50 protein-coding genes, 1 tRNA gene and 1 pseudogene (2 of these 52 only partly in view) are annotated in these 56,925 nt (G+C 71.7%); 35 read left to right on the forward strand and 17 right to left on the reverse strand.

Annotation, left to right across the window (positions count from 1 at the left end):
* The 6 genes from glp to ACIRJP_RS17595 all read left to right on the forward strand — a co-directional run.
* Window positions 1–1,181: the 3' portion of a gephyrin-like molybdotransferase Glp gene (glp, locus tag ACIRJP_RS17570; RefSeq protein ID WP_404174344.1), read on the forward strand. The gene continues 130 nt to the left of window position 1, outside the view; the window shows 1,181 of its 1,311 coding nt (coding positions 131–1,311); its start codon lies beyond the left edge, outside the window; its stop codon occupies window positions 1,179–1,181.
* Window positions 1,182–1,304: 123 nt separating this feature from the next.
* Window positions 1,305–1,823 carry a cyclic pyranopterin monophosphate synthase MoaC gene (moaC, locus tag ACIRJP_RS17575; RefSeq protein WP_404174347.1) on the forward strand — a complete coding sequence of 173 codons (519 nt, stop codon included), beginning with the start codon at window positions 1,305–1,307 and terminating at the stop codon, window positions 1,821–1,823.
* On the forward strand, window positions 1,820–2,350 hold the full coding sequence (locus tag ACIRJP_RS17580) for a molybdenum cofactor biosynthesis protein B (protein WP_404174350.1): 531 nt from the start codon (window positions 1,820–1,822) through the stop codon (window positions 2,348–2,350). The genes moaC and ACIRJP_RS17580 overlap by 4 nt, the downstream gene beginning before the upstream one ends.
* A gap of 17 nt (window positions 2,351–2,367) precedes the next feature.
* On the forward strand, window positions 2,368–2,979 hold the full coding sequence (locus ACIRJP_RS17585) for a GNAT family N-acetyltransferase (protein WP_404174353.1): 612 nt from the start codon (window positions 2,368–2,370) through the stop codon (window positions 2,977–2,979).
* Between the two features lie 158 nt (window positions 2,980–3,137).
* A complete protein-coding gene (gene glpR / locus ACIRJP_RS17590) occupies window positions 3,138–4,268 on the forward strand; it encodes a gephyrin-like molybdotransferase receptor GlpR (RefSeq protein ID WP_404174356.1) in 1,131 nt (376 codons plus the stop codon).
* Between the two features lie 97 nt (window positions 4,269–4,365).
* Window positions 4,366–4,439 (forward strand) — tRNA-Ala (locus ACIRJP_RS17595).
* A 156-nt stretch (window positions 4,440–4,595) separates the two neighbouring features.
* Here the strand turns inward: ACIRJP_RS17595 and ACIRJP_RS17600 are convergent.
* Window positions 4,596–5,582, reverse strand: a complete 987-nt coding sequence (locus ACIRJP_RS17600; RefSeq protein WP_404174359.1) for an aldo/keto reductase — start codon at window positions 5,580–5,582, stop codon at window positions 4,596–4,598.
* Between the two features lie 178 nt (window positions 5,583–5,760).
* Here ACIRJP_RS17600 and ACIRJP_RS17605 point away from each other — a divergent pair, with 178 nt between their 5' ends.
* Both ACIRJP_RS17605 and ACIRJP_RS17610 read left to right on the forward strand, forming a co-directional pair.
* Entirely contained in the window at window positions 5,761–6,546 is a 786-nt protein-coding gene (locus ACIRJP_RS17605) for an SAM-dependent methyltransferase (protein WP_404174362.1), read from the forward strand.
* 71 nt (window positions 6,547–6,617) lie between these two features.
* The gene (locus ACIRJP_RS17610) at window positions 6,618–7,793 is read left to right on the forward strand and encodes a serine hydrolase domain-containing protein (RefSeq protein WP_404174364.1); all 1,176 of its coding nucleotides are present in this window, start codon (window positions 6,618–6,620) and stop codon (window positions 7,791–7,793) included.
* A gap of 36 nt (window positions 7,794–7,829) precedes the next feature.
* Here ACIRJP_RS17610 and ACIRJP_RS17615 read toward each other — a convergent pair whose 3' ends face one another.
* Window positions 7,830–8,309 carry a GNAT family N-acetyltransferase gene (locus ACIRJP_RS17615; protein ID WP_404174367.1) on the reverse strand — a complete coding sequence of 160 codons (480 nt, stop codon included), beginning with the start codon at window positions 8,307–8,309 and terminating at the stop codon, window positions 7,830–7,832.
* Between the two features lie 50 nt (window positions 8,310–8,359).
* Here ACIRJP_RS17615 and ACIRJP_RS17620 point away from each other — a divergent pair, with 50 nt between their 5' ends.
* The gene (locus ACIRJP_RS17620) at window positions 8,360–9,175 is read left to right on the forward strand and encodes an exodeoxyribonuclease III (protein ID WP_404174370.1); all 816 of its coding nucleotides are present in this window, start codon (window positions 8,360–8,362) and stop codon (window positions 9,173–9,175) included.
* A gap of 100 nt (window positions 9,176–9,275) precedes the next feature.
* Here the strand turns inward: ACIRJP_RS17620 and ACIRJP_RS17625 are convergent, their stop codons facing one another.
* On the reverse strand, window positions 9,276–9,935 hold the full coding sequence (locus ACIRJP_RS17625; protein ID WP_404174631.1) for a MerR family transcriptional regulator: 660 nt from the start codon (window positions 9,933–9,935) through the stop codon (window positions 9,276–9,278).
* A gap of 194 nt (window positions 9,936–10,129) precedes the next feature.
* Here ACIRJP_RS17625 and ACIRJP_RS17630 point away from each other — a divergent pair, with 194 nt between their 5' ends.
* From ACIRJP_RS17630 to ACIRJP_RS17650, 5 genes are all read left to right on the forward strand, one after another.
* Window positions 10,130–11,671: a flavin-containing monooxygenase gene (locus tag ACIRJP_RS17630; RefSeq protein ID WP_404174373.1), complete on the forward strand. Its 1,542-nt coding sequence runs from the start codon at window positions 10,130–10,132 to the stop codon at window positions 11,669–11,671.
* Window positions 11,668–12,651: an alpha/beta fold hydrolase gene (locus ACIRJP_RS17635; protein ID WP_404174376.1), complete on the forward strand. Its 984-nt coding sequence runs from the start codon at window positions 11,668–11,670 to the stop codon at window positions 12,649–12,651. The genes ACIRJP_RS17630 and ACIRJP_RS17635 overlap by 4 nt, the downstream gene beginning before the upstream one ends.
* Window positions 12,648–13,541 (forward strand): SDR family oxidoreductase, encoded by an 894-nt coding sequence (locus tag ACIRJP_RS17640; RefSeq protein WP_404174379.1) that lies wholly within the window; start codon window positions 12,648–12,650, stop codon window positions 13,539–13,541. The genes ACIRJP_RS17635 and ACIRJP_RS17640 overlap by 4 nt, the downstream gene beginning before the upstream one ends.
* An 85-nt stretch (window positions 13,542–13,626) precedes the next feature.
* Window positions 13,627–13,821: a hypothetical protein gene (locus ACIRJP_RS17645; RefSeq protein ID WP_351253052.1), complete on the forward strand. Its 195-nt coding sequence runs from the start codon at window positions 13,627–13,629 to the stop codon at window positions 13,819–13,821.
* A gap of 294 nt (window positions 13,822–14,115) precedes the next feature.
* A complete protein-coding gene (locus ACIRJP_RS17650) occupies window positions 14,116–14,559 on the forward strand; it encodes a peptidoglycan-binding domain-containing protein (protein ID WP_404174382.1) in 444 nt (147 codons plus the stop codon).
* 89 nt (window positions 14,560–14,648) lie between these two features.
* Here ACIRJP_RS17650 and ACIRJP_RS17655 read toward each other — a convergent pair whose 3' ends face one another.
* The 3 genes from ACIRJP_RS17655 to ACIRJP_RS17665 form a co-directional block, all read right to left on the reverse strand.
* Window positions 14,649–15,452: a helix-turn-helix domain-containing protein gene (locus ACIRJP_RS17655; RefSeq protein ID WP_404174386.1), complete on the reverse strand. Its 804-nt coding sequence runs from the start codon at window positions 15,450–15,452 to the stop codon at window positions 14,649–14,651.
* Window positions 15,449–16,252, reverse strand: a complete 804-nt coding sequence (locus ACIRJP_RS17660) for a helix-turn-helix domain-containing protein (protein WP_404174389.1) — start codon at window positions 16,250–16,252, stop codon at window positions 15,449–15,451. The genes ACIRJP_RS17655 and ACIRJP_RS17660 overlap by 4 nt, the downstream gene beginning before the upstream one ends.
* A gap of 349 nt (window positions 16,253–16,601) precedes the next feature.
* A complete protein-coding gene (locus ACIRJP_RS17665) occupies window positions 16,602–17,858 on the reverse strand; it encodes an NAD(P)/FAD-dependent oxidoreductase (protein WP_404174392.1) in 1,257 nt (418 codons plus the stop codon).
* A gap of 289 nt (window positions 17,859–18,147) precedes the next feature.
* Here ACIRJP_RS17665 and ACIRJP_RS17670 point away from each other — a divergent pair, with 289 nt between their 5' ends.
* On the forward strand, window positions 18,148–18,618 hold the full coding sequence (locus tag ACIRJP_RS17670; protein WP_404174395.1) for a nuclear transport factor 2 family protein: 471 nt from the start codon (window positions 18,148–18,150) through the stop codon (window positions 18,616–18,618).
* A gap of 10 nt (window positions 18,619–18,628) precedes the next feature.
* Here ACIRJP_RS17670 and ACIRJP_RS17675 read toward each other — a convergent pair.
* From ACIRJP_RS17675 to ACIRJP_RS17690, 4 genes and pseudogenes are all read right to left on the reverse strand, one after another.
* Window positions 18,629–18,832 (reverse strand): annotated as a pseudogene (locus ACIRJP_RS17675) (DUF397 domain-containing protein).
* Entirely contained in the window at window positions 18,813–19,130 is a 318-nt protein-coding gene (locus ACIRJP_RS17680; protein ID WP_404174398.1) for a Scr1 family TA system antitoxin-like transcriptional regulator, read from the reverse strand. Before ACIRJP_RS17680 ends, ACIRJP_RS17675 begins: the two are co-directional and overlap by 20 nt.
* A 156-nt stretch (window positions 19,131–19,286) precedes the next feature.
* Window positions 19,287–20,189, reverse strand: a complete 903-nt coding sequence (locus tag ACIRJP_RS17685) for an RNA polymerase sigma-70 factor (protein ID WP_404174401.1) — start codon at window positions 20,187–20,189, stop codon at window positions 19,287–19,289.
* Window positions 20,190–20,230: 41 nt separating this feature from the next.
* The gene (locus ACIRJP_RS17690; RefSeq protein WP_404174404.1) at window positions 20,231–21,388 is read right to left on the reverse strand and encodes an NAD(P)/FAD-dependent oxidoreductase; all 1,158 of its coding nucleotides are present in this window, start codon (window positions 21,386–21,388) and stop codon (window positions 20,231–20,233) included.
* A 250-nt stretch (window positions 21,389–21,638) separates the two neighbouring features.
* On the opposite strand from ACIRJP_RS17690, the gene ACIRJP_RS17695 reads away from it, so the two are divergent.
* A complete protein-coding gene (locus ACIRJP_RS17695; protein WP_404174407.1) occupies window positions 21,639–22,226 on the forward strand; it encodes a hypothetical protein in 588 nt (195 codons plus the stop codon).
* A gap of 19 nt (window positions 22,227–22,245) precedes the next feature.
* Here ACIRJP_RS17695 and ACIRJP_RS17700 read toward each other — a convergent pair whose 3' ends face one another.
* Window positions 22,246–25,539 carry a S41 family peptidase gene (locus tag ACIRJP_RS17700; protein ID WP_404174410.1) on the reverse strand — a complete coding sequence of 1,098 codons (3,294 nt, stop codon included), beginning with the start codon at window positions 25,537–25,539 and terminating at the stop codon, window positions 22,246–22,248.
* A 205-nt stretch (window positions 25,540–25,744) separates the two neighbouring features.
* Here ACIRJP_RS17700 and ACIRJP_RS17705 point away from each other — a divergent pair, with 205 nt between their 5' ends.
* Together ACIRJP_RS17705 and ACIRJP_RS17710 are read left to right on the forward strand one after the other, a co-directional pair.
* Window positions 25,745–26,317: a TetR/AcrR family transcriptional regulator gene (locus ACIRJP_RS17705; protein WP_404174413.1), complete on the forward strand. Its 573-nt coding sequence runs from the start codon at window positions 25,745–25,747 to the stop codon at window positions 26,315–26,317.
* Window positions 26,318–26,514: 197 nt separating this feature from the next.
* Window positions 26,515–28,749: an MMPL family transporter gene (locus ACIRJP_RS17710; RefSeq protein WP_404174416.1), complete on the forward strand. Its 2,235-nt coding sequence runs from the start codon at window positions 26,515–26,517 to the stop codon at window positions 28,747–28,749.
* Between the two features lie 163 nt (window positions 28,750–28,912).
* Here ACIRJP_RS17710 and ACIRJP_RS17715 read toward each other — a convergent pair whose 3' ends face one another.
* A complete protein-coding gene (locus ACIRJP_RS17715) occupies window positions 28,913–29,263 on the reverse strand; it encodes an SsgA family sporulation/cell division regulator (protein WP_404174419.1) in 351 nt (116 codons plus the stop codon).
* Between the two features lie 222 nt (window positions 29,264–29,485).
* Between ACIRJP_RS17715 and ACIRJP_RS17720 the strand changes: the two genes are divergently transcribed.
* From ACIRJP_RS17720 to ACIRJP_RS17740, 5 genes are all read left to right on the forward strand, one after another.
* Window positions 29,486–30,538: an energy-coupling factor ABC transporter permease gene (locus ACIRJP_RS17720; RefSeq protein ID WP_404174422.1), complete on the forward strand. Its 1,053-nt coding sequence runs from the start codon at window positions 29,486–29,488 to the stop codon at window positions 30,536–30,538.
* Window position 30,539: 1 nt separating this feature from the next.
* On the forward strand, window positions 30,540–31,301 hold the full coding sequence (gene cbiQ, locus ACIRJP_RS17725) for a cobalt ECF transporter T component CbiQ (RefSeq protein WP_404174425.1): 762 nt from the start codon (window positions 30,540–30,542) through the stop codon (window positions 31,299–31,301).
* A complete protein-coding gene (locus ACIRJP_RS17730; RefSeq protein ID WP_404174428.1) occupies window positions 31,298–32,074 on the forward strand; it encodes an energy-coupling factor ABC transporter ATP-binding protein in 777 nt (258 codons plus the stop codon). The genes cbiQ and ACIRJP_RS17730 overlap by 4 nt, the downstream gene beginning before the upstream one ends.
* Before the next feature lie 77 nt (window positions 32,075–32,151).
* Window positions 32,152–33,321 (forward strand): serine hydrolase domain-containing protein, encoded by a 1,170-nt coding sequence (locus tag ACIRJP_RS17735; protein WP_404174634.1) that lies wholly within the window; start codon window positions 32,152–32,154, stop codon window positions 33,319–33,321.
* Window positions 33,318–34,118 (forward strand): SDR family NAD(P)-dependent oxidoreductase, encoded by an 801-nt coding sequence (locus ACIRJP_RS17740; RefSeq protein WP_404174431.1) that lies wholly within the window; start codon window positions 33,318–33,320, stop codon window positions 34,116–34,118. Before ACIRJP_RS17735 ends, ACIRJP_RS17740 begins: the two co-directional genes overlap by 4 nt.
* A gap of 32 nt (window positions 34,119–34,150) precedes the next feature.
* Here the strand turns inward: ACIRJP_RS17740 and ACIRJP_RS17745 are convergent, their stop codons facing one another.
* Window positions 34,151–35,143: an Lrp/AsnC family transcriptional regulator gene (locus ACIRJP_RS17745; RefSeq protein WP_404174434.1), complete on the reverse strand. Its 993-nt coding sequence runs from the start codon at window positions 35,141–35,143 to the stop codon at window positions 34,151–34,153.
* A 158-nt stretch (window positions 35,144–35,301) separates the two neighbouring features.
* Here ACIRJP_RS17745 and ACIRJP_RS17750 point away from each other — a divergent pair, with 158 nt between their 5' ends.
* Entirely contained in the window at window positions 35,302–36,906 is a 1,605-nt protein-coding gene (locus ACIRJP_RS17750; protein ID WP_404174437.1) for an MFS transporter, read from the forward strand.
* 258 nt (window positions 36,907–37,164) lie between these two features.
* Here ACIRJP_RS17750 and ACIRJP_RS17755 read toward each other — a convergent pair whose 3' ends face one another.
* The 3 genes from ACIRJP_RS17755 to ACIRJP_RS17765 all read right to left on the reverse strand — a co-directional run bounded on the left by ACIRJP_RS17755 (window position 37,165) and on the right by ACIRJP_RS17765 (window position 40,206).
* Window positions 37,165–38,016, reverse strand: a complete 852-nt coding sequence (locus ACIRJP_RS17755) for an EamA family transporter (protein ID WP_404174440.1) — start codon at window positions 38,014–38,016, stop codon at window positions 37,165–37,167.
* Window positions 38,013–38,510, reverse strand: coding sequence for a YbaK/EbsC family protein (locus tag ACIRJP_RS17760; RefSeq protein ID WP_266732272.1), 498 nt, complete (start codon window positions 38,508–38,510; stop codon window positions 38,013–38,015). Before ACIRJP_RS17760 ends, ACIRJP_RS17755 begins: the two co-directional genes overlap by 4 nt.
* A 61-nt stretch (window positions 38,511–38,571) precedes the next feature.
* A complete protein-coding gene (locus tag ACIRJP_RS17765; protein ID WP_404174443.1) occupies window positions 38,572–40,206 on the reverse strand; it encodes a penicillin-binding transpeptidase domain-containing protein in 1,635 nt (544 codons plus the stop codon).
* Between the two features lie 676 nt (window positions 40,207–40,882).
* Between ACIRJP_RS17765 and ACIRJP_RS17770 the strand changes: the two genes are divergently transcribed.
* A complete protein-coding gene (locus ACIRJP_RS17770) occupies window positions 40,883–41,071 on the forward strand; it encodes a hypothetical protein (RefSeq protein ID WP_404174446.1) in 189 nt (62 codons plus the stop codon).
* 221 nt (window positions 41,072–41,292) lie between these two features.
* Complete coding sequence (locus ACIRJP_RS17775; protein WP_404174449.1) at window positions 41,293–42,792, forward strand: alpha/beta fold hydrolase; 1,500 nt, start codon at window positions 41,293–41,295, stop codon at window positions 42,790–42,792.
* 244 nt (window positions 42,793–43,036) lie between these two features.
* Here the strand turns inward: ACIRJP_RS17775 and ACIRJP_RS17780 are convergent, their stop codons facing one another.
* Window positions 43,037–44,803 carry a dolichyl-phosphate-mannose--protein mannosyltransferase gene (locus ACIRJP_RS17780; RefSeq protein WP_404174452.1) on the reverse strand — a complete coding sequence of 589 codons (1,767 nt, stop codon included), beginning with the start codon at window positions 44,801–44,803 and terminating at the stop codon, window positions 43,037–43,039.
* A gap of 61 nt (window positions 44,804–44,864) precedes the next feature.
* On the opposite strand from ACIRJP_RS17780, the gene rsmI reads away from it, so the two are divergent.
* The 9 genes from rsmI to ACIRJP_RS17825 form a co-directional block, all read left to right on the forward strand.
* Window positions 44,865–45,752 carry a 16S rRNA (cytidine(1402)-2'-O)-methyltransferase gene (gene rsmI, locus ACIRJP_RS17785; protein WP_404174455.1) on the forward strand — a complete coding sequence of 296 codons (888 nt, stop codon included), beginning with the start codon at window positions 44,865–44,867 and terminating at the stop codon, window positions 45,750–45,752.
* A 171-nt stretch (window positions 45,753–45,923) separates the two neighbouring features.
* Window positions 45,924–46,292 (forward strand): hypothetical protein, encoded by a 369-nt coding sequence (locus tag ACIRJP_RS17790; protein ID WP_404174458.1) that lies wholly within the window; start codon window positions 45,924–45,926, stop codon window positions 46,290–46,292.
* A gap of 60 nt (window positions 46,293–46,352) precedes the next feature.
* Entirely contained in the window at window positions 46,353–47,219 is an 867-nt protein-coding gene (locus tag ACIRJP_RS17795; RefSeq protein WP_404174461.1) for a TatD family hydrolase, read from the forward strand.
* Window positions 47,220–47,274: 55 nt separating this feature from the next.
* Window positions 47,275–48,201 carry a 16S rRNA (adenine(1518)-N(6)/adenine(1519)-N(6))-dimethyltransferase RsmA gene (gene rsmA / locus ACIRJP_RS17800; RefSeq protein ID WP_404174464.1) on the forward strand — a complete coding sequence of 309 codons (927 nt, stop codon included), beginning with the start codon at window positions 47,275–47,277 and terminating at the stop codon, window positions 48,199–48,201.
* Window positions 48,198–49,091: a 4-(cytidine 5'-diphospho)-2-C-methyl-D-erythritol kinase gene (locus ACIRJP_RS17805; RefSeq protein ID WP_404174467.1), complete on the forward strand. Its 894-nt coding sequence runs from the start codon at window positions 48,198–48,200 to the stop codon at window positions 49,089–49,091. Before rsmA ends, ACIRJP_RS17805 begins: the two co-directional genes overlap by 4 nt.
* A 100-nt stretch (window positions 49,092–49,191) precedes the next feature.
* On the forward strand, window positions 49,192–51,009 hold the full coding sequence (locus tag ACIRJP_RS17810) for an ABC-F family ATP-binding cassette domain-containing protein (protein WP_404174470.1): 1,818 nt from the start codon (window positions 49,192–49,194) through the stop codon (window positions 51,007–51,009).
* 115 nt (window positions 51,010–51,124) lie between these two features.
* Window positions 51,125–52,933, forward strand: coding sequence for a PQQ-binding-like beta-propeller repeat protein (locus ACIRJP_RS17815; protein ID WP_404174473.1), 1,809 nt, complete (start codon window positions 51,125–51,127; stop codon window positions 52,931–52,933).
* Window positions 52,934–53,177: 244 nt separating this feature from the next.
* A complete protein-coding gene (locus tag ACIRJP_RS17820) occupies window positions 53,178–55,043 on the forward strand; it encodes a PQQ-binding-like beta-propeller repeat protein (RefSeq protein WP_404174476.1) in 1,866 nt (621 codons plus the stop codon).
* Between the two features lie 132 nt (window positions 55,044–55,175).
* On the forward strand, window positions 55,176–56,925 hold the 5' portion of the coding sequence (locus ACIRJP_RS17825; protein ID WP_404174478.1) for a PQQ-binding-like beta-propeller repeat protein. Its footprint extends 152 nt past the window's final position; only the first 1,750 of its 1,902 coding nucleotides appear in the window; the start codon lies at window positions 55,176–55,178; its stop codon lies beyond the right edge, outside the window.

The following is a 56,925-nucleotide window of genomic DNA, read 5'->3' on the forward strand; positions in this document are numbered from 1 at the left end:
AGATCGCCCTGCCTCCCTTCGACAACAGCTCGATGGACGGGTACGCGGTCCGCGTCGCCGATGTCGAGGGCGCCGACGAGGAGTTCCCCGCTGTGCTCACCGTCGTCGGTGACATCGCGGCGGGCAGCGACGGACTGCCCGGCGACCGGAGCCTCGGCCCCGGTGAGGCCGCCCGGATCATGACCGGCGCCCCGCTGCCGGCCGGTGCCGAGGCCGTGGTCCCGGTCGAGTGGACCGACGGCGGTACGGGCGGCGGCCCCGCCGACACCATGCGCTCCCTGCGGGAGGCCCCGGAGGGAGCGGGCGGCGAGGTCCGGGTGCACCGCCCGGTGGAGGCCCGCGCCCATGTCAGGGCCCGCGGCAGTGACGTGAAGCCGGGCGATCTGGCGCTGGGCGCGGGATCGGTGATCGGCCCGCCGCAGATCGGCCTGCTCGCGGCGATCGGCCGCTCGACGGTGAAGGTGCGGCCGCGGCCGCGCGTCGTCGTCATCTCCACCGGCAGCGAACTGGTCCAGCCCGGCGAGGAACTGACGGGCGGCCGGATCTACGACTCGAACAGCTTCGCGCTCACGGCCGCGGCCAAGGACGCCGGAGCGATCGCGTACCGGGTCGGCGCCGTCACCGACGACGCCGATACGCTCCGCGCCACGATCGAGGACCAGCTGATCCGGGCCGACATCGTCGTCACCACCGGAGGCGTCAGCGTCGGCGCGTACGACGTCGTCAAGGAAGCCCTGTCCTCGGTGGGCGACGAGGACGAGCCCGGCAGCGGCATCGACTTCCGCAAGCTCGCCATGCAGCCGGGCAAGCCGCAGGGCTTCGGCTCGATCGGCCCCGACCACACCCCGCTGCTGGCGCTGCCGGGCAACCCCGTCTCCTCGTACATCTCCTTCGAGCTGTTCGTACGGCCCGTGATCCGCACCCTGATGGGTCTCAAGGACGTGCACCGCCCCACGGTCCGGGCCGCGCTGAGCACGGACAAAGCACTCACCTCACCGTCCGGCAGGCGCCAGTTCCTGCGCGGTACGTACGACGCGGAGGCCGGCACGGTCACCCCCGTCGGCGGTTCCGGATCGCATCTGATCGCCGCACTCGCCCAGTCCGACGCGCTCATCGTGCTGCCCGAGGACGTCACCTCCGCCGAGCCCGGCACGGACACCGAGGTGATCCTGCTCCGCTGATCCCGGGGCGGTGGCGGTACGGTGTCTGGCGCTGTGCCGTCCCGGGGACAACCCCGGGCCCCAGGCCCGCACCCCGGTGCGGGCCGTGCGGGCAACCGGCGCCCTACCGCGAGGCGGAGTTAGTTGAGTACGCAGAACAGGCTGACGCACATCGACGAGGCGGGCGCGGCCCGCATGGTCGACGTCTCGGAGAAGGACGTCACCGCGCGGACGGCCCGCGCCAGCGGCCGGGTGCTCGTCTCGCCGCGCGTGGTCGAGCTGCTCCGCGGCGAAGGGGTCCCCAAGGGCGACGCCCTCGCCACCGCCCGGATCGCCGGGATCATGGGAGCCAAGCGCACCCCCGACCTGATCCCGCTCTGCCACCCGCTGGCCGTCTCCGGGGTCAAGGTCGATCTGAGCGTCGCCGACGACGCGGTGGAGATCACGGCCACCGTGAAGACCACGGACCGCACCGGCGTCGAGATGGAGGCCCTGACCGCCGTCTCCGTCGCCGCGCTCACCGTGATCGACATGATCAAGGCGGTCGACAAGTCGGCGGCCATCACGGACGTACGGGTCGAGTCGAAGTCAGGCGGCAAGTCCGGCGACTACCGGCGCCCCGAGGACTCCCGGCGCACCGGGCCGGACGGAGCGGACGCGTGACGGCGCCCGGGACGCCACCGGCTCCGGCCCCGTCCCCTTACCGCGCCCTCGTCGTCACCGCCTCCAACCGCGCCTCGGCCGGCGTCTACGCCGACAAGGGCGGCCCCCTGATCTCCGAGGCGCTCACGCAGCTCGGCTTCGCCGTCGACGGCCCGCAGGTCGTGCCCGACGGCGACCCCGTCGAACAGGCCCTGCGCGCCGGGGCGGCGGCGGGGTACGACGTCATCGTCACGACCGGCGGTACGGGCGTCTCGCCCACCGACCGCACCCCCGAGGCCACCCGCCGAGTCCTGGACCACGAGATCCCCGGCATCCCCGAGGCGATCCGCGCCGAGGGCCGCGACAAGGTCCCCACCGCCGCGCTCTCCCGGGGCCTCGCGGGCGTCGCGGGCCGCACCCTCATCGTGAACCTGCCGGGCTCCACGGGCGGGGTGCGTGACGGACTCGCCGTCCTCGCCCGTCTCCTGGTGCACGCCGTCGATCAGTTGCGCGGCGGCGATCACCCCCGACCGGGGAGTCCGAGCTGAACGTCTCGACCTGGCCGGTGGTCCTCAGCGACGGCGAGATCGTGCTCCGTCCGATCAAGCTGCGCGACCAGCGCATGTGGCGCGAGGTCAACCGGCGCAACCGCGAATGGCTGCGCCCCTGGGAGGCGACTGTGCCGCCGCCCGCGCCGGGCGGACCGGTGGCCCAGCGGCCCACGTACCGTCAGATGATCCGTCACCTGCGCGCCGAGGCCAACGCGGGCCGGATGCTGCCCTTCGCCATCGAGTACGAGGGCCGGCTGGTCGGTCAGCTGACGGTCGCGGGGATCACCTGGGGCTCGATGTGCTCGGGCCATGTCGGCTACTGGGTCGACCAGGACGTGGCCGGCCGGGGTGTGATGCCGACCGCGGTCGCCCTCGCCGTCGACCACTGCTTCCGCGCGGTCGGACTGCACCGCATCGAGGTGTGCATTCGGCCGGAGAACGCGCCCAGCAGAAGGGTCGTGGAGAAACTGGGATTCCGCGAAGAGGGCCTGCGCCCGCGCTATCTCCACATCGACGGCGCCTGGCGGGACCACCTGATCTATGCGCTCACCGCGGAGGAAGTGCCCGACGGGCTGCTTCGGCGCTGGCACCGGTCGCGACCTGGGACGCCACGGGAAATGAAATAAGTGTTCGATATTGATCGCCTGTTGATCGATGCCGAACGCACAAACGCCCACGGTTGATCCGAACAATCACAAAAAAAGTCCGTGATATCAGCCGGATCGTGCGACACACCGGGCCAATTGGCGGATGCCCCCGCGCAAACCCCTCTACGGTGTGAGACGTGAGCAGCAGCGGCCTCATCTACGCAGTCATCGTCGGGGCCTGGGCCGCCTACTTGGTGCCGATGTGGCTCCGCAGGCAGGACGAGCTCAACGAAGCCCGTCCGACGGAACGCTTCAGCACCGCCATCCGGCTGCTGTCCGGACGGGCGGCGATGGAGCGCCGGTACGCCAAGGAGCTGCGGGAGCGCACCGCCGAGGAGGCGGAGCCCGACGCCGACCCGGACGTCGTCACGGACCGAATGGTCTCCGTGGACGTCCGGGCCTTCGCCGCGCCCGAAGCGCACACCGAGGCCCGGGTGCACGACCCGGCGCGCGCGCCCGAGGAGCGCGCCGAACAGGCACCGGCACCGGCTCAGGCTTCCGCCCGGCGCGCACGCCCGCGCCAGGGCGGAAGGGACGCCGAGCGCGTCCGGCGCGCCCAGCGCCTCCAGGTCCTCGCGCGCCGTCGGCGCACCACCGTCGTCCTCTTCCTGGCCTTCACCCTCGGCGCGGTGGTCGCGGCGGTCGGCGGCCTGCACTTCCTGTGGGCGCCCGCGGTCCCGGCCGTGCTGCTGAGCACGTACATCGTGCATCTGCGGGCCCAGGAGCGGCGCCGGTTCGCCTTCACCATGGACCGGCGCCGGGCCGAGGTGGCGGCGCAGCACCTGCGTGAGAACCGCACCCGCAGGCAACAGCCGGCCGCGGCGGCCCCCGCCGAGCCCGACGAGGAGCCCGAAGCACGCCGCCCCGAGCCGGAGCCCGCGCCCGCGGTCTCCCCGCAGGAGGCGGGCCGCCGGGCCCTGGTCGAGCAGACGGACCACGCGGAGTGGGTCGACCAGCAGCGCGAACGCGGCCGGGCCCAGGGCGACAGCTGGGAGCCGGTCCCGGTCCCGCTGCCGACCTACGTCACCGCCCCGGTCGCCCCGCGCGCCACCGGCGGCGTCGAGGTCGGCAACCCGGAGACCTGGAGCGCGGCCCGCTCCAGCGCCGCCGAGCCCACCCAGACGGGCACCTCGCACCCCGCGGCACCCCCGGTCGACCCGGCGCCGCGCCAGCGCACCAACCATCCCCGTCGCACCCGCGACCGCGGCCGGACCCCGCTCTTCGACCAGTACGAGGACGGGGAACGTCCCAGAGCCGCCAACGAGTGAGCCCCCTCCGGGCCCGCTGCGCCGCCGCCCCGGCTGACCAGCACGGACCGGATTTCCGAGCACCCCGTTCGGGGTGCTAGAGTTTCACTCGTTGCAAGGGCCTGTGGCGCAGTCTGGTAGCGCACCTCGTTCGCATCGAGGGGGTCTGGGGTTCAAATCCCCACAGGTCCACCGCACAAACGAGATCCCGTCCGATCGAAAGATCGGGCGGGATCTCGTCGTTTCCGGAAGCCGTTCGGTGCCGGTTCGGGGGTGCGGGGGTGGGGCGGTACTCCGGGCCGGGCAGCCGCACCCCCGCACCCCCGCCGCCCCGGCCCCGCGTCCGGATCAGTGGGCGGCGTCCAGGCGGGCCCGCTGGTCGTCCGTCAGGTCCAGGTCCACCGCTGCCAGGTTCTCCTTCAGCTGTGCCACCGATGACGCCCCGGCCAGCGGGATCACGGGCAGGCGGTGGCCGATCTGCCAGGCCAGGACGACCTGGTTGATGCCGGCTCCGGTCTCGGCGGCGATCTCGCGCAGGACCGTGAGCCGGGCGGGGGTGCCGGGGTGGTCGTAGTCCGCGGGGAGGGGCTTGTCCGTGCGGGTGTAGGCGCCGGCGAGCAGCGGGGAGTATGCGACCAGGGTCAGTCCGGGCTCGGCGCGGAGGTAGCTGAGCATCTCGGGGCCGGCGTGGCCGAGGCTGCCGTCCTCGAAGAGCGGGGTGGGGATGTCGTACCGGGGGCGCAGGTGGCTGTGCTGGTACTGCAGGACCTCATAGCCGGGCAGTCCGGCGGCGGCGGCGAGGGCGCGGGCGCGTTCCACCCGCCAGACGGCGTGGTTGCTGGCGCCCAGCAGGCCGACCGTTCCCTCGGCCACCAGCTCCCCGAACGCCTCGACGGTCTCGCCGAGGGGGACGGTGCGGTCCTCGATGTGTGCGTAGAGCAGGTCGAGCCTGTCCACGCCGAGCCGTTCCCGGCTGCGCTCGGTGGCCTCGCGGACCGCCTTCGCGGACAGGCCTTCCGGGTTGTCGATGAACCCGGTGCCGGGCGCGAGCGGTTCGGCGCCGAGCTTGGTGGCGATGACTATCGCATCACCGATGCCGCGGCTGCGCCGCCACTTGCCGAGCAGCCGCTCGCTCTGGCCGCCGAGGCCGCCGTCGACCCAGTAGGCGTAGTTGTCGGAGGTGTCGATGAAGGTGCCGCCGGCCTCGACGAAGTGGTCCAGGACGGCGAACGAGGTCTTCTCGTCGGTGACCGACCCGAAGAGCATCGCGCCGAGCGCGAGGACGCTCACCTCGCGGCGGGTGGCGGGATCGGTGCCGATGGTGCGGTACTTCATGACTGTTCCTCCCGTTGCGGCCGCCGTCGTCCGGTGGCCGTGGGAAGGAGTGTGGATGTTGAAGTGCACTTCAACGCAAGGGGGTTCCGGCCGCCGGGCCGGGACGCGCCTCGCCTACGCTGAGCGCGTTACCCGCTCTCGAATTCTTCGGAATCCACCGCACCGAGAGGAGCGCCCAGTGACGGTCGACAAGCCCGAGTGCCGGATCGACACCAGCAGGCCCCACCCCGCGCGCGTCTACGACTGGCTTCTGGGCGGCAAGGACAACTACCCGGTCGATCAGCAGGTGGCGGAGCAGCTGCCGGCCGAGGCGCGGGGCAACGCGGCGCGGAACCGGGCCTTCATGCACCGGGCCTCCGCCTGGCTGGCCCGCAACGGGGTCGATCAGTTCCTCGACATCGGCACCGGCATCCCCACCGAGCCCAATCTGCATCAGGTGGTCCAGGGCATCACGCCGTCCGCCCGGATCGTCTACGCGGACAACGACCCGATCGTGCTGCGGCACGCGGAGGCGCTGCTGATCAGCAGGCCGGAGGGGGCCACCGACTACATCCACGCGGATGTGCGCAAGCCGGAGGCGATCGTCGAGCACGCCCGCAAGCTGCTGGACTTCGACCGGCCGGTCGCGTTGTCCCTGATCGCGCTGCTGCACTTCCTGCCGGACGACGAGGATCCGTACGGCATCACCCGCGCCCTGGTAGACGCCCTGCCGTCGGGCAGCTTCCTGGTGCTCTCGCACGGCACGGCCGACCAGCATCCGGAGCTGAAGGCCGAGACCGAGGCCACGTACCAGAAGGGGGCGATTCCGCTGCGGATGCGTACCCGGAGCGAGGTCGAGCCCTTCTTCGAAGGGCTGGAGCTCGTCGAGCCCGGACTGGTCTTCGCCACGGAGTGGTACCGCGAGGAGCCCGCGCCGGTGCGGGAGCGCAGCGGCTTCTACGTCGGGGTCGGCCGGGTGCGTTGAACCCGGGCCGATGAGTTCTCGGCGGTGCGGCGGTCCTGCTCTTTTGTGGCGATGAGCGGGAAGGTGGACCGATGACCGATCTGAACGATGTCCTGAAGAAGCATGTCGGAGACGGGGCGGCGCCCGGGGCCGTGGGGCTGGTGGCCCGGGGGGACCGGGTCGAGGTGGTGGCCGTCGGGTCGGCCGATGCGGAGGGTACGGTCCCGATGCGCAGGGACTCGATCTTCCGTATCGCGTCGATGACCAAGCCCATCACCGCCGCCGCCGTCATGATGCTGGTCGAGGAAGGCCGGATCGCGCTGAACGAACCGGTCCGGCAGTGGCTGCCGGAGCTGGCGGCCCCGATGGTGGTCCGTACGCCGGCCTCCCCGGCCGACGACGTGGTCCCCGCCGACCGGGTCATCACGGTGGAGGACCTGCTCACCTTCCGGGCCGGGTACGGCTTCCCGTCGGACTTCTCGCTGCCCGCGGTCCAGCTGTTGTTCAGCGAGCTGAAGCAGGGGTCGGGGTCGCTCCAGCCGCAGCAGGTCCTGGCGCCGGACGCGTGGATGGCGGCGCTGTCCCGCATTCCGCTGCTCCACCAGCCGGGCGAGGAGTGGCTGTACAACACCTGCTCCGACATCCTCGGGGTGTTGATCGCGCGGGTTTCGGACCGGCCGCTGCCCGAGTTCCTGACGGAGCGGCTGTTCGAGCCCCTGGGCATGGCCGACACCGGGTTCGTCGTGCCGGCGGCGAAGGCCGACCGGTTCACCGGTTTCTACCGGGCCGATCCGGAGGGCGGGGGGCTCCGGCTGGCCGATGGTCCGGACGGGCAGTGGAGCAGCTTGCCCGCGTTTGCGTCCGGCGCCGGCGGGCTGGTCTCGACCGCCGACGACTGGTACGCCTTCGCCCGGATGCTGCTCGCCGGGGGAGCCGGGGGAGCCGGGGGGAAGGCCGGTGGGCGTCGGGTGCTGTCGGAGGAATCGGTGCGGCTGATGACCACCGACCATCTGACGCGGGCGCAGCGCGAGCGCGGCACGCTGTTCCTGGAGGGCCAGGGCTGGGGCTACGGCGGGTCGGTGGACGTCGAGGCCGTCGATCCCTGGAACGTTCCGGGGCGCTACGGCTGGGTGGGCGGCACGGGAACGGCGGGACATCTCACGCCCGCCACCGGCACCGTCTCCGTCCTGCTGACCCAGCTGGCGATGACCGCACCGACCCCGCCCCCGGTGATGCGGGAGTTCTGGCGGTACGCCGCCGGCGTCTGACAGCCGGGCGGTGCGGCCACTGCCGCAGTACCTCGGCTACCGCAGCGGCTTCGCGTAGCAGCGGCTGCTCTCGTACATGCGGTAGTGGCCGAACTTCTCGCACGGGGCGTAGCCGCTGGACACGTACAGCGCGATCGCCTCCGGCTGCCGGTCCCCGGTCTCCAGCACCATGCGGACACGGCCCGCCGCCCGCGCGTCCTCCTCCAGGGCGGCCAGGATGCGGCGGGCCAACCCCTTGCCCCGGCCCTCGGGTATCACGAACATCCGCTTGAGCTCGGCGTCGCCGTCCGAGTAGCCCTCGTCGTTACGGTCCTGGGTGCGCCAGCCGCCCGTGGCCACGGGGCGGTCCAGCGCGTCGTAGGCGAGGAGATACAGACCGTGCGGCGGCGCGAACATCGACGGGTCGAGCGGTGTGACATCGCCCTCGTCCCCGTATCGCTCGGCGTATTCGAGCTGTACCTGGTCGTTGAGTTTGACGGCGTCGGGGTGGTCGAACGGCCGGGCGTGGATATTCATGCCGTGCATCGTACATGTATGCGTGCGGCGAATGTCGGTATCGTGCCTGGATGCTGACTGTCACCTCCGTCAATGTCAACGGGCTCCGTGCCGCCGCCAAGAAGGGCTTCGTCGAGTGGCTGGCCCGGACTGAAGCCGATGTGATCTGCCTCCAGGAGGTGCGGGCCGAGGCGGAGCAGCTGCCCGAGGAGGTGCGTGAGCCGGCCGGCTGGCACGCCGTGCACGCGCCGGCCACCGCCAAGGGGCGGGCCGGGGTCTCCCTCTACACGCGGCGTGCGCCGGAGCGCGTGCAGATCGGGTTCAGCGGGTTCGGGGACGCCGGGAGCGAGGAGTTCGACGCGAGCGGGCGCTACGTCGAGATCGACCTGCCGGGCGTCACGGTCGCTAGCCTGTACCTGCCCTCCGGCGAGGCCGGGACCGAGAAGCAGGACGAGAAGGAGCGGTTCATGGCCGCGTTCCTCCCGTATCTGAAGGGCCTGCGGAAGCGGGCCGCGGAAGGCGGCCGCGAGGTGGTGGTCTGCGGCGACTGGAACATCGCCCACCGGGAAGCCGACCTCAAGAACTGGAAGGCCAACAAGAAGAGCTCCGGCTTCCTCCCCGAGGAGCGGGCGTGGCTGACACGGGTCTTCGACGAGGCCGAGTACGTCGATGTCGTACGGGCGCTGCACCCCGACGAGGAGGGGCCGTACTCGTGGTGGTCCTATCGCGGGCGGGCCTTCGACAACGACACCGGCTGGCGCATCGACTACCAGGTGGCGACGCCCGGTCTGGCCGGGCGCGCGGTGAAGGGCTGGGTCGAGCGGGCCGCGACGCACGCCGAGCGGTGGAGCGACCACGCGCCCGTCACGGTGGTCTTCGAACAGTAGAGCGTGCGAACGGGGTGAGTGCGGGGCGGCCCGGGCCGGGAAGCATTCCGGTGTGCGAGCGGGAGTGCCCCACCGGCGGCCGTCGTCGCGTGACCGACCGTCAGGGGGCGGGGTCCCGCGGCGGTTCGCCGGTGCTCTCGCGGCGCAGCCGCCGGTCCAGCGCCATGGACAGCTCGGCGTCCACCACCGCGCGGGCCAGCGGCCGGAGCTGCGGCGGCTCGGTCTCGCCGTCGTGGCCGCCCTGGTCCTCCAGGACACTCACGAAGAGTTCGGCGAGCGCGTCGGCGTGCTCGCGGACGCGGCGGCCGGCCGCGAGCACGGTCGCGAGCGGTACTCCCTCCCGTACCAGCTGGGACGAGACCTCCAGCAGGCGGCGGCTGATGTGGACGATCTCGTCGCCGTCCGTGGCGAGATAGCCCAGTTCGAGGGCGGCGGCCAGGTTCTCCGGGGTGGTCTCGCCCTCGAAGTAGTCCGCGAGCTGCTCGGGGGTGAGGCGTACCGGGGTCTCCTCGGTCGGCTCGCCCAGGCCCAGCACCTCGGCGACGTCGCGGCCGCTCTCGAAGGTGCGGGCGAGATCGGCGATGCCGGTGAGGGTGTGGCCGCGTTCCAGCAGGCCGGTGATGGTGCGCAGCCGGGCCAGGTGGTGGTCGTCGTACCAGGCGATGCGCCCCTCGCGGCGGGGTGGCGAGATCAGTCCGCGTTCCCGGTAGAAGCGCACGGTCCGCACCGGGATGCCGGCCGCCTTGGCCAGCTCCTCCATGCGGTATTCGCGGTGCTCGCGTCCTTCAGCCACACCCGCACCCTACCGGCCTCCCCCGGGGCGGAGGCCGGAAGTTGTACCGCCGGTAACTTTCCCGCGCCGCCCCCTACCCATCGGTACGGAGCTGCTCTACTCTCCCAACAATGCCAGTGATTGCTGGCAGAGTCGTGTGACGTACCGCGGGAGGCGGCAGCATGGCCCAGCACGAGCACGTACGAGTGGCGGTGATCGGATCCGGATTCGGGGGCCTCGGGGCCGCGGTCCGGCTGCGCCGCGAAGGCATCACGGACTTCGTCGTCCTGGAGCGGGCCGATTCCGTCGGCGGCACCTGGCGCGACAACCGTTACCCGGGCTGCGCCTGCGACGTACCGTCCCACCTCTACTCGTTCTCGTTCGCGCCCAACCCCGAGTGGCCGCGCACCTTCTCCGGGCAGGAGCACATCCGCGCCTATCTGGAGCACGTCGCGGACACCTTCGGGCTCCGCCCGCACCTGCGGCTCGGCCATGAGGTGACGGTCATGCGGTGGGACCGCGAGGAGCTGCACTGGGTCATCGAGACGGCGAACGGGGCCGGTTTCACCGCCGATGTCGTGGTCTCCGCGAGCGGTCCGCTCTCCGACCCGAAGACGCCGGACATCCCCGGTCTCGCCGGCTTCCCCGGCGAGGTCTTCCACTCGGCCCGCTGGAACCACGACGCCGATCTGACCGGCAAGCGCGTCGCCGTGATCGGCACCGGCGCCTCCGCCATCCAGATCGTGCCCGCGATCCAGCCGAAGGTCGCCGCCCTGACGCTCTTCCAGCGCACCCCGCCCTGGGTCATGCCGCGCATGGACCGGAAGATCAGCGGTGCCGAGCGCTGGCTGCACCGCGCCGTGCCGGTCACCGGCACGGCGCGCCGCGGACTGCTCTGGGGCATACGGGAGTTGCAGGTCAGCGCCTTCACCAAGCACCCGGGCGAGCTGGGCCTGGTCGAGAAGATAGCCAAGGCCAACATGGCGCGGGCCATCAAGGACCCCGCGCTGAGGGCCAAGCTGACCCCCTCGTACCGCATCGGCTGCAAGCGCATCCTGCTCTCCAGCGCCTACTACCCGGCGCTCGCGCAGCCCAACGTGGACGTGGTCGCCTCCGGCCTGGCCGAGGTGCGCGGCTCCACGCTCGTCGCCTCCGACGGCACGGAGACCGAGGCCGACGTGATCATCTTCGGCACCGGCTTCCACGTCACCGACATGCCGATCGCCGAGCGCGTGGTGGGCGCGGACGGCATCACGCTCACCGAGTCCTGGAAGGACGGCATGCAGGCGCTGCGCGGCGCCAGCGCCGCCGGCTTCCCCAACTGGATGACGATCATCGGCCCCAACACCGGGCTCGGTAACTCCTCGATGATCCTGATGATCGAGGCCCAGCTGAACTACATGGCCGACTACCTGCGCCAGCTGAACGTGCTGGGCGGGCGCGTCGCGCTCGACGCGCGGCCCTCGGCGGTCGGGTCCTGGAACCGCCGCGTCCAGGCGCGGATGAAGCGCACCGTGTGGAACACCGGCGGCTGCAACAGCTGGTACCTGGACGCCAACGGGCGCAACACCACGGTCTGGCCGGGCACCACCTCCGAGTTCCGCAAGGCGACGCGGTTGGTCGACCTCTCCGAGTACGAGGTCGTACGGATCCCGAAGAAGGCCGCTGCCGAGCCGAAGGCCGCCGTCGCGGCGAAGGCCGTCGCCGAGGAGGTCGTGGGATGAGCCGGCTGCTGCGGCGCGACGGCGCCCCGCCGGTCCCCACGCGCGAACTCACCGTGCGCTCCGCCGACGGCGCCCGCATCCACGTCGAGGTGCACGGGCGGGACGGCGCCCCGGCAGTGGTCCTCGCGCACGGCTGGACGTGCAGCACCCGCTTCTGGGACGCGCAGATCAGGGATCTCGCGGCGGACCACTGGGTCGTCGTCTACGACCAGCGCGGCCACGGCGCATCGCCCGCGGTCGCCCCCGGCGGATGCAGCACCGACGCCCTCGCCGACGACCTCGAAGCGGTACTGGCCGCCACGCTGGAACCGGGGGAGAAGGCCGTGATCGGCGGGCACTCCATGGGCGGCATGACGATCATTGCCGCCGCCCGGCGGGCCGGGCTGCGCGAGCACGCGGCGGCCGTACTGCTGTGCAGCACCGGCAGTTCGCGGCTGCCGCACGAGTCGACCGTGGTACCGATGCGGGCCGGTTCGGTGCGGACCCGGATGACCCGGGGAATCCTTCTGGCATCGGTCCCGCTGGGACCGGTCACACCGATTACCCGGCGGGTGCTCAAGTACGCCACGATGGGAGCGGGGTCGGCACCGGAGCGGGTCGAGACCTGCGCCCGGATCGTGCACGCCTGCCCGAGGAGGGCCAGGGCCGCCTGGGGGCGGGTCCTCGCGGACCTCGACCTCGACGCGGGCGTACGGGAGTTGCGGGTGCCCACGGCGGTGATCGCGGGTACGGCGGACCGGCTCACCCCGATCGGGCAGGCCCGGTCGATCGCGGCCGCGCTCCCCGACGGCCTGGGGCTCACCGAGCTGACGGGCCAGGGCCACATGACGCCGGTGGAGGCGCCGGAGGCGGTCACGGCGAAGCTCCGGGAGCTGGCCGCCGCGTACCTCCCGGCGGGTGCGGCCGCGGGCACGGACGCGGGCACGAAGACGGATTCGAGTGCGGGCACGGGTACGGCCGAGAAGGAGGAGGTCGCATGAGCGGCAGGCGGAGTCTGGAAGGACAGGTCGTCGTCGTCACGGGCGCGGCGCGCGGCGTGGGTGAACTGCTGGCCCGCAAGCTCTCGGCGCGCGGCGCCGAGCTCGCGCTCGTCGGGCTGGAGCCGGACGAGCTGAAGAAGGTCTCCGAGCGGCTGCACTCCAAGAGCGACCACTGGTTCGCGGACGTCACCGACCACGAGGCGATGGCGCGGGTCGCCCAGGAGGTCAAGCAGCGGTTCGGGAAGATCGACGTCGTCGTCGCCAACGCCGGGGTCGCCGCGGGCGGACCGTTCGTCGACTCGGACCCGGATGCCTGGCGCCGGGTCATCGAGGTCAACCTGATCGGCGGCGCGGTGACCGGGCGGGCGTTCCTGCCGGTGCTGATGGAGAGCCGCGGCTACTTTCTCCAGATCGCCTCGCTCGCGGCGATGACGCCGGCGCCGATGATGACCGCGTACTGCGCTTCCAAGTCGGGCGTGGAGGCGTTCGCGCACAGCCTGCGGGCCGAGGTCGCCCACCGGGGCGTGAAGGTCGGGGTCGGCTACCTGTCCTGGACCGACACGGACATGGTGCGGGGCGCCGACCAGGACGACGTGATGCGGGAGCTGCGCCAGCGGCTGCCCTTCCCGGCGAACCGCACGTACCCGCTGGGCCCCGCCGTCGACCGGATCGTCGCCGGTGTCGAGCGCCGCTCCTCGCACGTGTACGCACAGTGGTGGCTGCGCGGGATGCAGTCGGTGCGGGGCTACCTGCCCTCGCTGATCGGCGTCGTCGGCCAGCGGGAGGTCCGTAGGTTCGGCTCGCGGCTGGACAGTGTGAGCAAGGGGCTCGTGGGCGCCGGGGGCGCCGCCGACCAGGACGCGAGGGCGGCGGCTACGCAGCGTAAGTGATCGACATGCGGTGGATGCCGGGTCCTGCGACGCTGAACGAGGTCCTCACGGACCGCCCACCAAGCATCCACTAGGAGTGAACAGCATGGGCATCGCAGACCAGTTCAAGGACAAGGCGCAGGAGCTCGCCGACCAGGCGAAGCGGAAGATGGACGAGGGCCGGGAAGAGGGCCGCGAGCGGACGCAGGACGCGTCCCAGCGCACCTCGCAGACCTCGCGGCAGGGCCGTGACAAGGCCCAGGACGCCACGAAGAACCTGCGCGAGCGTCGCGACCGCTGACCCTGCGCCTTCGCGCCGTCCTGGCGCGTAGTCCGCTGTGTCGAAGGGTGTGTCCGGGAGACCGGGCACACCCTTTCGGTACGCCGTGTCCGTCCCACCGTCCCACGTCCCGCCGCGTGAGTCCCCCCGTCCCACCGCGCCGTCACCGTGGACGGCATCTGTGCAGGTCACAACATGGGACGTCCCCCGAGCGCGTCACTTCCCCGTCGGCTGTGGCATCCCCTCCTCCCCACCCCGCAATGTTGGTCGCAGAGCCGGCCGACGGGGCCGGGCCGAACTTCGGGGAGGAACAGAATGCGAACCATGACGAGGGCGTTCGTCGGCGTCACCACCGCCATCGCGATCGCCGGCGGGGGTGTGGCGGCCGCGGGCACCGGCTTCGCGGCGACCGGTCGGGCGACGAACGCGGCGGCGAGCGCCACGGCCGTCACCCCGCAGGCGATCGTCAACCTCGGCCTCAACGCCACACAGGCCAAGAAGCTCCAGCGCGACCTGAAGGCCAACTGGGGCTACAAGGGCGCCATCGACGGGCAGCTCGGTCCGGACAGCTGGAAGGCCATGCAGCGCTTCCTGAAGGCGAACTGGAAGTACACCGGCGCGATCGACGGCATCGTCGGCAGCGGCACGGTGAAGGCGATCCAGCGCTGGCTGAAGGCCAACTGGGGCTACACGGGCGCCATCGACGGCATCGCCGGGGCGGGGACCCAGGCCGCGCTGAAGCGGTACTGCAACTCCTGAGCACGTAGCTCCTGAGTCCGTCGTACGCACCGGAGGCCGGGTAGGGCCGCCTCCGGTGCGTACGGTCCGTTCGTCCGGGGTCCCCGGTCTCAGCCGGGGAAGCACTCGGGGCGGCCGCCCGGTACCTCCAGGCAGATCCTGGCGCCCGCCCGGCTGTCACCGGCGGCCATCGGCGTCGCCAGATACTGTCCGGTGTCGCGGCCCCCTTCGGCCGTGACCTGCTGGGTGTGCCCGGTCGGCAGTGACAGTTCGACCCGGTCGCCCGGCAGCAGCCCGGTGGTCCGTACCCACAGGGTGTGGCAGAGCTGGGCATGGCGCAGTTCCAGGCGCCGCCCGCCGGACGCGGTGTGGGTGGCCAGGGTGGTGATCATCCCGGCCCCGCCGCAGCCCATCGCCACGGGGCTCCTGCCCTCGCAACCGGCGGCCCGGCAGCCCGGGTTGCGCACGAGCGGTTCCGTGGCGGCGCGGGTCCGCCCGTCCGGCCCTCCGTCGAGGAAGGCGGCCGTGGCCAGGCAGGCAGCCACCACCCCGGCCACGGCCCCGGCGACCGCCCACCACCGCACTCCCGCGCGGGGAGGAGTGACGGGCCGGTCCGGTTCCTCCGGCGCAGATGCGGGGGCAGGCGCTGGCACGGGTACGGGCCGGGCCCGGCCGCTCCACTCGGCGTCCGCCAGCTCCCAGAGCGCCAACAGCCGGCCGGGCGGCGTCCCGGTGAGCTCGCACAGCGCCAGTACCGCCTGGCGGGGTGCGGGCTTCTTGCCGTTGAGATAGCGCTCCCACGACGATTTGCTGTACGGGGTACGGGCCGCCAGCGCGGCCAGGCTCAGGCCGGACCGCTCCCTGATCTCGCGGAGAGCTTCGGCCAGTTGACCGCTCACGACGGAGATCGTCATCGACGTAACTCCCGCCAGGTGTCCGGGCCGATGATGCCGTCCACGACGAGGTGGTGCGCGCCCTGGAACCTCCTGGCGGCGCCCTTGGTGCGCTCGTCGTACAGCCCGTCGAAGACGCCGGGGCTGAAGCCCTTCTCGCGCAGCAGGCACTGGGCCTCCACCACGTCGAACCCGGTGCTGTTGATGTCGAGCAGCATCTCGTGGGTGGCGCTGTGTGCCGCCCGCAGCTCGCCGTCCTTGCGCTGTACGTCGCAGGTGTAGGTCTGCCCGCGCAGATACCCGGTCCCGGCCGCCACGGCACCGGTCTTCGCCGCCTTCTCCGCCGGGGCGCCGTCGTCCCACGCCCCCGCGACCAGCAGCCCGCCCCCGAAGGAGACGACGACGGCCAGCGCCATCGCTCCGAGTGTCCACTTCAGCGACACGGTGCGCGTCGCCCGGCCCGCCGCTCGAGGCTGCTCCTGCTCTTCCTGTTCTTCCTGCTGTTCCGGTTCCTGGTCCTGCTCCCGCGGCGGCTGGTCAGGCCGCCCGGCTTCCTCGGTACGGGCCCGTTCGGCGACCTCGTACAGTACGACGAGCCGCGTCGGCTCCGTACCGCAGACCTGTGCCAGTTCCTCGACCGCCTTGCGCGGCACGGGCTTCTTGCCGTTCAGATACCGTTCCCACGAGGATCGGCTGTAGCTGGTCCGGCTCGCGAGCGCGGCCAGGCTCAGGCCGCTGTGGTCCTTCAGTCTGCGTAACTGGACGAGAAGCTGGCTTTCGCTGCTGGGCAGTTCCGTGGGCAGCTCTTTCCATCGCGGCATGCGGATTCCCCCGGTTCTTCCGGTCGTTGCCCTAAATAGTGGGCTATCGGAGCTCCGCAAGCGAGGAGTTGAGGTCCTCGGGGCTGTCACCCTGCCGGGGGAGGCCGAGGGAGCCGCGCGCTGTTGACGGTGTAGCGGTGCAGGTAGACGCGGGGAGAAGAACGGGCCCTCGCCGTCGGCGAGAGCGATGATCTCGGTCGAGCCGATCCGGAGACGGGGAACGTCGAGAGACGTGATCGCGATCCTGCCACGCCAGGAGCGACGCCCAACTGCCGTTCAGGGATGAATAGTTCTGCGAGAGATCGCGGATTCCCGGCGGACCATGTCCCCCGGCGCGCCCGGTCAGCGGTCAGGGTTTCGCTCCGCGGTGCCTGACGTTGACGACCAGGGCCTTGGTCAGTGCCACGGGGCTCAGGAAACGCAGCGGACCGATCAGGCGGGCCGCGAACATGTACATGTGCCGCGCAAGCGCCGCATCGCGCGCCGCCGCCGAGAACATCAGCCGTTCCATGGCCTTGAACGGGCGGGACTTGGCGTAGTCGGCGGCCAGCTGCTGGTGGCCGGTCAGCCGGCGTCGGTGTGTGCGTGCGTACGCGGTGAGGGAGGCGTCGAGGTCTGCCCGGAGCCCGGTCGCGGTCGGCGCGATCGCCTCCGTGAGCCATTGGGCGGTCTGGAGGGCCCATCCGCATCCCACGCCCCACAGCGGGTCGCTGGTCAGGGCGGCGTCGCCGATGAGCGCGACGCCCGGTGCGGTCGGTCTGCGGGTGTGGAGCGGGTAGTCGACCGTGCCGATGATCTTCGACACTCGTTCGGCGGAGTCGATGGGCGGTGCCTCGGGCAGAGCGCGGACGAATTCGAGGAAGCTGCCCTCCAGGTCCTCCTTGAAGGCCGGCAGCCGCTTCTTGTCCGGGAGCACCGCGAGGACCGTCACTCCGTCGTCGTTCGGAAACGCGTATGCCATGTCGGGTTCGAGGAACCAGGTCTGACCGATCCCGCCGGACAGCGGAAGGTTCCGGAAGTGCGCGAGATAGCCGAACCGGCCGTTCTCGTACTGTTTGGTGGGCACTTCGGCGAACTTCGCCACGGCCGAGTCCTTGCCGTCGGCGGCGACCACCAGACGGGCCCGGATCTCGCGCTCGCCCTGCGGCGTCGACGCACGCACGCCCACGGTTCGCCCGGCTTCCCGGATCAGCCCGGTCACCCGGTGACCGAGGAGCAGATCGGCCCCGGGGGTCTCGGCGGCAAGGGACCTGATCAACGGGTCGAGGGTGCTGCGCCGTACGTTGTACCCGTGCGGCAGCTCGGCGCCGTCCGACGAGGCGTTCGGCTCGATCCATCCCCAACGGGTGTGCCAACGGGCGTCGTTGCGGACGGCCCCCGCCTTCTCAAGAGCGGGGACGAGGCCGAGCTCGTCCAGCACCGGGTAGGCGTTGGCCGTGATGGAGTGGGTGCAGAGCACCTTGTACGCCTCGGGGTCCGAGCGGCGCTCCAGCAGCGCGACGCGGACGCCGCGCCGAGCGAGCAGGATCGCCGCGGCACTGCCGGCGAGGCCGGATCCGCTGATGACGACGTCGTAGTCGGGTCCCGTGCTCTCGGTGTTGGCCATGTGCTGATCGTCCCCTTCGGGGTGCGCCGTTCGTGGGAGGGGAGCAGTGCCACTGCTGTCAGGCACATGGCGAAGTGTAGAGAGTGGGAGAGCCGCTGAGCGGGGCGTTTCCGGGAAACACGGGCGTCACCGGCCGGGGAGTCTCGGCGGTCGATGCCATTACCTGCGAGGTAATGGCCCCGATCTGTCGGTGATGGCGAGAATGCTGATCTCGCCGTGTCAGCCGGATGCGGATGTCCGATCGGAGTGAAGAACCGTGTCTCCAGACGCACCCGTAACCACTCGCGCCGTGGTGGAAGAACTGCTGCGCCGGATCGCGGAGGGTGAGCCCGAACGCATCGCTGAGATGTATGCCGAGCGGGGCGACTGGAAGCTGGACTGGCCAGAGGCCGAGCACGGTCGGGCCGCAACCCCGTGGATCCGCCACCGTCGCACCCGAGCGGATGCCGCCGCCCACTACCGCGAGCTCGCCGAGCACCACGTGCCTGGGCAGGCGGCGACCGAGATCGAGCGCATCCTCATCGACGGCAACGACGCGGTCGTGCTCGGTGAAATCCGTCAGACGGCCCGTTCCACGGGTCGCGCGTATCGGGCCCGGTTCGCTCTGCACCTCACTGTCGAGCAGGGTCTTGTCACCCGGCACCATGTCTATGAAGACAGCCTTGCCGTTGCCCAGGCGTTCGACACGACGAGGCGGAACGAGGAGGGCGTGCCGTCCACTACCGACGGCGGAACAGGTCGTACACCCGCCACAAGGTGACCCGGCCGGGTCAGGGCGCCTTGACGGCCTCGACGAACGGCGTCCACGCGGACGCGGGAATGACGAGCACGGGTCCTTCGGGGCGCTTGGAGTCGCGGACGGGGACGAGGCCGGGGTGTCCGTCCGCGACTTAGAGGCAGTTGCCACCATCGCCATTGCTGCGACTGCTCTTGCGCCAGGTGGCAGCGCTGAGATCAAGGACGATGCTGGCCATTCCGGTACTCCTCGGCCACCTTCTCGATCAGTTCGAGGGACACCTCTGGCGGCAAGGCGGCGGCCCTGAGCCGATCGCATGCCTCGCGGTAGCGCATGACGATGGACGGATCGTCGATGGTCTGGCCGTGGTACGAGCCCTCGGTGTAGAGCAACGGTGGCTCGTTGTCGAAGTCCATGAGGAAGAGCGGCAGTTCTGTAAGCGCCCGGGTCGGACCGTTCCCCGGAAGGATTTGCGCAACGACGCGTCGACTCGAACTGAGCGACCCCGAGCCGTGCGCCTGGCCCGCACTGCGCACCGCGTCCGTCGGTGACGAGTCGGGGCGCGGGCTGGCGCTCGTGGTCGCGTTGGCGCCGCGGTGGGGGATCGAGCAGCGGCCGTACGGGAAGACGGTCTGGTGCGAGCTGCGGGCCCCCGGTCCGTCCTTCGCCGAAGGACGGACCGGTGAAAGGGATCAGCGCAGGGTGAGCGGGGTCTCGGAGCCGACGCGGGTCAGCTTCTCCGGGTTGCGTACGTAGTAGAGGCCGGTGATGTGGGCGTCCTCGATCCGGAACGCCACGACGCCGTCGACAACGCCGTCCAGACGCAGCAGGAACGCCGGGTTGCCGTTGGCCAGGGTGGGGCTGATGGTGATCGTGGCGGTCTGCTTGCCGGCGCCGCCGACGAGGTAACGGGCCACCTTGTCGGCACCGATGATCGGCCGCCGCGCCGCCTGCTTGATGCCGCCGCCGTCGCCGAGGAGGACCACGTCGGGGGCGAGCACGTCGAGGAGGCCCTGGAGGTCCCCGGTCTCCAGGGCGCGCCGGAACGAGTCCACCGCCGCCCGGGACACGCTCGCCGAGACCGCCGCACGGGGGCGGCGGGCGTCGACGTGGCGGCGGGCGCGGTGCGCGATCTGGCGGACGGCCGCCGGGGTCTTCTCGACGGCGGTGGCGATCTCGTCGTAGTCGACGGCGAAGACCTCGCGCAGCACGAACACGGCGCGTTCCGTCGGGGACAGGGTTTCCAGGACGAGCATCAGGGCCATCGACACGCTCTCGGCGAGCTCGACGTCCTCGGCCACGTCCGGCGCGGTGAGCACCGGTTCGGGAAGCCAGGGGCCGACGTACGCCTCCTTGCGGCGCGACAGCGTGCGCAGCCGGTTGAGGGACTGCCGGGTGGTGATCCGGACCAGGTAGGCGCGCTGGTCGCGCACCTGTTCCGGGTCGACCTCGACCCATCGCAGCCAGGTCTCCTGGAGGACGTCCTCCGCGTCGGCCGCCGATCCGAGCATTTCGTAGGCGACGGTGAAGAGCAGGTTGCGATGGGCGACGAAAGCCTCGGTCGCCGGGTCGGTGGTGGCGTGGTCGTCGTTCACTTCTTGCCTCTTCTCGTAGCCCGGCTCGCGGCCATGAGCTCTCAGGCCGTTTGTTCGGCGGTGGCCGGTGCCTTGTCGCGTTCGGCGCGCGGGCCGCTCTTGCGGGCCTCGTTCCCCAACTGCTTGACGGTGGCCTTGCAGACGATCTCCTTGAGCTTCGCACCGGGGCGGCCACCCAGGTACAGCGGGTTCGCGCGGTCGTCCATCGAGGCGAACTGGAAGAACCCGGTGCGGCGGCCCAGGCTCATGCACTGGCCGGCGAACCGCACCTTCAGGGGTGCGGGCCGCTCGCCCGCGATCCGGCTGAGCACCGTGCGGGCGGCGCGCGAGCCCAGCTGGCCCGCGGCCTGGCAGCTCATCCGGAACGGCGCGTCGGCCGGTGCCGCCGCGTCCCCGGCCGCCACGATGCGCGGGTCGTCCACGCTCGTCAGCGTCTCGTCGGTGAGCAGTCGGCCCACGGTGTCGGTGGTCAGCCCGCTGCGGGCGGCCAGGTCCGGCACGCTGAATCCGGCGGCCCAGACGGTGACCCGGCTGGGGAGTTCGCGGCCGTCGTCGAGCCGTACGGCATCACGGGTCACGGCGGCCACCCGCGCGCCCGGGCCCTCGATCACGGTCACACCGAGTTCGGCGAGGGCCCGGGCGACCGCGCGGCGGCCCCGGGGGTGCAGATACGGTCCGAGCTCCTCGCCGCAGACCAGGGTCACGGCCCGGCCCTCCTCGGCCAGTTCGGCGGCGGTCTCGATGCCGGTCGGGCCCGAGCCGACCACGGTCACCGGGGCCGTCGCGGGTGCGGCGTCGACGGCCGGCCGCAGCCGCCGCGCCTCCTCCAGGGTGGCGATCGGGTGGGCGAACTCCGCCGCGCCGGGCACGTCCGGTACGGCGCTGCCGCTGCCCACCGCGTAGATCAGGTAGTCGTAGCCGACCGTTGAGCCACCTGTGAGCTCCACGCCGCGCCCGGCCGCGTCGATCGTCGCCACGCTGTCGACCACCAGCCGGATGTTCCCGGCCAGGACCTCCGCGTAGTCGACGACGGCGTCATTGCTTCCACCGACCAGTTGGTGGAGGCGGATGCGCTCGACGAAGTCGGGGCGCGGGTTGATGAGCGTGACGGTCAAGTCGGCCTGCTGGGCCAGCCGGTTGGCGGCGGTGACGCCCGCATAACCTCCGCCGATCACGACCACGCCGGTGTTCTTGTTCATGGTGTCCGCGTCTCCGTCCGTTCCGTTCCGATGTCTGCTTGCGGTCTTGCGGCATCAAGACACCGGGGGGAGCGGAGCTGTGACAGGGGGTGAGCCAGATCACTCGGGCGGATTCTGCTGGAGATGACAGGAGGGATGAGCCGCGGTCCACTGGAATGGGGATCTCAGCCTCACCAATGGGGGGCTCAAGCCACCGGGAGGACCCATGAGGTCTGCGCTCCGCTGTGTTCGTACCGCCACCATCGCCGGCTTGACCGCCGTTCTGACCGGCGCGGCGATGGGCGGGGCCACCGCCGTCAGCACCCCCCAGGACTTCGCGCGCACCGACGGCCTGCGCCCCGCCGCCACCGCCGAGGGCCTGGTCACCGGCCCGCCTCGCGACGTGGCCGGACAGTGGGTCAAAACCACCGACGCACCGAGTGGCATCAGTGTCGAGCTGCCCGGCCGTGCCAAAGTCGAGCACGACTCGATGACCGTGAGCGGCAAGACCTACCAGCTACGGAGTTACGAGGTCACCACCGGGAAGAACAAGCTTGTCTTCCAGGTGGCGGACGCGCACGGAGCGGATACCAAGGCTGCCCTGGATCCGGCCATCCGTGGCGTCGCCGCCTCGGTCAGCGGGACCGTCAGCAAGAACCAGTCCCTCAAAGTCGCAGGCCACGCCGCCCGCGACGGCCGGATCACGTTCGACTACAACGGCGTCCCGGGCGTGATCCTCGTCCGTTACGTCGCCGCCTCCGGCCACCTCGTCGGACTCGTGGCCGGTGGCCCTGCCTCGGACGAGAAGGACGTGAAGAAGCTCTACCAGCAGCTCACTCACTCCCTGCACATCCCCTGAACTCCACTACTGTCGAAGTTCAGTGGCGCGGGGGCAAGGGCGGGCGTCGCCGGTCCGGGACGTCGTCGTACGTCGGCGGGGTCGAGGCCGGCTGGGCGGCCAGCAGGTCCAGGGCCACCCGCACCGCGTCGTCCAGTACCGCGTACCGTCCCTCCGCCCAGTCCAGGGGGGTGCGCAGCGCCTCCAGGTCCGGTTCGACGCCGTGGTTCTCGACCGACCAGCCGTAGGTGTCGAACCAGGCCGCGTTCATCGGCACCGTGATCACCGTGCCGTCTCCCAGCCGGGTCCGGCCGGTCATGCCGACCACGCCGCCCCAGGTCCGCTGGCCCACCACCGGGCCGAGTTTCAGCAGGCGGAACGCGGCGGTGATCATGTCGCCGTCGGAGGAGGTCGCCTCGTCGGCCAGGGCGACCACGGGGCCGCGCGGGGCGTTGGAGGCGTAGCTGACGGGCTGGGCGTTGCGGGTCAGGTCCCAGCCGAGGATCGTGCGGGTCAGCTTCTCGACGACCAGCTCGCTGATGTGGCCGCCCGCGTTGCCGCGCACGTCGACGATCAGGGCCGGGCGGGACACCTCCATGCGCAGGTCCCGGTTGAACTGGGCCCAGCCCGATCCGCCCATGTCGGGGATGTGCAGGTAGCCGCACTTGCCGCCGCTCAACTCCCGTACGACTTCGCGGCGTTTGGCCACCCAGTCCTGGTAGCGCAGCGGCCGTTCGTCGACCAGGGGGACGACGGCGACCCGGCGGGCGGGGCCCCCGCCCCCGGCCGGGCGGAAGGTGAGCTCGACGGTGGTGCCGCCCGCCGCGGTGAGGAGCGGGTACGGGCCGGCCACCGGGTCGACGGGGCGGCCGTCGACATGGGTGAGGACCGCGCCCTCCCGGACGCCCGTACCGGCCAGCGGGGAACGCGCCTTGGAGTCGGAGGAGTCGCCCGGCAGGATGCGCCGGATCATCCACTCGCCGTCCCGGCACACCAGGTTCGCGCCGAGCAGGCCGATCGCCCGCTGGTAGTGCGGCGGGCCCTCGTTGCGGCGGGCGGGGGTCACGTACGCGTGCGAGGTGCCCAGTTCGCCCAGGACCTCGCGCATCAGATCGGCGAACTCGTCGGGGGAGGCGACCCGTTCGACCAGCGGCCGGTACTGGTCGAGCACCGCCGTCCAGTCGATGCCGCTCATGTCCGGGTCCCAGAAGTACGAGCGGATGATGCGGCCGCCCTCCTCGTACGCCTGCCGCCACTCCGCCGCAGGGTCGACCTCGTGCAGGATGCGGCGCAGGTCCAGGTAGACGGTGGTGTCGCTGTCGCCGGTCTCGGTGGCGGGGACGGCGCGCAGCTCGCCCTCGTCCATGACGACCAGCCGGGTCGCGTCGCCGCTGACCGCGAACCAGTCGAGGTGGCCGACCAGTTCGGTCTTGCGGGCCTTGGTGATGTTGAAGTGTTCGAGGGTGGGGCGGCCCGACATGTCGGCCGGGTTGGCGAAGGTCTCGCCGAGCGCGCCGGAGATCGGCCAGCGCAGCCAGACCAGCCCGCCGCCGCTCACCGGGTGCAGGGCCGAGTACTTGGACGCGGAGACCGGGAAGGGCGTCACCCGGCTCTCCAGGCCCTCGAACTCGACGGTGACCGTCGACGGGCCCTCGCCCGTGCCGAGGTCGGCGGCGTCATCGGCCGGGTCGAGACCGCCCGCCGCCGGACGGCCCTCGGGGGAGAGGGCGAACGGGGAGGGCGTGGCGGAGGAGAGCGGCACCAGGTACGGGCGGCAGCCGAGCGGGAACGAGAGGTCGCCGGTGTGGACGTCGTACACCGGGTCGAAGCCGCGCCAGGACAGGAAGGCGAGATAGCGGCCGTCGCCCGTGAAGACCGGGTTCTCGTCCTCGAAGCGGCCGTTGGTGACGTCGACGATCACGGGCGCCCCGGTGCCCAGGATGCGGGCCAGCTTGATCTGGCGCAGCGAGCGGCCGATGCCGGGGTGCGACCAGGTCAGCCAGGCGCCGTCCGGGGAGAACGCCAGGTCGCGGACCGGGCCGTTGATCGAGCGGATCAGCTCGACGGGTGCGGTGGCGGGGATCTCCTCGTCCGTTTCCAGGAGCAGCAGCCGCCCGTCGTTCGTCGCGATGGCGAGGCGTTCGCCGTCCGGGTCGGCGATCAGCTCATGCACCCTGCCGAGCTGCCCGGAGGCCAGCCGCCGCGGCTCGCGGTCGCCGCTGGCGCGCGGCAGGTACGCGATCTCGATGGCGTCCTCGCCGTCGGCGTCGGTGACGTACGCGACCTGGCCACCGCTGCCGAGCATCTCGGGCAGCCGGACCCGGACTCCCGGGGTGTCGGCGATGGTGCGGGCCGGGCCGTCGCGGTGGGTGAGCCAGTACAGGCTGCCGCGTACGGTGACGGCGCTGGCCCGGCCCGTCTCGTCCACGGAGAGCGAGTCGACGTTGCTGGCGGTCGGGACCTGGTGGACGCGCCGTCCGGTGCGCGGCCCGCCGAGCCGTACCTCCAGCTTGCGCGGCACCGCGTCCGGCGAGGCCAGGTCGTCCACCAGCCACAGGTCGCCCGCGCACTGGTAGACGACCCGGTGCCCGTCGCTGGAGGCGTGCCGGGCGTAGAAGGCGTCGTGGTCGGTGTGGCGGCGCAGGTCGGTGCCGTCGGGGTGGCAGGAGTAGAGGTTGCCGACGCCCTCGTGGTCGGAGAGGAAGGCGATCCGGCCGCCGACGAACATCGGTGAGGCGAGATGGCCCCCGATGTCGGGGAGCAGCCGCTTGCCGTGCAGCCAGAGCCGGCCGGTCGCGCCGCCCCGGTACCGCTTCCAGGCGGCCGGTTCGTGCGGCGGGGTCCCGGTGAGGAGCAGGGTGCGCCGTTCGCCGTCGACGTCGGAGACCGCGATGTCGGAGACCGGGCCCCAGGGCAGCTTGCCGCCGGGGCTGCCGTCGGTGGGGACGCTGTAGGCCCAGGAGATGTGCGAGAACGGCTGGTTGTGCGAGGACACGGCCAGGATGTGGGCGGCGTCCGGGGGGTCGGGGGTCCAGCCGCAGACCCGGGTGTCCGTCGAGCCCCAGTAGGTGAGCCGGCGGGCCGGGCCGCCGTCCACCGGCGCGAGATGGATCTCGGGATCCAGGGTGCGCCAGGTCGTGTACGCGATGCGGCTCCCGTCGGGGGAGAAGCGCGGGTGGCTGACCCGGGTCCGGTCGATGGTCAGCCGCCAGGCGCGGCCGGGCCGCTCCCCCTCGGGCGCGAGGGGGGAGACCCAGAGGTCGTCCTCGGCCGCGAAGCAGAGCAGGTCGTCGTGGAGGTGCGGGAAACGGAGATACGCGACGTCGTCACTCACCCTCCAATGCTTTCCGCGCCAGAGGGCCCCGGCAACTCGTAGTGGCGAATCGGCTGTGGTGCGGAACACAAGCGAAACGATTTCGTTTCGCTGGGAGAGCGGGGTAACGTTGATGTGTACGAAACAGTTTCGTTCGATTGACTGACGTACGAGTGGCAGATGTACGAGTGATAGAAGTACGAGCACCCGAACAGGAGGTCGACACATGGCCCGCACCCGGCTCACGCCCGAGCGCGAGGGCGAGCTGTACGACGCCGTGCTCGACCTGCTCCGCGAGGTCGGTTACGACGCCCTGACCATGGACGCCGTCGCCGCCCGCACCCGTTCCAGCAAGGCCACCCTCTACCGCCAGTGGGGGAGCAAGCCGGAGCTGGTCGTCAAGGCCCTGAGGCACAACAAGCCGGTCTCCCTCTCGGAGATCGACACCGGATCGCTGCGAGGCGACTTCCACGCCGTACTGAGCCGTTCCGACGACTGTCAGATGGAGAAGGACTCCGCGCTGATGCGGGGCCTGAGCCATGCCGTCCACGAGAATCCCGATCTGCACCAGGCCCTGCGGGAGCTGCTGGTCGAGCCGGAGATGACCGGCCTCGACGAACTGCTGCGCCGAGCCGTGGACCGGGGCGAGGTGCGTCCGGACAATCCGGCGCTGAAATACGTACCGCACATGCTGATCGGTGCTTTCGCCGCCCGGCAGCTGGTCGAGGACCGCGCCGTCGACCAGGCGTTCCTCATCGACTACGTGGACTCCGTGGTTCTCCCTTCCCTCGGAGTCTGAGCCCCGGGCCGCCCCGTGCGGCCCGGCCCCTTCGTACGGTCCCCTCCGTACGCCCTTCCGTGCGGTCCCCTCCGTACGGCCCCGTGCGGTCCTTCCGTACGGGCCCTCCCCAAGCCCCACCTGACACGCCGCTCTCGTCGTCGGGCTGGTTCCACGCGCCCATTTCCACTCACGACCTGACCCGGGAGTACCCCTCCGTGGCCACATTCCTCTACAAGCTCGGACGGCTCGCCTTCCGGCGCCGCCGCTATGTCGCCCTGATCTGGGTGGCGCTGCTGGCGCTCGCCGGAGTCGGCGCGGCCTCCGCGTCCACCGCCACCTCCAGCTCCTTCTCGATTCCGGGCACGGAGGCGCAGCGCGCCTTCGACCTGCTGGAACAGCGCTTCCCCGGGGCCAGTGCCGACGGTGCGAGCGCCCGGGTCGTCTTCAAGGCCCCCGGCGACGAGAAGATGACCGACCCGGCGAACAAGGCCGAGGTGAACAAGGTCATCGGCGAGCTGAAGTCGGGCTCCGGCCAGATCGCCTCGGTCACCGACCCGTACACCGCCGGTGCCGTCAGCAAGGACGGCTCCACGGCGTACGTCTCGGTCTCCTACAAGGTCAGCTCGATGGAACTGACCGACGCGACCCGGGAGGCCCTGGAGGACGCGGGCCACGCGGCGCAGAAGAGCGGGATGACCGTGGAGATCGGCGGTGACGCGCTCATGGTGATCCCGGAGACCGGGGTCACCGAGATCATCGGTGTCGCCATCGCCGCGGTGGTGCTGGTCATCACCTTCGGTTCGCTGATCGCCGCCGGGCTGCCGCTGCTCACCGCCCTGATCGGGGTCGGCATCGGTGTCTCGACGATCACCGCGCTGGCGAACGTGCTGGACCTGGGCTCCACCACGTCCACCCTCGCGATGATGATCGGCCTCGCGGTCGGCATCGACTACGCGCTGTTCATCGTCTCCCGCTACCGCGCCGAGCTGGCCGAGGGCCGGGAGCGCGAGGAAGCGGCCGGACGGGCCGTCGGCACGGCCGGTTCCGCGGTCGTCTTCGCCGGTCTCACCGTCGTCATCGCGCTGGTCGGCCTCGCCGTCGTGAACATCCCGATGCTGTCGAAGATGGGCTTCGCCGCGGCCGGCACGGTCGCCATCGCCGTACTGATCGCGCTCACCCTGGTCCCCGCACTGCTGGGCTTCGCGGGCAAGCGGGTCATGGGACGCAAGGCGCGCAAGGCCGCCGAGGCGTCGGACGGGGCCGGGACCCCGGGTGGGGCCGAAAACAAGCCGAACATGGGCACCCGCTGGGCACGGTTCGTGCTCCGCAAGCCGGTCTGGGTGCTGCTGGTCGGCGTCATCGGCCTCGGCACGGTCGCCGTACCGGCCGCGTCCCTGGAGATGGGCCTGCCCGACGACGGCTCCCAGCCCACCAGCACCACCCAGCGGCGCGCCTACGACCTGCTCTCCGAGGGCTTCGGCCCCGGCTTCAACGGGCCGCTGATGGTCGTCGTCGACACCGCGGACAGCTCCGACGGCAAGACCGCCGCCAAGCAGGTCTCCGACGAGATCTCCGGCATCAAGGGCGTCGCCGCCGTCACCCCGGCCCAGTTCAACAAGGCCGGCGACACCGCGATGATCACCGTCGTTCCGAAGGAGCGGCCGAGCTCCGTCGACACGGAGAACGTGGTCCGCTCGATCCGGGACGCGGGCAAGGACATCAAGTCCGACACCGGGGCCGAGGTCCTGGTCACCGGTTCCACCGCGATGAACATCGACTTCTCGCAGAAGATGAACGACGCGCTGCTGCCGTACCTGGCGCTCGTCGTCGGCCTGGCCTTCCTGCTCCTGATGGTGGTCTTCCGCTCGGTGCTGGTGCCGCTGAAGGCGGCCCTGGGCTTCCTGCTCTCGGTCGTCGCGGCCCTGGGCGCGGTCGTCGCGGTCTTCCAGTGGGGCTGGCTCGGCTCGCTCTTCGGGGTGGAGCAGACCGGTCCGATCATGTCGATGATGCCGATCTTCATGGTGGGCGTGGTCTTCGGCCTCGCGATGGACTACGAGGTCTTCCTCGTGACCCGGATGCGCGAGGCGTACGTGCACGGCGAGAAGCCCGGCCAGGCGATCGTCACCGGCTTCCGGCACGGCGCCCGGGTCGTCACGGCCGCGGCCGTGATCATGATGGCGGTCTTCGCCGGCTTCATCGGCTCCAGCGAGCAGATGGTCAAGATGATCGGCTTCTCGCTCGCCATCGCCGTCTTCTTCGACGCGTTCGTGGTCCGGATGGCGATCGTGCCCGCGGTCCTGGCCCTGCTCGGCCACCGTGCCTGGTCGCTGCCGCGCTGGCTGGACCGGATCCTGCCGAACGTGGACGTGGAGGGCGAGGGGCTGCGCGAGCAGCTCGACGAGACGCCTGGCGGTGACACCGGGGGCGAGCGCGAGCTGACCCGGGTCTGAGCCGAACCGTAAGAGCCTCCGGGGCCGCGTCCGAGCGGAGCGCGGCCCCGGAAGTGCCGGTTACCTGTGGGGAGGGGGACCGGGGCGACGACGGAGCCCTCGTGCGAGCCAGTGGCCGGCACGGGGGCTTCTGTCATGCGGGTTTTCGCCGGGCGGGCTTCCGTCAGGCGTGCGCGGGGGGCTTGGTGTTCCCGGCGTGCGTACGGTGCAGAAAGCGGATCAGCGGCGCACTGTCGAACTGCACCACCTCGACGCCGTCCGCCGAGTGGTTCTCCACGACCAGTTGCGTCCGTCCGCAGGGCCACACGCGGATGCCGCCGCGCTCGGTGGGGGCCCGCAGTCCGCCCTCCAGCAGATCGCGTCCGAACGCCCAGTCGTCGCCGCCGGGGAAGGAGACATGAACGGTGCGCGGGTCGTTGTCGGCGTCGTACAGCAGGTCGACCGGGACGGCCGGGAGGTCGTCGGCGTCGTTGACGAGCCAGGCTTCTGCCTGCTCATGGATCACGGGGGGCATGGCACGACTCCTCCTGTGCGTACTACTTCGTCATCCAATGTCCCATATTTCCGTCAAGAGGCGCGGCGGGCAGCCCTGACGGGCAGTTGTGACGCAGTCGCTCTTGCGAAGGCTTTGCAACAAGGTCCTATCATTGAGCGGTTCACGACATTGCCGATGCCGTGCCCACCATCACCGTCATCGTCCGCAGCGACGCCAGGACCGCAGGAAGCAGAGCCCCCCATGCATGTACCCGACGGATTCATCGACGCGCCCGTCTCCGCCGCCGCCGGAGTCGTCGCCGCGGGTGCGGTCGCCGTCAGCCTGCGGGGTGCCCGGCGGGAACTGGACGAGCGCACCGCGCCGCTCGCCGGTCTCGTCGCCGCGTTCATCTTCGCGGTGCAGATGCTGAACTTCCCGGTCGCGGCCGGCACCAGCGGGCATCTGCTGGGCGGGGCGCTGGCCGCGATCCTGGTCGGGCCGTACACCGGCGTGCTCTGCGTGACCGTCGTCCTGCTCATGCAGGGCATCCTCTTCGCCGACGGCGGCCTCACCGCGCTCGGCGTGAACGTGCTCGACATGGGCATCGTGACCACCGTCGTCGCGTACGCCCTCTTCCGCGGGCTGCTCGGGGTGCTTCCGAGGACCCGCCGCTCCGTGACCGTCGCGTCCTTCGTCGCCGCCCTGGTGTCCGTACCGGCCGCGGCCTGCGCCTTCACGCTGATCTACTGGATCGGCGGCACCACCGACATCCCGATCGGCAAGGTCTTCACCGCGATGGTCGGGGTCCACTTCCTGATCGGCATCGGCGAGGCCGTGATCACCGCGCTGACCGTCGGCGCCGTCATCGCCGTACGCCCCGACCTGGTGCACGGTGCCCGCGGACTCACCTCCTCGCTCAAGCTCCGGGTCGACGGCGAACTCGTCGACGCCCCCGCCCCGCAGCCGGCCGCCCCGGCCGCCGCCACCCGGTCCCACCGCGGGATCTGGGCCGCCGGCCTGGTCACCGCCCTCGTCCTGGCGGGCTTCGTCTCCTACTACGCCTCCGCCGACCCGGACGGCCTGGAGAAGGTCGCCGCCGACCAGGGCATCGACAAGAAGACCGAGGAACACGCGGCCAAGGACTCCCCGCTCGCCGACTACGGCGTCAAGGACGTCTCCGACGCCCGGCTCTCCGGCGGCCTCGCCGGAGTGATCGGCGTCGCCGCCACCGTCGTGGTCGGCAGCGGAGTCTTCTACGTGGTCCGCCGCCGTCGCACACCGGACGCCCCCGCGGCCGAGAAGGAATCCGTCTGACATGGGCGCCGGTCACGCACACAAGCTCTACCGGCACGGTCACTCGCCGATCCACGACCTGCCGCCGCACTGCAAGATCGCCGCCGCCTTCTGCTTCGTCGTGGTCGTCGTCTCCACGCCGCGCGAGTCGATGTGGGCGTTCGCGCTGTACGCGGCGTTGCTCGGCGCGGTCGCCGCGTACGCCCGCATTCCGGCGGGCTTCCTGCTCAAGCGGCTGCTCATCGAGGTGCCGTTCGTCACGTTCGCGCTGCTCATGCCGTTCGTGGTGCCCGGCGAGCAGACCCACGTACTCGGCCTCTCCGTCAGCGTCCCCGGCCTCTGGGGTGCCTGGAACGTCCTCGCCAAGGGCACCCTCGGCGTCGCCGCGTCCGTGCTCCTGGCCTCGACCACCGAACTGCGCTCGCTGCTGCTCGGCCTCCAGCGGCTCAAGCTTCCGCCGCTGCTCGTCCAGATCGCCTCCTTCATGATCCGGTACGGCGATGTGATCACCGACGAGATGCGCCGGATGTCCATCGCCCGGCGCTCCCGCGGCTTCGAGGCGCGCGGCGTACGGCAGTGGGGGGTGCTGGCCAAATCGGCGGGCGCCCTGTTCATCAGGTCGTACGAGCGCGGCGAACGCGTCCACCTCGCCATGGTCAGCCGCGGCTACGCCGGCTCCATGCCGGTCATCGACGAGGTGACCGCCTCCCGGACCCAGTGGGCCCACGCCGCCGTACTCCCCGTGCTGGCCCTCGCGATCTGTCTGCTGGGATGGACCCTATGAGTCAGCCCTCCGCCCCCGCGCCGTCCCTGGAAGTCAGCGGCCTCGCCTACGCCTACCCCGACGGCCACCAGGCGCTCTTCGGAGTGGACCTCTCGGTCGCCCGGGGCGAACGCGTCGCCCTGCTCGGCCCCAACGGCGCCGGCAAGACCACCCTCGTGCTCCACCTCAACGGCATCCTCGACGCCGGGGCGGGCACCGTCCGGGTCGCGGGCCTCCCCGTCGAGAAGCGCAACCTCGCCGAGATCCGCCGCCGCGTCGGCATCGTCTTCCAGGACCCCGACGACCAGCTCTTCATGCCCACCGTCCGCGAGGACGTCGCCTTCGGTCCCGCCGCCTCCGGGCTGCGCGGCGCCGAACTGGAGGAACGCGTCACCGAGGCGCTGAAGCAGGTCGGCATGGCGGAGTATGCGAACCGGCCGCCGCACCACCTCTCCTTCGGCCAGCGCCGCCGCGTCGCCGTCGCCACCGTCCTCGCCATGCGGCCGGAGATCCTCGTCCTGGACGAGCCGTCCTCCAACCTGGACCCGGCCTCGCGGCGCGAACTCGCCGACATCCTGCGGTCCCTGGACGTCACCGTGCTCATGGTCACCCACGACCTGCCGTACGCGCTGGAGCTCTGCCCGCGCGCGGTGATCCTCAGCGAGGGCGTCATAGCCGCCGACGACCGCACCCAGGACCTGCTCTGCGACGAGAAGCTGATGCGCGAGCACCGCCTGGAGCTGCCCTTCGGCTTCGACCCGCGCTCCGTCACGCCGGATGTTCCGCGACTGTGAACACGGGGTGACCCGCCATACCCGCGACCTGCGACGGGATGCACCATGGGGGGATGAGCGGGAGCGCAGGAGCAGGCGTGGACGTACGGGGCACGGCGGCGCCCGGATTCGAACCGGTCCGGGATGCTTTCATCCGTAACTTCGAGCAGCGCGGCGAACGCGGCGCGGCCGTCGCGGTCTACCGGGACGGGCACAAGGTCGTCGACCTCTGGGCCGGCACGAGAGACGTCGACGGCGTCGAACCCTGGGCCGTCGACACCGTGCAGATCGTCCGCTCGGCGGGCAAGGGCATCGCCGCCGCCGTACCGCTGCTGCTGCACCAGCGCGGCCAGCTCGACCTGGACGCCCCGGTCGGCACCTACTGGCCGGAGTTCAAGGCGGCCGGCAAGGAACGCGTACTCGTGCGCCACCTCCTCGCCCACCGGGCCGGCATCCCCGCGCTCGACTGCCCGCTGACCCCCTCCGAATCGGCCGACGGGACCAGCGGACCGCAGGCCGTCGCCGCCCAGCGCCCCCAGTGGGAGCCCGGCACCGACCACGGCTACCACGCCCAGACCTACAGCTGGCTCATCGGCGAACTGGTGCGCCGGGTCACCGGACGCACCGTCGGCCGCTGGATCGCCGAGGAGATCGCCCGCCCGCTCGGCCTGGACTTCTGGTTCGGCCTCCCGGCGGACGAGGCGCACCGGGTGGGCCGGGTGGGCCCCGTGGAGCCGCCCGCCGCGGGCGACGGCGGCAACGGCGGCGTCCTGCGGCTGCGCCCCAAGCGCTCGGTCAGCGAGGCCTACCGCGACCCGCAGTCCCTCACCCGCCGCGCCTTCGGGGCCATCGACCCGCTCCCCGACGAGAACGATCCCGGCTACCGGGCGGCCGAACTCCCCGCCTCCAACGGCATCGCCACCGCCCGTGCGCTGGCCCGCTGCTACGCCGCGATGATCGGCCCGGTCGACGGCCACCGGCTGTTCGCCCCGGCCACCCTCACCCTGGCCCGCACCGAGGAGTCGGCGGGCCCCGACCGGGTCCTGGTCGTCAACACCCGCTTCGGCCTCGGCTACATGCTGCACGGCCCGGCGGCCCCGCTGCTCGCCCCCGGCTCCTTCGGCCACCCCGGCCGGGGCGGTTCCCTCGGGTTCGCCGACCCCGAATCCGGCATCGCGCTGGGCTATGTGACGAACGGTCTGCAGAAGGGAGTCACCGCCGATCCCCGCGCCCAGGCCCTGGTCAGGGCAGTACGGTCGGCGATATGACTCCTCAAGGCTCTGCTGGTCCACGGTTCGACGGATACGGCGTACTCATCACCGGCGCGGGCCGGGGCATCGGCGCGGCCACGGCCCGCCGACTGGCCTCGGAGGGCGCCCGCGTCCTGGTCACCGACCTGGACGGCGACCGCGCGGAGCGCACCGCCGCCGCGATACGCGAGGCGGGCGGCACCGCCGAGCCGCTGCCCTGCGACGTGGCCGACCGGGCTGCGGTCGAGGCGGCCGTGGCCCACACCGTCGCCGCCTTCGGCTCCCTGGACGTGCTGGTGAACAACGCGTACGTCTGCTCCACCGACGCCCCGCTCTTCGAGGACGAGCCGGACGAGGCGTGGCAGCGCGACCTGGACGTCACCCTCACCGGCCCCTACCGCTGCGCCCGCGCCGCCCTCCCGCACCTGGTGGCCTCCGGCCGGGGCGCGATCGTCAACATCGGCTCGGTCAACGGCGAGCAGGACTTCGGCAACCACGGCTACAGCGCGGCCAAGGCGGGCCTGGCCGGCCTGACCCGCACCCTGGCCGGCCACGCGGGGCCGCGCGGCGTCCGCGTCAACCTGGTCGCCCCCGGCACCATCCGCACGGACGCCTGGGCGGGCCGCGACGCCGAACTGACCCGGGTGAGCGCCCTCTACCCGCTCGGCCGGGTCGGCGAGCCGGAGGACATCGCGTCCGCCGTCGCCTTCCTCGCCTCGCGTGACGCGGCCTGGATCACCGGGACGACACTGCGCGTGGACGGCGGCCTGACGGCGACGAACTACGGGTTCCGGCAGGCGATTTCGGGGGTCTGACCGAAGCGGGCCCGGTCCGCCCCGGGCCCGCGTCAGGCGAGCGCGGGGTGGATGAGTCGCCCGTTGAGGACGAGGGAGGCGGCCTGCTTGAGACGGCGCACGCGCACACTGATCTCGTAGCCCCTGATGCCCTCGGTACGGGCGAAGCGGCCGCTGAGGTAGCGGTAGAAGTCCGGGGTGTCCTTGCAGATGACCACGGCCATGATGTTGTGCTTGCCGCTGATGGCCGCGGCGAAGGCGCACTCGTCGTGCCCGCTGAGCTCCTCGCCGATCTCCTGGAGCCGGGGCAGGTCGACCTGGAGCCAGAGAGTGGCGTTGAGCTCGTAGCCGAGGCGTTCGGGCACGGTGTCGATGTCGTAGACCAGCGAGCCGGTCGCTTCGAGAGCCTCCAGCCGGCGGGCCACGCGCGGCTTGGACCAGCCGGTGGCCTCCGCGAGCCGGGTGTGGGAGGCGCGGCCGTCCTCCGCCAGTGCTTGGAGGAGCGGGCGGTCCTCCTCGGTCGGGGTGAGCGGGGGCCCGGTGGGGGTGGGGCGCTCCGCGGTCAGCAGCCGCACCTGCTCGTCGGTGAGCGAGCCCTCCCGCCCGGTCCAGCCGGCCGTGTCGGGGGAACCGAAGGCGTGGACGAGGAGGTCGACGTTCAGGTCGAGGACCGAGGCCGCCCGGGGGAGCTGCCGCAGCAGCACGTCGTCGTGGGCGGTCCCGGCGGGCGAACGGATGATGCAGATGATCTCCGAACCGCCCGAGGCGATGCTCGTGTACGCGACCTCCGGCCTGCGGGCCAGGGAATCCGCGAGGGGCCCCACGGCGTCCGGGCGGCAGCGCAGCCGCGCGATCCACTCGGACCGGCCGTGGGCGGCCGGGCTGCTCAGCCCGACGACGCGGATGACGCCGGCGCGGCGCAGGGCGCCGTAGCGGCGCGCCACGGTCTGCTCGGACACCCCGACGACCTCGCTGAGGCGGCGGAAGGAGACCCGCGGCGAGCAGTTCAGTCCATGGATGATTTTGCGGTCCAGATCGTCAGGCATGGATGAATCGTCACACGCCGACGACTGCATGCAGCGGTTCTGTGACGTTCGCCGGGATCGCTTGGGGATTCACAGATGGCCGGGGCGAAGCTGGTCGGCGGCTTTGCGGGTGATTCGGCCCGCGCGGCACCCATCTCCGCAGCAGAAGGAACCTCTTCGTGAATTCCGCAACGACGCAGGACGGATCAGGACAGCGCAGATCGGGGCGGGGCGCCACGCTCGTCATGGCCTGCCTGGGCGTCTTCGTCGCCTACCTCCCCGTGACCACCGTGTCGGTGAGCCTGCCGGCCATCCAGCGGGCCCTGGGCGCCTCCACGTCCCAGCTGTCCTGGGTCTCGGACGCCTTCGTGCTGCCGATGGCCGCGCTGATCCTGACCACCGGGGTGTGGGGCGACGTCCACGGCCGCAAGCGGGTCTTCCAGGCGGGCATGGCGCTCTGTGCGCTGGGCGCGGCGATCTCGCTCTCCTCCGACTCGGTGCAGGCCCTGTGGGCCGGGCAGGCCGTCTCCGGGCTGGGGGCGGCGGCGCTGCTGCCCACGACGCTGGCCCTGATCAGTCACGCGGTCCCCGACCACCGGGAGCGGGGCAGGTTCATCGGCCTGTGGGCCATGTCCCTGATGGCCTCGCTCGCCGTGGGCCCGCTGATAGCGGGTGCGCTGCTGGAGAATGTCGCGTGGCGCTGGATCTTCCTCCTGCCCGTGCCGGTCTCCCTGATCGTGCTGGTCGTCGCGGCGTTCCGGCTGCCCGACTCACGCGCCCCGCACGGCCGTCGGCTCGACTGGCCCGGACAGATCAGTGCGGCCGTCGCTGTCACCGCGGTCGTCTACGGCGTCATCGAGGGCGGCGCGGACGGCTTCGGCGAGCCCGCCGTGGTGACGGCCCTGGTGCTCGGCGCGGTGGCCGCCGTGGCGTTCGTCGTCGTGGAGCGCCGCAGCGCGAGCCCGATGCTCGACCTGGCGCTGTTCCGCAGCCCGGCCTTCACCGCCACCGCCCTGGTCGCCATGATCAGCTTCCTCGGGCTGATCGGCTTCTTCTTCGTGCTGAGCCTCTACTTCGGCATGGTCCAGCACCTGACCACGATGGAGGCGGCGCTGCGGATGGTGACGGTGTCCGGGGTGTCCCTCGTCGCGGGCCTGCCCGTCGGACGCCTGATGCACCGGGTCTCCGCCCGGGTCCTGATCACCACGGGCCTGGTCGTCGCGGCGGGCGCGATGCTTTCGTTGACCGGCGTCGACGCCCACACCTCCTACGGCTCGATCGTCTGGCGGCTGGCCCTGCTGGGCCTCGGCATGGGCGCCGTACTCACCCCGATGACCGCCTCCGCGGTGTCCTCCGTCCCCTACCACCTGGCCGGGATGGCCGCCGCCGGGAACAACGCCTTCCGCCAGGTCGGTGGCGCCCTCGGCCCCGCCGTGCTCGGCGCCCTGCTGACCACCCGGGCCCTCGACGCGCTGCCCGGCCGTCTCGCCGGCGCGGGAGTGCCCGCCGAGGCCGGCGACCGCGTCCTGGACACCGCCCGCGAGCAGGGACTCGGCGCCGTGGCCGGGCTCGACCTGGACGCCGCCACCGGACCGGCGCTGACCGCCCTGGGCGACTCCTTCCTCGACGGCATGCGGCTGTGCCTGACCGTCTCGGCCTCACTCGCCCTGCTGGCCGCCCTCGCCTGCGCCGTGCTCCTGCGTCCGGCCGCCAGGCCCACACCCCCGGCGGCCCCGGCCACCGAGGACACATCGGCCCGCCCGGCACCGGTCCCGGTGAGCTGAGCCGGCCCGCGCGGGCCGGACGCCCGACCGCCCCGCCGAGCTCTGTGCCTGGCACGAGGACCGGCGGGGCCGGCAAGCGGCCCAGGCGCACATCAAGAGCGGCAATCCGCTGCTCGTTGTCGTCCCCGACAGCGACCACACGTCGTCGTCTCCGACAGCGACTACACGTACACCCTCTCCGTACACCCCGATTGAAACGTGACGATCGACCCGCGATGTGTCACGTTCTTTCGCGAGGTACTGCCGTTGGGGCCGTGCTCAACTCGTATGCAGCATCAGCCCGATGCCGACGACCATCAGCCCGGCCGCCGCGATGCGTGGTGCGCCGAACCGCTCCTTGAAGAACAGCGTCCCGATGGCCGCTCCGACGATGATCGACGACTCCCGCAGGGCCGCGATCGGAGCCAGTGCCGCCCGCGTCTGGGCCCAGAGAACGAGGCCGTACGCCGTCACCGACAGGGCCGCGCCCAGCAGCCCGCGTGCGGCGAACGGCTTCAGCTGAGGCACGAGTTCGCCCCGGCGCCGGTACAGCGCGTAGGCCGGGATGGCCAGCCCCTCCAGGATCATCAGCCAGGCGATGTAACCGAGCGGGGTGCCCGAGGCGCGCACCCCGACACCGTCCACCGTGGTGTACCCGGCGATGGCCAGACCGGTCGCGAGGGCGGCCAGCAGCGCCGGCCAGTCCGGGCGCCTGCCGGAACCCCGGATGCCCCAGAGGGCCAGCCCGACGAGCCCCGCCGAGGCCACCGCGACCCCGGCCGTGGCCCAGCCGTCCGGGCGCTCGCCGACGAAGACCGCGGCGAGCACCGTCACCACCAGCGGGGCCGTGCCCCGGGCGATCGGGTACATCTGTCCGAAGTCGCCCAGGGTGAACGAACGCATCAGCAGCAGCATGTACGCCACATGAAGCCCGGCCGAGACCAGCAGATACGGCCAGGCCCCGGCGGCCGGGAGCGGCACGAAACAGGCGCCGGCCGCGCCGATCAGCAGCCCGCCCCCGGAGATCAGGGTGAAGGAGAGGAGTTGGTCCTTGATCGCGTGCGCGATCGCGTTCCAGCTCGCGTGCGTGACCGCCGCGACCAGGACCGCGAACGCGACCAGCGGTGTCACTTCGACTGCTCGCGCACATCCACCACGGTGCCGCCGGCGTGCCCGATCAGTGACTTGGGGTCGAGCGGGAAGACGGTGTGCGGGGTGCCCGCCGCCGCCCACACCACGTCGTGGTCCAGCAGTCCGCGGTCGGCCAGCACCCGGGTCCTCGTACGGTGCCCGAAGGGCGGCACGCCCCCGATCGCGTAACCGGTCGTCTCCCGGACCAGGTCGGCCCCGGCCCGCTTGACCTTTCCGGCGCCCAGTTCCGCGCGTACGAGCTCCACGTCGACGCGCGAGGAGCCGTCCATCAGGACCAGCACCGGGACGCCGTCGGCCTCGAAGATCAGCGATTTGACGATCTCGCTGAGCTCGCAGCCGATCGCGGCGGCGGCCTCGGCGGCGGTACGGGTGGCTTCCGGGAACCGGCGGACCTCGACATCGAGGCCCAGCTCCCGCAGGGCCTCGGCGAATCGGGGGTGGGCTTCGGCGGCGGTGGTGTCAGGAGTGCTCATGCCCCGCACGCTAGCGAACGTCGTACGGGGCACGCGACGTCGTTCCGCGCGGGCCCAGTTCTCAGGATCCGGCCCGCAGCACCGCCGCCACCACCGGGCCCGCCGCGTCGCCGCCGTGGCCGCCGGCCTGGACGACCGCGGCGGCGGCCAGGTCGTTGCTGAAGCCGGTGAACCAGCTGTTGGACGTGGCCTGGCCGTCCACCTCCGCCGAGCCGGTCTTGGCGCCCTTGTCGCCGCCGACCGAGGCCATCGCCGCCTTGCCGGTGCCCCAACTTGCCGTCTGGCGCATCATGTTGGTGAGCTGCTGGGAAACGTACGGGGGCAGTGAACGGGCGGCGGTGGCGATCGGGCGGCCGTCGAGTTCGCGGTCCACGATGACCGGCTGGCGGAAGGTGCCGGTCCTCGCGGTGGCGGTGATGGAGGCCATGTTGAGGGCGTTCATCTGGACCGTGCCCTGGCCGATGTACTGTGCGGCCGCCTCGCCCTGGGTCTCCTCGGGCACGCTGCCGTCGGCGGAGACCACGCCGGTCTGCCAGTCGAGGCCGATGCCGAAGACGTCGCGGGCCTCCTTGGCGAGCGCCGCGTCGTCCTTCGTGTCGTCGATCAGCTTGATGAAGGCCGTGTTGCAGGAGCGGGCGAAGCTGGTCGTCAGGGTGCCGTCGGGGATCGAGAAGTCGTCCAGGTTCTTGAAGGTGCGGCCGTAGTACGTCGCGGTCGGCGGGCACTCGATCTTCTGACCGGCCGAGGCGAGCCCCTTCTCGATCAGCATCGCCGCCGTCACGATCTTCAAGGTCGAACCGGGGGCCTGCTTGCCCTGCATCGCCGCGTTGAAGCCGGTGGCCGGGTTGTTGGCGACCGCGCGGATCGCACCCGTGGACGGCTGGACCGCGACGACGGACGCCTGGCTGAACTTCTTGACCGCCGTCTCGGCCGCCGCCTGGGCGTTGGCGTCCAGGGTGGTCCGCAGCTCGCCCGGCCGGCCCTTGGTGAGGGTGAGCAGGGTCTTGTCGGGGCTGCCCGCGTCCGCGCTCTCGATCACGGTCTCGATGCCCGCGGTGCCGCCGGCCTTCTCGCCGTACTTCTCGCGCAGCGCGTCCAGGATCGAGCCCAGCGAGGGGTACTTCTCCTTGGTGAGCGGCCTGCCGTTGTGGTCGAGGGCGTCGATCGCCGGGGCCGCGGCCTCCCCCGTCCGGAGCGACGCGCCGTCCGTCAGGTCCGGGTGGATCACGGTGGGGGCCCAGTCCACCAGGGGCCTGCCGGTGGTCAGTCCGCGCACCACGGTCAGCTCGGCGGAGTACGACCAGGGCTTGGACCTGCCCTCGAAGGAGACGGTCGCCTTCACCGTGTACGGCACCTTCGCGCCGACCGCCGGGCCCGGGGTGATCACCGCCTCGGTGACGTGGGCGGTGTCTCGGTAGCCGGTGAGAGCCGGTCCGGCCTCGGCCGCGTTGTTGGTGAGCTGGGACGCGACGTCCGCGTCGCCGTCCGCCCACGCCTTGAGGAACTTCTTCGACGCGTCCTCGATCTCCGCCTTGGTGACCGGGCCCGTCTTCACCTCGGCGGAGGCGGACTTGCGGTCCGTACCGTCTCCGCCACCGCCCAGCCCGTCCAGGATGTTGTACGCCCCGTAGCCCACCCCACCGACCACGACCGCGAACACTCCGCCGACTATCGCAACCTTCGCTCCACTGCGCATCGCTGCAGTCCCCCTCCCCAGGAGTCCCCCTTGAACGTGTTCAAGGAGTGTCGCTCGGCACCCTACGGGACCGTAGTGAGGACGGGGGCGGTTGTTATCGGAACGCGATATCTGTCCCGAATCCGATGTCGCGAACCGCCTGGAGATGTAGCGTGTGATCCTGGCAGGTGAGTATTACCGGGTCGCTGATGCGGCCGCTGCTCCGGGGAAGGTTTGATGGTTGCGGACGTGATCGAAACCTGGCCCTGTTCGGCGGGCAGAGGCTGATGGCCGGTCGAGGACGGCCTCCTTCCAAGGGGGACTCATGTGGTGCCCTCGGGCGCGCCGTGCGACGCCGGGTATCCCTCCCCTAACCCCTAGGGGGGCGCGGGATTCGCGCGCTGCTCCGACAAGTCCGGAAGGCAGAGGGCAGTGCCGAGTGGGCCGACGCGCCGGCCCGGCCCGCCACCGCCGCTCCCGAGTGGCTCGCCGCCGACAAGAACTTGGCCACCGGTCGGGCGCCCAGCCCGTACCACCACCTGCGACACGGCCGATCCAGTGCATGGGTCGATCACACCGGACCCCTGCTGCCCGCGTGCGGGTGCGGATGGCGGCACGGAATCAACTGGGCGACGCCGCCTTGTCGTTGGCTTCCGTCCGTCGGTGAGGGCGGTCGCGAGGAGCGGCTCCGGTCGGCATGGTGCGCAACAAGGTCGGCGTCGTCCCCCACCCCGGCGGATGCCGGAACGCGGCAACCGTGTTCACCCGCTCCCGCCCGGGCGCCGATGACACAGAGACCGGCCGCGCCGTCGACGCTGCGGCCGCCTGTGCCTTTGCCGCGCTGCGGGCCGGGGTGTCCACGGCACGACGGCCGGTAGCCGGCTGATGGCCGCCTACCCGGAGAGATGAACGACAAGGGGCAGGACTCCAGCAGGAGGTCGGTGTGCCGCCTACGCCACGAGTTGGATCACAAGCCCATCCCCGCGTCGTACGAGGCACGAGGGGGCGGAAAAGAGACTGGAGGCGATCCGAGAAACTGATTCTGTACAGAGGACTGGCATGGCTCTACGAGGCGCTCGAACGATTTCCGTGCTGACGGTCGGCGCGGTGACGACCGTGATGGCAGCGCTCACCCCCGTGACGGCGTTCGCGGCGGGGGATCCGCTCCAGCAGTACGCGCAGCAGAAACTCCGTTGGGAACGCTGCGACACGGGCCAGCCGGCGGCTCTGGAGTGCGCGAAGGTCAAGGTGCCGCTGGACTACAGCGCCCCCGGGGGCCGGAAGATCGACCTCGCCATATCGCGGATCAAGGCGGGCAGCGCGAAGGAGCGGCGGGGCGTGCTGCTGATGAATCCCGGGGGGCCGGGCGTTCCAGGGCTGACCATGCCCGCGGAGATGGAGCCGCTGCTGCCGGCGCAGGTACGAGAGCGGTACGACCTGATCGGCTTCGACCCGCGCGGGGTAGGGCAGAGTGCGCCGATCGGCTGCGACCTGACGGACGAGGAGCAGGCCTTCCGGCACCCCTACACCGCAGGGACGTTCGCGAAGGACGTGGCCTGGGCCCGGACGGTGGCCGACAAGTGCTGGGCCAAGGCGGGGGACGTGCTGCCGCACATCACCACGCGCAACACAGCCCGGGACATGGATGTCGTCCGGGCGGCACTGGGGGAGAGGAAGATCTCCTACTTCGGGTACTCGTACGGCACGTACCTGGGCGCCGTCTACACGCAGATGTTCCCCCAGCGCTCGGACCGGTTCGTGCTCGACAGCGCGCTCGATCCGACGCTCGCGTGGCGAGGGACGTTCCGGGGATGGTCGGCGGGGGCCGAACTCGCCTTCACCCGGTGGACCGAGTGGGCCGCCGCACGCAACGCCACGTACGGGCTGGGCTCGACTCCGGCGGAGGTCCGGAAGACGTACTGGGATCTCATCGCCCGTGCCGACCGCACGCCCATCCCGACGGAGGGCGGGGCGCTCAGCGGCGGCGCCATCCGTTCCGAGTACAACGCGTTCGTCCACGTCGAGGCCGTCACCCCGTGGATCGTCGGGTTGAAGGCCGCGGCCGAGGGCGGATCGCCCGCGCCGGCCACGCTGGCCGCGTCGGCAGTTTCGACCGCGTCGGCGGTGCACGACTCCGCCCCGGTCCGGTCCGCCGAAGCAGAGGCGGGGGCGTTCACCGCGGACGTTCCGGCGGACAACTCGTCCGCCGCCGTATGGGCCGTCTTCTGCGGCGACACCCCCAGCTGGCCGCGCAACCCGGAGCAGTACCGCCGGGACGTGATCCGGGACCGAGCCAAGTACCCGCTGGCCGGCGATCTGGGGGCCAACATTCAGCCGTGCGCGTTCTGGAAGTCGGCGGCACGCGAGCCGGCCACCGTGGTGAACAACGACGTCAACGCGCTGATCGTGCAGAACCAGTGGGACCCGCAGGCGACGCTGGCCATGGCGCAGGGCATGCGTCGGGCGTTGCACGGTGCGCGGATGATCACGGTGGCCGGCGGCGAGGGCCACGGCGTGGTGGTGGCCGGCCCGTCCTGTGCGGGCGCCGACGTCACGCGGTACCTGACCACGGGTCGGCTGCCCGCGAAGGACCTGACCTGCGGCTAGGAACTTTCGTTCGGATCAGCCCGGCATGATCCGAATGAGAGGCCCTACGGCCGTGACCGAATTGGTCGCCGGGTTGGTCAGGCTGCGATCGTGAAGATCTTGTCGCCCTTGTGGGCGGACAGGTCGTCCAGGATGCCATGCCGTCGGCAGGGCCGCCCGGGGGCGGCCGATGGGCGCCGATGACGACCGACAACCACCGAGAGGCCGCAGTCGATGACTGTGGCCTCTCGGTGATCTCACCCAGCTAGATCCAGGTGTCCAGCCACATCCGGTCACGCCACGACCCGTCGGGGATCGGCGTGCCCGTGTAGATCGGCCAGAAGTAGATGAAGTTCCAGATGATCAGCAGGACCAGCACGCCCGCGCCGATCGCGCCCAGCGTCCGCCGCCGTTCGCCCGTCGGATCGCCGGAACCCAGGCCCAGTTCCTGTTTGTGCCCGGTCCCGGCCGCCGGGCCCAGCATCGCGCCGATCATCATCGTCACCGCCAGACACAGGAACGGCACGAACACGACCGCGTAGAAGAGGAAGATCGTCCGCTCCTGGTAGAAGAACCAGGGCAGCCAGCCCGCCGCCACGCCGCAGGCGATCGCCCCCGCCCGCCAGTCGCGTCGGAAGAACCACCGCCACAGCACGTACACCAGGGCGAAGCACGCCGCCCACCACAGCAGCGGCGTCCCGATCGCCAGCACCTCGCGCGCGCACTTGCCGGTCGCCGACGCCTTGCAGCCCGGCTCCTCCTCCCAGAAGTACGAGACGGGCCGGCCCAGCACGATCCAGCTCCACGGATTGGACTGGTAGGTGTGGCCGGACGTCAGGTTCACATGGAATTCGTAGACCTGGTACTCGTAGTGCCACAGGCTGCGCAGCCAGTCCGGCAGCCAGGTCCAGTTGCCGCCCCGGCCGTCGGTCTGCGCCCAGTTCCGGTAGTAGCCCTTGCCGGTGACGATCCAGCCGGTCCAGGAGACGAGGTACGTCAGGAGCGCGACCGGGACCGTCGAGACGAACGCCGGCACCAGATCCCGCTTCAGCACCGCCAGGTACGGCCGGACCGCACCCGCGGTGCGACGCGCGCCGACGTCCCACAGCACCGTCATCAGGCCGAAGCCGGCCAGGATGTACAGGCCGTTCCACTTGGTGGCGAAGGCCAGCCCCAGCATCAGGCCCGCGGTGATCCGCCAGGGCCGCCAGCCCAGCCGCAGGTTCTCCGCGACCCCCGCGTCGGGGCGCAGCACCCCTTCCTCGTCGACCGGCAGCGCCGCGGCCAGTCTGCGCCGGGCCCAGTCGCGGTCGATCAGCAGCGCGCCGAACGCCGCCAGCACGAAGAACATCAGCACCAGGTCGAGCAGCGCGGTGCGGCTCATCACGAAGTGCAGACCGTCGACGGTGAGCAGCACGCCCGCCAGGCAGCCCAGGAACGTCGAGCGGAACAGCCGCCGGCCGATCCGGCACAGCATCAGCACCGACAGCGTGCCGAGCACCGCCACCATGAACCGCCAGCCGAACGGCGTGAACCCGAAGAAGTGTTCACCGAGCCCGATGACCCACTTGCCGACCGGCGGGTGCACGACATAGCCCGGGTCCACCGGGACGTCCACCTTCGACGGGTCCGCGAGGATCAGCTTGTCGATGTCCTTGGGCCAGTCGCCCTCGTACCCCTGGTTGATCAGGGCCCAGGAGTCCTTGGCGTAGTACGTCTCGTCGAATATCAGCGCGTGCGGGCTGCCCAGATTCCAGAACCGCAGCACCCCCGCGACCAGCGCCACCAGCAGCGGACCGCCCCACGCCGACCACCGCACCAGGCGCTCGGCCATCGGCGGTGAGATCCCGAGCACCGCCCACAACTGGATGCCGGGCCTGGTGTACGGCGGGACAAGCCGCTCGCGCAGCCCGATCCCGGGCCGGGGCGAATGGCCGAAGCGGCGCAGCCGCTGCTGCCAGGAGGCCGGTGCTTCGCCGTGCGGTTCCCCGGCGTCTTGGCCCTTCCGGGCTTCGGGCGCAGTACTCGTCACCGCGCCATCGTAGGGAACGCATCTGTGCGAACGCTGTCGCCCGTGCTGGGAGGATGGCTTTGTGACTGGAACGACTGGAACGCTGGTACTCGCAGGAACCCCCATCGGCGATGTGGCGGACGCCCCGCCGCGCCTCGCCGCCGAGCTGGAGACGGCGGACGTCGTCGCCGCCGAGGACACCCGCAGGCTTCGCCGCCTCACCCAGGCGCTCGGCATCCACACCACGGGACGGGTCGTCTCCTACTTCGAGGGCAACGAGTCGGCCCGTACGCCCGAACTCGTCGAGGCTCTGACCGGCGGCGCCCGGGTCCTGCTGGTCACGGACGCCGGGATGCCGTCCGTCTCCGACCCCGGCTACCGGCTGGTGGCCGCCGCCGTGGAGAAGGACATCAAGGTCACCGCGGTCCCCGGCCCGTCCGCCGTGCTCACCGCACTCGCCCTGTCCGCGCTGCCCGTCGACCGCTTCTGCTTCGAGGGCTTCCTGCCCCGCAAGGCCGGCGAACGGCTCGGCCGGCTCCGCGAGGTCGCCGACGAGCGCCGCACCATGGTCTTCTTCGAGGCCCCGCACCGGCTCGACGACACCCTCGCCGCGATGGCCGAGGTCTTCGGCGCCGAGCGCAGGGCCGCCGTGTGCCGGGAACTGACCAAGACGTACGAGGAAGTGAAGCGCGGCCCGCTGGGCGAACTGGCCGTCTGGGCGGCCGAAGGGGTACGCGGCGAGATCACCGTCGTCGTCGAGGGCGCGGCCGAGTCCGGACCCGAGGAACTGGACGCCGAGGAGCTGGTACGCAGGGTGCGGGTGCGCGAGGAGGCGGGGGAGCGGCGCAAGGAGGCGATCGCCGCCGTGGCCGCCGACGCGGGGCTGCCCAAGCGCGAAGTGTTCGACGCGGTCGTCGCGGCAAAGAACGCGGCGCGAACCGGTCCTGCGGAAGGCAAAGGACTGCTCTGAAAGGCAAAGCGCGAGCCGCGTACCGGGCCGTTCTGCCACGCGCAGGCCAAAAGCGCTCCAACAGTCGGCAGGGCCCGATGCGTTCCTGCTGGTAAAGGCGTCCACTGAAGCAGGGACGCATTCTCCGGAGCGTTTGCCCGGAGTGCCTGTCCGGCGGACAAAGGAGCGGGCATGAGCGAGATCGCAGCAGCCACCGCACACGAGGCGTACGCCTTCGCCTGCATGAGGTGCGGGCACGGCTGGGAGCAGGCATACGAGATAGAGCACCACGTCGACGGATCGAACAACGCCTTCGTCATATACAAGGCGGACGGGGAGCGGGTGCCCTCCCCTCTTTCCCGGCCCAGCTGCGCGAACTGCGGCGGACACGTGGTCCGGATCATGCGGTCCGGCCGGGTCTCGACCGTCCAGCAGCTGCTCCACAACACGCGGCCGGAGCGGCCGGCGGCCCAGGGCGACGAGGCCGCCACCGCCGCCCCCGCGGACACCGGGCACCACTGGCACCTGTCCGACCTGCTGCACCCCTTCCACCGGAGGTAGGCCCCCGGTTCGTCCCACTGCGGGCAGGGCGTACCGGCGGGTCCTCGTACGATCGTCGTCATGAGCCGTACCGAAGCCCCGCCGCTGCCCGAACCCCTCCGGGTACCGGTCGCCGATTCGCACACCCACCTGGACATGCAGGACGCGACCGTCGAGGAGGGCCTGGCCAGGGCCGCCGCGGTCAATGTGACCACCGTGATCCAGGTGGGATGCGATGTGGCCGGTTCGCGGTGGGCCGCCGAGACCGCCGCCGCGCACCCGAACGTGCACGCGGCGGTCGCCCTGCACCCCAACGAGGCACCGCGCATCGTGCACGGCGACCCCGACGGCACCGCCCGCCAGGGGGCGCGCGCGGCGGGCGGCACGGCGGCGCTGCACGAGGCGCTCGCCGAGATCGACGCGCTGGCCGCGCTCGACCACGTGCGTGGCGTCGGCGAGACCGGGCTCGACTGCTTCCGTACCGGCCCCGAGGGCATGGCCGCGCAGGAGGAGTCCTTCCGGGCCCACATCGAGATCGCCAAGCGGCACGGCAAGGCGCTGGTCATCCACGACCGCGAGGCGCACGCGGACGTGCTGCGCATCCTCGCCGACGCGGGCGCCCCCGAGCGGACCGTGTTCCACTGCTACTCCGGCGACGCCGACATGGCCCGGATCTGCGCGGACGCCGGGTACTTCATGTCCTTCGCGGGCAACGTCACCTTCAAGAACGCCCAGCCGCTGCGGGACGCCCTGGCCGTCGCGCCGACGGAGCTGGTCCTGGTCGAGACGGACGCCCCGTTCCTGACGCCCGCCCCGTACCGGGGGCGGCCCAACGCGCCGTATCTCATCCCCGTCACACTGCGCGCCCTGGCGGCGGTGAAGGGCGTGGACGAGGACACCCTGGCGGAGGCGATCGCGGACAACACGGCACGGGCCTTCGACTACTGAGACCGTTGAGCGCCACGGCGGCGGGTACGAATCGCGGGGCCCTTACGCTTTACAGGTGAGCACCACTGAGCCCGACGCCCTCCTGGGCCCCGCAGACATCCGCGAGCTGGCCGCCGAGCTGGGCGTACGCCCGACCAAGCAGCGCGGCCAGAACTTCGTCATCGACGCCAATACGGTCCGTCGGATCGTACGGACGGCCCAGGTCCGCCCGGACGACGTCGTCGTCGAGGTGGGCCCGGGGCTCGGCTCGTTGACCCTGGCGCTGCTGGAGGCGGCGGACCGGGTCGTCGCCGTCGAGATCGACGACGTGCTGGCGGGCGCGCTGCCGGCCACGGTCGCGGCCCGGATGCCGGGGCGCGCCGACCGGTTCGCCCTGGTGCACTCCGACGCGATGCTGGTCCGGGAGCTGCCCGGCCCGGCACCGACCGCGCTGGTCGCGAACCTTCCGTACAACGTCGCCGTACCGGTCCTGCTGACGATGCTGGAGCGCTTCCCGTCCATCGAGCGCACCCTCGTCATGGTCCAGGCCGAGGTCGCCGACCGGCTGGCCGCACGGCCGGGCAACAAGGTCTACGGCGTGCCGTCGGTGAAGGCCAACTGGTACGCGGACGTCAAGCGGGCCGGCTCCATCGGCCGCAACGTCTTCTGGCCCGCCCCGAACGTGGACTCCGGACTGGTCTCCCTGGTCCGGCGCACCGAGCCGATCGCGACGAGCGCGAGCAGGACCGAGGTCTTCGCGGTCGTCGACGCGGCCTTCGCCCAGCGCCGCAAGACGCTGCGGGCGGCCCTGGCCGGCTGGGCCGGCTCCGCACCCGCCGCCGAGGCGGCCCTGGTCGCGGCCGGGATCTCGCCGCAGGCCCGGGGCGAGTCGCTGACCGTCGAGGAGTTCGCCGCCATCGCCGAGAACAAGCCCTCCGGGACCACAGGGGCCGCCGGGACCTCCGGAGCCCCCGGGAACGAGCCCTCAGGGAGTGGCGAGTGAGCATCACCGTCCGCGTACCAGCCAAGGTCAACGTCCAGCTCGCGGTCGGCGCCCCGCGCCCCGACGGATTCCACGACCTGGCCAATGTCTTCCTCGCCGTCGGCCTGTACGACGAGGTCACCGTCACCCCCGCCGACGGGCTGCGCATCACCTGCTCCGGCCCCGACGCCGCCCAGGTCCCGCTGGACGCGAGCAACCTCGCCGCCCGCGCCGCGATCGCGCTGGCCGAGCGGCACGGCATCGCACCCGATGTGCACATCCACATCGCCAAGGACATCCCCGTCGCGGGCGGCATGGCGGGCGGCAGTGCCGACGGCGCGGCCGCCCTGCTGGCCTGCGACGCCCTCTGGTCCACCGGTGCCACCCGGGACGAGCTCCTCGCCATCTGCGCCGAGCTGGGCAGCGACGTCCCGTTCAGCCTGGTCGGCGGCGCGGCCCTCGGCACCGGACGCGGCGAGCGGCTCACCCCGGTCGACGTCGGCTCCACCTTCCACTGGGTCTTCGCGGTCGCCGACGGCGGGCTCTCCACGCCGGCCGTCTACGGCGAGTTCGACCGGCTGACCGCGGACACCGACGTCCCCGAGCCGGAAGCCTCCCCCGCGCTCCTCGACGCCCTGCGCACCGGCGACGCCGCCGCGCTCGCCGCGGCGCTCACCAACGACCTCCAGCCCGCCGCGCTCTCCCTGCGCCCCTCGCTCGCCGACACCCTCGCCGCGGGCACCGCGGCCGGCGCCCTGGCCGCCCTGGTCTCCGGCTCCGGACCGACCACCGCGTTCCTGGTGGCGGACGAGGAGTCGGCCCGCAAGGTCGCCGAGGCACTGCTCACCTCCGGCACCTGCCGCAACGCACGGACGGCGGTGTCCCCGGCGCCGGGGGCCACGGTCGTCTGACGGCACCTGCCTCTGCGCGGGGCGGCAAGGGCGAGCGGACAGCGCACCGCCGCCGCCCCGTACCCTGGGAAGTCGATCGATCCCCCCGGGCAGGAGTGAAATGGCCGTCAATCTGGTCAATGTCGAGCAGGTCAGCAAGGTGTACGGCACCCGTGCCCTGCTCGACGGCGTGTCCCTCGGCGTGTCCGAGGGGGACCGGATCGGTGTCGTGGGCCGCAACGGCGACGGCAAGACGACGCTCATCCGGATGCTCGCCCGGCTGGAGGAGGCGGACAGCGGACGCGTCACCCACAGCGGCGGGCTGCGGCTCGGTGTCCTCACCCAGCACGACTCGCTCGACCCGCAGGCGACCATCCGCCACGAGGCGATCGGCGACCTCGCCGACCACGAGTGGGCGGGCAGCGCCAAGATCCGCGACGTGCTCACCGGGCTCTTCGGCGGGCTGGCCCTGCCGGGCTTCGAGCACGGCCTGGACACCGTCATCGCCCCGCTCTCCGGCGGTGAGCGACGCCGGATCGCGCTGGCCAAGCTGCTCATCGCCGAGCAGGACCTGATCGTCCTCGACGAGCCGACCAACCACCTCGACGTCGAGGGCATCTCCTGGCTGGCCGGCCACCTGCGGGCCCGCCGCTCCGCGCTCGTCTGCGTCACCCACGACCGCTGGTTCCTCGACCAGGTCTGCACCCGCATGTGGGACGTCCAGCGCGGCGCGGTCCACGAGTACGAGGGCGGCTACAGCGACTACGTCTTCGCGCGGGCCGAGCGGGAGCGGATCGCCGCGACCGAGGAGTCCAAGCGCCAGAACCTGATGCGCAAGGAGCTGGCCTGGCTGCGCCGCGGTGCCCCCGCCCGCACCTCCAAGCCGCGCTACCGCATCGAGGCGGCCAACGAGCTGATCGCCGACGTGCCGCCGCCGCGCGACACCAGCGAGCTGATGAAGTTCGCCAACGCCCGGCTCGGCAAGACCGTCTTCGACCTGGAGGACGTGACCGTCCAGGCCGGCCCCAAGACGCTGCTCACCCACCTCACCTGGCAGCTCGGCCCCGGTGACCGGATCGGCCTGGTCGGGGTCAACGGCGCGGGCAAGACCTCGCTGCTGCGGGCGCTGGCCGAGGCGGCCCGCACCCAGGGCGACGCGCAGCCCGCCGCGGGGAAGGTCGTCGTCGGCAAGACCGTCAAGCTGGCCTACCTCTCCCAGGAGGTCCACGAGCTCAACCCGAACCTGCGGGTCCTGGAGGCCGTTCAGCAGGTACGGGACCGGGTCGACCTCGGCAAGGGCCGCGAGATGACCGCGGGCCAGCTCTGCGAGCAGTTCGGCTTCTCGAAGGAGAAGCAGTGGACCCCGGTCGGCGACCTCTCCGGCGGTGAGCGGCGCCGGCTGCAGATCCTGCGCCTGCTGATGGACGAGCCGAACGTCCTCTTCCTCGACGAGCCCACCAACGACCTCGACATCGAGACCCTGACGCAGCTGGAGGACCTCCTCGACGGCTGGCCCGGATCGATGATCGTGATCTCCCACGACCGGTTCTTCATCGAGCGGACCACGGACCGGGTGATGGCGCTGCTCGGCGACCGCGCGCTGCGGATGCTGCCGCGCGGGATCGACGAGTACCTGGAGCGCAGGCAGCGGATGGAGGAGGCGGCCACGCCGTCCGCCGCGCCCGCTCCGGTCAAGGAGACCACCGCCCCGGCCGCGGCCCTCTCCCCGCAGGCCGCCCGCGCGGCGAAGAAGGAGCTCCAGAAGGTCGAGCGGCAACTCGACAAGATCTCCACACGCGAGACCACGCTGCACGCGCAGATCGCGGAGCACGCCACGGACTTCGAGACGGTGGCGAAGCTCGACGCGGAGCTTCGCGAACTGGTCGCGGAACGCGACGAGTTGGAGATGCGCTGGCTGGAGCTGGCCGAGGACGCCTGACCGCTTCGGTGCGTCAGGTGTGACGGCTGGGGCTCGTGGGACGGGTGATAGAAAGAAGCCTTGTCCGGCGCGGAAGCCGGGCCCGTCCGCACGAAGCACTGAGGGGGACGTGCTGATGACCCAGCCACCCGGCCAGCAACCGCCGCAGGAGGGCTTCGGGGCTCCGTACGACCCCCAGTCCGGTTCATACGATTCCGCGTCCGGCCAGGCCGCCGGTCCGTACGGGCCTCCCGCCCGGCCGCCGCAGGCCGCCGCCGGTCCGTACGGCACCCAGCCGCCGGGTCCCTACAACCCGCCCACGCAGCCCCCGGGTCCGTACAACGCGCCCACGCAGCCTCCCGGTCCGTACGGGGCGCCGCCCACCCAGGCCGGACCGTACGGTGTGCCGGCGCAGCCGGGGCTGCACAACGCACCCGCTCAGTTCGGCCCCTATGGTGCGCCGTCGTCACCGCAGCCTGGTGGCCCCGCCGGCAGCGGCGGAGGGTTCTTCCGGGGCAGGCGAGGGGCGGTCGTCGGCGCCGTGCTCGCGGTGGCACTGCTGGCAGGCGGGGGCGTCTGGCTGGCCACGGGCGGGGACGGGAAGCCCACGACGAAGAAGAGCCCCGCCCCCGCGCCCACCGGCTCGTCCACCGGCAAGCCCAAGGGCAAGGACGAGGACCAGGGGCCGAGCGACCTGCGCGCGGAGGCCGCCGCGATCAACGCCGAGCGCAAGCCGGGCGAGGCGAAGGTCCTCTGGCTCCAGGAGGGCGGCGTCGACCTGCCGCGCAACGGCGCCAGCGTGTACGGCCCCTGGATCGTCGGCGACACCGTCGTCAAGGCGATGTACAAGACCGTCTCCGGCTACTCCGTCACCGACGGCGGCCAGAAGTGGAGCCTGCGCCTGCCGGGCGCCGTGTGCGCGGCCCCCTCGCAGGCCACCGTCGACGGCAAGACAGCCCTCGGGGTCCAGACCGGCACCGGCGACCGGGCGTTCTGCGACGCGCTCCAGATGGTCGATCTCAGGACCGGCAAGGCCGGCTGGTACAAGACGGTCGAGCGGGAGAGCACCTGGGACGCGCTCTCCAACCCCGCGATGGCGATCAACGGCGACACCGTGACCTTCGGGCGCAAGACCAGGACGGATGCCTTCCGGGTCAGCGACGGCAAGGTGCTCTTCGGTCAACTGCCGGGCAACTGCCAGCCGTTCGGCTTCGCGAGCGGCCCCGTGGCGATCGCCGCCGCCAGCTGCCAGACCGCAGCCGACGACCACAAGGAACAGCTGGTGGAGCGGATCGACCCCACCACCGGCAGGATCCTGTGGAAGTACAAGATCAAGAAGGGCTGGGAGGTCGCGCAGTTCTACTCGGTCAGCCCGCTGGTCGTCTCCTTGAAGAAGGAGGAGGGGGACCAATGGGCGATCATCATGCTCAACGCGAACGGCACCTACCGCTCCCAACTGGTCGGCGGCGACGAGAACTACGAGACGCAGTGCGATGTCGACGTGTCCGCCGACGGCAGGAACCTCGACAACTGCCTCGGGGCGGCGGCCGATGACACGACGGTCTATCTGGCGACCAAGCCCACCGAGGCCGACCCCACCAACAAGGTCGTCGCCTTCGACCTGGCCAGCGGGAAGACCAAGTGGAAGGCCGGCTCTCCCGCCGGGCAGACCCTGATGCCGATGCGAGTGGAGGGCGGCAGGCTGCTGATGTACCTGTCGGCGGCGCAGAACAAGGGCGGCGGCATCGCGTCCCTCCCGCCGACCGGCGGCACACCGCAGATGGTGGTGCGGCACCCGGCCGCGGGGGCGGAGGCCGAGCGCGGGCTCTTCGACGTCCGGGCCGCCTACGTGAACGGGCGTTCCCTCCTGCTGAGCACGAGCATCACCGGTGTCGAGGACGGGGACGAGAAGCGGGCGAAGTCGCTGGCGGTCTTCGGCAACTGACGGTCCGAGGCGTAACGGAGGCATCACGGGGCGGTTCTCCCTTGGGAACAGGGGGCGGACTGCCCCGGTGCCCGAGGTCTCGCGGGTGGTACAAAGAAGCCCCGCTCGACTGACGTAACGCCGCGGGATCCATGCCTGATTCGCTCCTTTCCGGGAATTTCAGGGGGTTTCGGCCCCGTGGCGCTCCACGGAATCGCGGGGGAGATCGGACCGGGCACCGGACCGCACGAAGGGGGACGTGCTGATGACCCAGCCGCCCAGCCAGCAACCGCCGCAGGGAGGCTTCGGCGCGCCGCAGCAGCCGCCGCAGGGGAGTCCTCAGCCGCCCCAGGGCCCGCCGCAGCCGCCGCCACCGGCTCAGCCGCCCACCCAGCCGGGCTACGGCTACCCGCAGGCACCCGGCCAGCCGCCGGGCCAGGCCCCCGGCTACGGCTACCCGCAGCAGCCGGGACAGCAGCCCGGTCCGTACGGCCAGCCGCAGTCGGGACAGCAGCCCGGTCCGTACGGCCAGCCGCAGTCGGGCCCCTATGCCCAGCAGCCGGGCCCCTACGGCCAACAGCCCGGCCCGTACGCCCAGCAGCCCGGCCCCTACGGCCAGCAGCCCGGTCAGGGCTACCCGCAGCAGCAGTACCCCGGCGCACCGGCCCCCGGCGGTCCGGGCGGCGGCGCCTCCAAGCGCAAGCCCGCGATCATCATCGGTGCCGCGGCCGCCGCGCTCCTGGTGATCGGCGGCGGCATATTCGTCGCCACGAGCGGGGGCGACGACGAGAAGAAGCCCGTCGCGAAGGAGAGCGGCGACGCCGAGCCGAGCGTCTCGCCCTCCGTCAACGAGGGCGACGGCAACGGCGACGGCGAGGGCCGCGGCGCCGACGACGACCTCAACGCGGGGCGCAAGGCCGGCGAGGCGAAGGTCCTCTGGCTCCAGAAGAACGACGTCGACCTGCCGCGCAACGGCTCCGACGTGTACGGCCCCTGGGTGGCCGGCGACACGATCGTCAAGGGCATGTACCGCTCGATCTCCGGCTACTCGGTCGCCGACGGCAAGCAGAAGTGGACCCTCAAGCTGCCCGCCGACCTGTGCGCGGCGCCCGCCCAGCCCACGACCAACGGCAAGATCGTCATCGGGGTCAAGAACGGCACCACCGACAAGGCGGACTGCGCCGATCTCCAGATGCTCGACCTCGCCACGGGCAAGGCCGGCTGGAAGAAGTCGATCAAGCAGAACGGCACCTGGGACTTCCTGTCGGACATCTCGCTGGCCATCAGCGGGGACACCGTGACGGTCGGGCGCACCGGGAACTCCAACGCCTACCGGGTCAGCGACGGCAAGGAACTGTTCGGCAAGCCGTCCGGCATCTGCCAGCCGTTCGCCTTCGCCGGCGGGTCCAAGCTGATCGCCGCCTCCAGTTGCCGCACCGAAGACGTCAACAACCCGCAGCACCAGATCCAGCAGCTCGACCCGAACACGGGGAAGGCCATGTGGACCTACCGGCCCAAGCGCGGCTGGGAGATCGACAAGGTCTACTCGGTCAGCCCGCTGGTGGTCTCGCTGAAGAAGGACAAGGAGTGGAGCATCCTCGCGCTGAAGGAGAACGGCACGCTCCGCACCGGCATCACCAGCGACAAGGGTGACAAGTTCGCCCCGGACTGCGGCAGCACCTTCGCCATCTTCGGCAAGTCCCTCGACGGCTGCACCGGAGTCGCCGCCGACGCCAACACCTTCTACATGGCGACCGCGCCGGACTCCAGCGGCAGCGCCCGTACGAACAAGGTCGTGGCGTTCGACCTGAACACCGGCAAGTCCAAGTGGAAGGCGGCCGCCCCGGCCGAGCGCACGGTGAAGCCGCTGCGCATGGAGGGCGCCAATGTGCTGCTCTACGTGGAGACCGCCTACGAGAAGGGCGGCGGCATCGCCACCCTCGCACCGACCGGCGGCGCCCCGCGGATGCTGCTGCAGCACCCCGCGTCGACGTCCGAGATCGAGCGCGGCTTCTACAGCACGAAGGTCCTCTACACGGGCGGCCGTTCGTTCATCGTGAGCGGCCGGGTCAGCGCCAGGAACGACAAGGAAGAGCTGGAGACGAAGACCATGATGGCCTTCGGCAACTGACGGCTCACGACGCCCCTCGGCGGCCCCCCGGCCGTCGGAGCCCCCCGGCTCATGACCGGCAGCGGCCGGCGCACGACCGACCGCTGCCGGACCCGTCCCACCGACTCCCTTTCCCCCAGAGGTACGTACGCCATGACGCAGCCGCCCCAGCCGCCCAACGATCCGCCCCAGGGCGGATTCGGTGCCCCGCAGGACCCCCCGCCCGGTGGATTCGGCGCTCCGACGCCGCCGCCCGCGGACCCGTTCGGCAAGCAGGAGGCCACCCCGGCCGTCGGCGGCTTCGGCGCTCCGACGCCGCCGCCCGCGGACACCCCGCCGCCCGCCGGCGCACCGCAGCAGCCGGGCCCCGGTTACGGCTACCCGCAGGGTCAGCAGCCGGGCTACGGCTACCCGCAGAACCAGCCCACGCAGCCCGGTTACGGCTACCCGCAGGCGCCCGTGCCCGGACAGCCGCAGCAGGGTTACGGATTCCCGCAAGGCATGCCCCCCGGCCAGCCGCCGCAGCAGGGGTACGGCTACCAGACCACCCCGATGCAGCAGCCGCAGATGCCGCCGCAGAACGGCAACGGCGGCAAGAAGTTCTCCACCCAGATGCAGATCATCGTCGCCGCCTCGGTCGCCGTGGTGCTGATCGTCGCGGGCGGCATCTGGTACGCCTCCGGCGACGGCGGCGACAAGAAGAAGGAGGAGGCGTCCTCGTCCAGCGGCTCCACCGGGGGCAAGGACGGCGAGAACAAGGGCGGCAACGCCAACGACGGCCCCGGCACGGAGAAGGCCCCCGCGGACCCCAAGTCCAAGGTCGCCTTCCAGGTGCCGCTGCCCAAGGTCACCGACGTCGTCAAGGTCGACGGCTCCTGGCTGACCGACAAGGCGTACGTGAAGACCGGCCTGAACGAGATCGTGGCCTACGACCCGGCCAAGGGCACCAAGCTGTGGTCCATCCCGCTGGCGGGCCAGGTCTGTGCCGCGTCCCGGCACATGTCCAAGGACTTCAGGACAGCGATCGTCTTCGAGCAGAGCAAGCCGACCAAGGCGACCAAGTACCAGCCGTGCAACCAGGTCGGCGCGCTCGACCTGAGTACCGGCAAGCTGATCTGGAGCAAGTCGGTGACCGCCGCCACCAGCGGTGACGCGGCCGTCAGGTTCGACGAGGTCACGCTCAGCGGCACCACGGTCGCCGCGGGCGGAACCGAGGGCGGCGCCGCCTTCGACCTGAACACCGGCGCCGAGCGCTGGAAGCCCAAGGCCACCACCGACGGCTGCTACGACAAGGGGTACGGCGGCGGCGAAGCACTCGCGGTGGTCCGCAAGTGCGGTACGTACGACGACCCGCAGCTCGTCATCCAGGCGCTGAACCCCACGACCGGCGCCCCGATCTCCTCGTTCAAGATGCCGCCCGGTGTCGACGACGCGAGCATCGTCTCCACCAAGCCGCTGGTCGTCGCCGCCGACGTCGGCGACACCGCCGGTGACGGCAGCGGTATCTCGGACTTCTTCTCGATCGACGCCTCCACCGGCAAGCTGCTCACCAGGATCGCGGCGGACGGCGAGAAGTACGCGGCGCGCTGCGCCTCCGCCGAGGTGGAGAGCTGCAGCCAGCTGGCCGTCGGCAACAACCGCATCTACGTCCCGACCGAGGACCACGAGGGCACCGGCGAGTACGGCGACACCAACGAGATCGTCTCCTTCGACCTCACCACCGGCAAGCCGACCAGTGACAAGGCCGACGCGGGCGAGCGCTACACGATGTTCCCGATCCGCATGGACGGCGCCAACATCATCGCCTACCGGGTTCCCCCGTACGACAAGGGCGGCCAGGTCGTCTCCATCGACGGCGCCACGTTCAAGCAGACGGTGCTGATGGAGAACCCGAGCGACGAGT

Source organism: Streptomyces sp. NPDC102437 (assembly GCF_044765565.1).
Lineage (GTDB): Bacteria > Actinomycetota > Actinomycetes > Streptomycetales > Streptomycetaceae > Streptomyces.

Bases quoted from the DNA above. Each gene is read 5' to 3' on its own strand.
- ACIRJP_RS17600 (WP_404174359.1), bottom strand. From the start codon at position 5,582: ATGAAGTACCGCACCATCGGCACCGATCCCGCCACCCGCCGCGAGGTG.
- ACIRJP_RS17610 (WP_404174364.1), top strand. From the start codon at position 6,618: ATGACCGATCTGAACGATGTCCTGAAGAAGCATGTCGGAGACGGGGCG.
- ACIRJP_RS17615 (WP_404174367.1), bottom strand. From the start codon at position 8,309: ATGAATATCCACGCCCGGCCGTTCGACCACCCCGACGCCGTCAAACTC.
- ACIRJP_RS17620 (WP_404174370.1), top strand. From the start codon at position 8,360: ATGCTGACTGTCACCTCCGTCAATGTCAACGGGCTCCGTGCCGCCGCC.
- ACIRJP_RS17625 (WP_404174631.1), bottom strand. From the start codon at position 9,935: ATGGAGGAGCTGGCCAAGGCGGCCGGCATCCCGGTGCGGACCGTGCGC.
- ACIRJP_RS17630 (WP_404174373.1), top strand. From the start codon at position 10,130: ATGGCCCAGCACGAGCACGTACGAGTGGCGGTGATCGGATCCGGATTC.
- ACIRJP_RS17635 (WP_404174376.1), top strand. From the start codon at position 11,668: ATGAGCCGGCTGCTGCGGCGCGACGGCGCCCCGCCGGTCCCCACGCGC.
- ACIRJP_RS17640 (WP_404174379.1), top strand. From the start codon at position 12,648: ATGAGCGGCAGGCGGAGTCTGGAAGGACAGGTCGTCGTCGTCACGGGC.
- ACIRJP_RS17645 (WP_351253052.1), top strand. From the start codon at position 13,627: ATGGGCATCGCAGACCAGTTCAAGGACAAGGCGCAGGAGCTCGCCGAC.
- ACIRJP_RS17650 (WP_404174382.1), top strand. From the start codon at position 14,116: ATGCGAACCATGACGAGGGCGTTCGTCGGCGTCACCACCGCCATCGCG.
- ACIRJP_RS17655 (WP_404174386.1), bottom strand. From the start codon at position 15,452: ATGACGATCTCCGTCGTGAGCGGTCAACTGGCCGAAGCTCTCCGCGAG.
- ACIRJP_RS17660 (WP_404174389.1), bottom strand. From the start codon at position 16,252: ATGCCGCGATGGAAAGAGCTGCCCACGGAACTGCCCAGCAGCGAAAGC.
- ACIRJP_RS17665 (WP_404174392.1), bottom strand. From the start codon at position 17,858: ATGGCCAACACCGAGAGCACGGGACCCGACTACGACGTCGTCATCAGC.
- ACIRJP_RS17690 (WP_404174404.1), bottom strand. From the start codon at position 21,388: ATGAACAAGAACACCGGCGTGGTCGTGATCGGCGGAGGTTATGCGGGC.
- ACIRJP_RS17705 (WP_404174413.1), top strand. From the start codon at position 25,745: ATGGCCCGCACCCGGCTCACGCCCGAGCGCGAGGGCGAGCTGTACGAC.
- ACIRJP_RS17715 (WP_404174419.1), bottom strand. From the start codon at position 29,263: ATGCCCCCCGTGATCCATGAGCAGGCAGAAGCCTGGCTCGTCAACGAC.
- ACIRJP_RS17720 (WP_404174422.1), top strand. From the start codon at position 29,486: ATGCATGTACCCGACGGATTCATCGACGCGCCCGTCTCCGCCGCCGCC.
- cbiQ (WP_404174425.1), top strand. From the start codon at position 30,540: ATGGGCGCCGGTCACGCACACAAGCTCTACCGGCACGGTCACTCGCCG.
- ACIRJP_RS17730 (WP_404174428.1), top strand. From the start codon at position 31,298: ATGAGTCAGCCCTCCGCCCCCGCGCCGTCCCTGGAAGTCAGCGGCCTC.
- ACIRJP_RS17740 (WP_404174431.1), top strand. From the start codon at position 33,318: ATGACTCCTCAAGGCTCTGCTGGTCCACGGTTCGACGGATACGGCGTA.
- ACIRJP_RS17745 (WP_404174434.1), bottom strand. From the start codon at position 35,143: ATGCCTGACGATCTGGACCGCAAAATCATCCATGGACTGAACTGCTCG.
- ACIRJP_RS17760 (WP_266732272.1), bottom strand. From the start codon at position 38,510: ATGAGCACTCCTGACACCACCGCCGCCGAAGCCCACCCCCGATTCGCC.
- ACIRJP_RS17765 (WP_404174443.1), bottom strand. From the start codon at position 40,206: ATGCGCAGTGGAGCGAAGGTTGCGATAGTCGGCGGAGTGTTCGCGGTC.
- ACIRJP_RS17770 (WP_404174446.1), top strand. From the start codon at position 40,883: ATGGTGCGCAACAAGGTCGGCGTCGTCCCCCACCCCGGCGGATGCCGG.
- ACIRJP_RS17790 (WP_404174458.1), top strand. From the start codon at position 45,924: ATGAGCGAGATCGCAGCAGCCACCGCACACGAGGCGTACGCCTTCGCC.
- ACIRJP_RS17795 (WP_404174461.1), top strand. From the start codon at position 46,353: ATGAGCCGTACCGAAGCCCCGCCGCTGCCCGAACCCCTCCGGGTACCG.
- ACIRJP_RS17810 (WP_404174470.1), top strand. From the start codon at position 49,192: ATGGCCGTCAATCTGGTCAATGTCGAGCAGGTCAGCAAGGTGTACGGC.
- ACIRJP_RS17815 (WP_404174473.1), top strand. From the start codon at position 51,125: ATGACCCAGCCACCCGGCCAGCAACCGCCGCAGGAGGGCTTCGGGGCT.
- ACIRJP_RS17820 (WP_404174476.1), top strand. From the start codon at position 53,178: ATGACCCAGCCGCCCAGCCAGCAACCGCCGCAGGGAGGCTTCGGCGCG.